Genomic DNA, 48,615 nt, shown 5'->3' on the forward strand with positions numbered 1-48,615 from the left:
GTGGTCGGCGAGGATCCCGTCCTCGACGCCAAGCGCTTCCGCGTTTCCGAAAAGGGCATCTGCCTCGTCACGCAGGCCATGATCGACAAACTGGGACTGTCGTGAATGCAGGTCCTGTCGGTCACGCCCGAAATATTTCCTCTGATCAAGACTGGCGGGCTTGCCGACGTGACCGGCGCATTACCGGTCGCGCTCGCCGGCAAGGGCGTGACGATGCGCACGCTTGTTCCCGGCTATCCCCAGATCATGGATGCCTTCAAGAAGAAAAAACCCGTTCACCACTATCCGCTGCTGCAAGGCGGCAAGGCTTCGGTCCATGCCGTCCAGATCGCCGGGCTCGACCTGTTCGTGCTCGACGCGCCGCATCTGTTCGATCGCCCCGGCGGCCCCTACGGCAATGCCACCGGCGCCGACTGGCCGGACAATTGGCGGCGTTTCGCGGCCCTGAGCCAGGTTGGCGGCGACATCGCCGGCGGCGCCGTCTCGGGCTACCAGCCGGACATCGTCCATGCCCATGACTGGCAATCGGCGATGACGCTGGCCTATATGCGCTACGGCAAGGCGGTCGGCACGCCGTCGATGGTCACCGTCCACAATCTCGCTTTCCAGGGCCAGTTCGGCGCCGGCATCTTTGGCGAACTCGGTTTGCCGGCGGCGGCCATGGCGCTCGACGGCGTCGAATATTATGGCGGCGTCGGTTTCCTCAAGGCTGGCCTGCAGGCCGCCTGGGCCATCACCACAGTCAGCCCGACCTATGCGCAGGAGATCCGCTCGCCGGAATTCGGCATGGGGCTCGATGGCCTCATCAACATGCGGTCCGTCGATCTCTATGGCATCGTCAACGGCATCGACACCGCGATATGGAACCCTGAAACCGACAAGCATCTGGTTTCCAACTACACGGCCAAGACATTGAAGGCCCGGCACCCCAACCGGACCGCCGTCGAGGATCGTTTCAACCTTGACCGCGACGACAGTCCGATCGTCTGCGTGGTCAGCCGGCTCACCTGGCAGAAGGGAATGGACATACTGGCAACGGTCGTCGACGGGATTGTTGCGAGGGGTGCCCGCCTGGCGATCCTGGGGTCCGGCGACGCCGGCCTCGAAGGCGCGCTGCTGGCCGCCGCCGCCCGCCATCGCGGTCGCATCGGCGTCGTCGTCGGTTATGACGAGGCGCTTTCCCACACCATGCAGGGCGGCTGTGACGCCATCGTCATCCCATCGCGCTTCGAGCCTTGCGGACTGACGCAGCTTTACGGCCTGCGCTATGGCTGCGTGCCGGTCGTCGCCCGCACCGGCGGTCTTGCCGACACCGTCATCGACGCCAATGAAGCGGCGATTTCGGCAGGTGTGGCGACCGGCTTCCAGTTCGCACCCGCCGATGCCGGCGCCTTGCTGCACGCCATCCGCCGGCTGGTCGCGGCGCACGCCAACCCTGCAATCTGGACGTCGGTGCAGCGGCAAGGGATGAAGGCGGATGTGTCGTGGGATAAAAGCGCAGAAAAATACCTCGAACTCTATCGCTTGCTGCTTTCGAAAAGGGCTGTCTGACACATGATACGCACCGTCGCCACCAAACCTTATCTCGACCAGAAGCCCGGCACGTCCGGGCTGCGCAAGAAAGTGCCGGTGTTCCAGCAGGAGCACTATGCCGAGAACTTCATCCAGTCGATTTTCGATGCGCTGGACGGGTTCGAGGGCAAGACGCTGGTGATCGGCGGCGACGGCCGCTTTTACAACCGCGAAGTCATCCAGAAGGCCATCGCCATGGCCGCGGCAAACGGTTTCGGCAAGGTGATGGTCGGGCAGGGCGGCATCCTGTCGACGCCGGCCGCTTCCAACATCATTCGCAAATACAATACCTTCGGCGGCATCATCCTGTCGGCCAGCCACAATCCGGGCGGCCCGCACGAGGATTTCGGCATCAAATACAATGGCGGCAATGGCGGCCCGGCACCGGAAAAGCTGACCGACGCGATCTTCGCCAAGACCAAGATGATTTCGAGCTTCAAGACCGCCGATATCGGCACGGTCGACCTCGACACGATCGGTACCGTCGAGGCGGGCGGCATGACCGTCGAGGTGATCGACCCGGTCGCCGACTATGCCGAGCTGATGGAAAACCTGTTCGATTTCGATGCGTTGCGTGGGCTGTTCAAGTCAGGCTTCCGCATGCGCTTCGACGCCATGCATGCCGTGACCGGTCCCTATGCCAAGGAGATCCTGGAAAACCGGCTCGGCGCGCCGAAAGGCACCGCCCGCAATTTCGTTCCCCTGCCGGATTTCGGCGGCCACCACCCAGACCCGAACCTGGTCCACGCAAAGCACCTCTATGACGAGATGATGGGACCGGATGCGCCGGATTTCGGCGCCGCTTCCGACGGCGACGGCGACCGCAACCTGATCATCGGGAAGGGCATTTTCGTCACCCCGTCGGATTCGGTGGCTATGCTCGCCGCCAATGCTCATCTGGCGCCGGGCTACAAGGCCGGGCTGAAAGGCATCGCCCGCTCGATGCCGACCAGCGGTGCAGCCGACCGCGTCGCCGAAAAGCTCGGCATCGGCATCTATGAAACGCCGACCGGCTGGAAATTCTTTGGCAATCTGCTCGATGCCGACATGGCGACGATCTGCGGCGAGGAAAGTGCCGGAACCGGCTCCAACCATGTCCGCGAAAAGGACGGGCTGTGGGCCGTGCTTTTGTGGCTCAATATCCTCGCTGCCCGCGGCGAAAGCGCCAAGCAGATCGTCACCGAGCACTGGGCCGCCTATGGCCGCAATTACTACTCACGCCATGACTACGAGGAGGTCGAGACCGACCGCGCCAATGCGCTGGTCGACCAATTGCGGGCCAGGCTCGCTTCCTTGCCCGGCACCAGCGTGCGCGGCATGAAGATCGCCAGCGCCGACGATTTCGCCTATCACGACCCGGTCGACGGCTCGATAGCCAGGAACCAGGGCATCAGGGTGCTGTTCGAAGGCGGATCGCGCGTCGTCTTCCGTCTCTCCGGCACCGGTACCTCGGGGGCGACGCTGCGCGTCTATATCGAGCGCTACGAGCCGGACAGGTCCAGGCACGATCTCGACACGCAGGAGGCGCTTGCCGACCTGATTGCGGCAGCCGAAGATATCGCCGGGATTCGCAGCCATACCGGCCGCGCCAAGCCGAGCGTGATTACTTGAGTTTGGTTGACAGCCGGCCGTCTGAGTTCGGCCTGCGTTGCGAGGCTCCCCCTTCTGCCATTGTGGGAGAAGGGGGCCGAGCGAAGCTCGGTCGGACGAGGGGTGTTCCAGCTTGGCGCACACCTTTGCCCAAATCGCCCATGCCTCGTTTCTTCCAGCACCCCTCATCCGTCTCGGCGCTGCGCGCCGATCCACCTTCTCCCACAAGGGGAGAAGGGATCGCCGTATGAACTCACTCGGTGCCACCGTCACCCGCGGCGGCATCCGCTTTGCCGCATGGTCGTCCGCGGCCAGCCGGCTCTGGGTCTCGATCTTCGATGAGCAGGGAGAGGGGGAGATCGACCGGCTCGAACTCCAGCCGGAAGGCGAGGGCGTTCACGCGCTTTTCGTTGCCGGCCTCGCCGCCGGCACCCGATACGGATTTCGCGCCGATGGCGATTATACGCCCGAGAACGGGCTTTGGTTCGATCCCGACAAGCTGCTGGTCGACCCCTATGCCGTCGAAATCGACAGGTCTTATGTCTATGACGTCAGGCTCGCCGCGCGCCGGGGCGAGGGCACGGACACTGCGCCGCTGCTGCCGAAGGCGATTACCGCCACCCTGCCGCGGCCGGTGCCCGTCTTACCGCCGCTGTTCCAGCCCGGTGGCCTGATCTATGAAGTGCCGGTGCGCGCCTTCACCATGCTGCATCCGGACATCCCGAAGCCCCAGCGCGGGACGGTTGCAGCCCTTGCCCATCCGGCCATCGTCGAGCACCTGAAAAAGCTCGGGGTCGGGGCGGTCGAACTGATGCCGGTGACGGCATCGATCGACGAGCGGCATTTGCCGCCGCTCGGGCTGCGCAATGCCTGGGGCTACAATCCCGTGACCTTCATGGCGCTCGATCCGCGTCTGGCGCCCGGCGGTCTCGCGGAATTGCGGCAGACGGTTGCCACGCTGCGTGGGGCCGGCATCGGCGTCATCCTCGATCTTGTCTTCAACCACACCGGCGAAAGCGACAGGCTTGGGCCGACGCTGTCGCTGCGCGGCCTCGACAGCCGCGCCTACTACCGGCATCGGCCGGACGGCAGCTTGACCAACGACACCGGCACCGGCAACACCGTCGCTTGTGGTCATCCGGTCGTCCGGGAAATGGTCCTCGACACGCTTCGTCACTTTGTCTGCCACGCCGGCGTCGACGGTTTCCGCTTCGACCTGGCGCCAATTCTGGGGCGGGTCGATGGCGCGTTCGACGCCGCTGCGCCACTGCTCATGGCTATTCGGGATGATCCGCTCCTTGGCGACCGGGTGCTCATCGCCGAGCCATGGGATATCGGCCCGGACGGCTATCAGCTTGGCAATTTTCCGCCGCCCTTCCTCGAATGGAACGACAGATATCGCGACGACATCCGCCGGTTCTGGCGCCGCGACAGCGGCATGGTCGGCGCGCTCGCCACCCGGCTTGCCGGCTCGTCCGACGTGTTTGCCAAGCCAGGCCAGCAGAGGAGCCGCAGCGTCAATTTCATCGCCGCACATGACGGCATGACGCTGGCCGACATTGTTGCCTACGAGCACAAGCACAATGAGGCCAATGGCGAGCAGAACCGCGATGGCCACGACGACAATCTGTCCTGGAACAATGGCGTCGAGGGCGAGACCGGCGACCGTGCGATCGTTACGGCACGTTTCGATGATCGATGTGCGCTGCTGGCCACGCTGTTTGCCTCACGCGGCACGATCATGCTGACCGCCGGAGACGAATTCGGCCGCACCCAGAAGGGCAACAACAACGCCTATGCGCAGGACAACGAGATCACCTGGCTCGACTGGTCCGGGCGCGATCGGGCGCTGGGACAATACGCCGTTTTGCTCGCCGCGACGCGTCGTTGCGTGCCGGCGCTTTCCGACACGCGCATCCTGACTGGAGAACCGCCCGACGGGTCAGAAATAACGGACGTCGTCTGGCTCACCGAAACCGGCACGCCGCTCGACGAGGCAGGCTGGCGGGATCCGGGGCGGTACCGCCTGGTTATGATGCTCGGCAGCGATGATTGCCGCCTTGCCGTTGTCATCAATGGCGATCGCCGGGCATGTATGTTCACGCTGCCGGAGCGCGACGGATTTCGCTGGCAGCCAGCCATCGAAACACCGGACGGCGCAGCCGGAATTTCACGGCCGGTGCCGGGGCGAACGGTGATTTTCATGATCGAACACGAAGCCGCGCAGGCTCAGATAAAGGAGGACCCGAGTGGCAAGTGACCACGCCGAGTGGTGGCGCGGCTGCGTCATCTACCAGATCTACCCGCGCTCGTTCCAGGACACGACGGGGGATGGCAGTGGCGATCTGCGTGGTATCACATCGAGGCTGGCGCATGTCGCATCGCTTGGCGTCGACGCCGTCTGGCTATCACCCTTCTTCAAGTCGCCGATGGCCGATATGGGCTACGACGTATCCGACTATACAGCCGTCGATCCGATGTTTGGCACATCAGCGGATTTCGATGCGGTGGTCGCCGAGGCGCACCGTCTCGGCCTGAAAGTCATTATCGACCAGGTCCTGTCGCATTCGTCCGACCGGCACGAATGGTTCATCGAAAGCCGTACGAGCCGCGATAACCCCAGGGCGGATTGGTATGTCTGGGGCGATCCGAGGCCCGACGGCACCGCGCCCAACAATTGGCTGTCGGTCTTCGGCGGCCCAGCCTGGGAGTGGGACGCGACCCGCAGGCAATATTACATGCACAATTTCCTCGCCTCGCAGCCGGACCTCAATTTCCACAATCCGGAGGTTCAGGACGCCCTGCTGGAAACGGTGCGGTTTTGGCTGGAGCGCGGCGTCGACGGGTTTCGCCTCGATACCGTCAACTACTATGTCCATGACCGCTGGCTGCGCAGCAACCCGCCCCTGGCGTCAAGCGTCGCAGGCACCAACACCGAAACCAATCCGTACCTCTATCAGGAGCATTTGTTTGACAAGACGCAGCCCGAAAACCTGGCTTTCCTCAAGCGGTTTCGGGCGCTGCTCGACGAATATGAGGGCCGCGCCGCTGTCGGCGAGGTCGGCGACGAAGCCCGTTCGTTGCAGACGCTCGCCGCCTACACCGGCGGCGACAAGCTCGACATGTGCTACACATTCGACCTGCTCGGTCCGCAATTCTCGGCGGCGCATGTGCGTGGCTGCGTCGAAGCGTTCGAGAGTGCTGTCTCCGACGGCTGGGTCTGCTGGGCGTTTTCCAACCACGATGTCGTTCGCCATGTGACGCGATGGACAAGGCCCGGCGGCGACCCGGAAAGGACGGCGAAGTTCTCCATCGCGCTGCTGTCATGCCTGCGTGGATCGATCTGCCTCTATCAGGGTGAGGAACTCGGGCTGGAGGAGGCGGAATTGGCGTTCGAGGATCTGCGCGATCCTTACGGCATCCGCTTCTGGCCGGGGTTCAAGGGCAGGGATGGCTGCCGCACGCCGATGGTGTGGGAGAAGGGCGCCAACAATGCCGGCTTTTCAATCGGCAGGCCGTGGCTTCCAATCCCGGAAAGCCATGGCGCCCGCGCGGTCGATATCCAGAACGGCGAGGAAAAGTCAGTTCTGGCCAGCTATCGGGCGATGCTGGCGTTGCGCAAGCGGCATGCGGCGCTGGTACAAGGTTCGATCCGTTTTCTCGATGCCGAGGGCGAAGTGCTTGCCTTCATTCGCGAAGGCGGCGGCGAGAAGCTGCTGTGCGTTTTCAACTTCGCCGAGGAGCCGGCCAACTGGCCGTTGCCGCAGGGTGCCGATGTCGCAGAGACGATCGACCTTGGCGCTGGTGCCGCCTTGCAGGAAAAGATTCTGTCGCTGCCGCCGTTGGGCTGCTTTCTCGGACGAGCGGGCTGATCTCTCCAGCTCACTGAACAAGCACAGAGCGCCCGCAAGTCGCGCCCATGACCCGGACATCGGCCTCGCCGACGCGCACGCCCAGCGCCCCAAGCACGTTGTAAACCAATTCGTCGACCGGCGCCGTCACGCCGTTCAGCAGCGCCACCACTGCCGGCTTCACGGTTCCGAGCAAGGCGGTTACATCAAGCCCGAGGCCCAGCGCACTGACCGAAAGCGACAAATTGTTGACCAGCGACGTGGTGAGAGATTGCGTCAGGTTCTTCGTCGAGGCGTTCTTTATCGTCTTGCTTGCGATGTCGGTGCTGTTGAAGATCAAGATCGTCGGATCGTTGTTGGCGATCTCAACGGCTGCAGAACCATTCACGCCGATCAGATTGAGGGTGAGAAACAGAAGCTTCACGCTGACCTGCGCGATTTCGGCATTTTGAAACGACTGTGGGTTGCTGAAATCGGCGAAGGCGGAGGGGCTGTTATCGGCATCGCTGGCGCCAAGGTGCAGCGAGGCAAGGCCCGGACGTGCGGCAATGGTAACTTTCAAACTGTCGGGGTGCCCCGTCGGGCAGCTGATGTCGGTCAGCTTGGCTTCGGCAGAGGCCACCTCGACATGCAACGGCAGTTTGACGGCCAGCAGGCTGATGCCGCCACCGAGAGTCGCATTGCTGCCGCCGACGGACGCCACCAGCTTGATCCGCGTCTGCGCCGTACGCACCACAGCACCCTTCTCGCCGATTGTCAGCCATGGCGAGAATTGTGCAGGTTCGCCGATTGCAATCGCAAGCGTGGTGGAGGCAAGCCCCGGAATGGCGGCTCCGAGATTGAGCTCGACCTGCTTCGAGCCGTTGGCCAGTGCAGCAGCGGTGGTCAGCATGCCCATGGCGCTGGCGTCGACCGAAAAGCCGGGCGACTTTTGCCCGAGGCCCAACTGGCCCATTGAACCAAGATCGACAAGATGATTGAGCGGTATCTTGACCGTGTTGGTGGTCCTTGACGCGATTGTCTGCAAAGCCAGCTTGCTGGTGCTGCCAACGGGTGAAACATTAGCCATGGCGGTCGCTATCTCGCCCACCGTCGCTTTGGAAGCCAGCACCTCCGAATAGCTGACACCCGTCAGCTGCATCTCAACGGCAAGGGCATCGATGAACGAAAGCAGGTTCACGTCGGCAGCGATGAGAGCGTTGTAGTCCATGACGCTGAGCGCGATGTTGCCGCCCAGGAACTTGCTGAGAAGAGCGTTGAGGATGCCGCCATTGACGCTGAGAAGCCTGGACCCGACCGAGAACATCGCCTGCGGCGCTATGCTGGCCACGGCTTGGGTGCCGATCACCGGCGTAGGGATAAGCGAACTCGCGAAATAGCGGGCAGGAACCTTTTTCAGCGTGACATGGACGGCGTTGTAGGGCGTTTTGCCGGCCTTGAAGCGCTTGTCGACGCCGAGCGACGACTCTGCTGAATATCGGCCGGGGGTGACCGACACGATAGTCTTTCCAAGGGCAGGGGTGATCGTCTGCCCTGCCTTCTGAACAACGATACCCGGCATTCCGTTGTCGCCGAGCGTGGTCACCACCGCGGCTTCAATGTTGTTGATGTTGGAGGCGGCGGTGATTGCCGCCAGATCGGTCATTGCTTGAGCTTCCCGGCGCTCCACATAGATCGAGCCTTCATCGATGGCGAAGGCGGCCAGCGCCAGCGCGAACGGTGCGCACAGCGCCGTCATGACGGCGAAGTTCGCCGTCAGGTCGCCAAGCATCGAGCGGGCGACCCGGCCGATCCTGCCCGCCAAAGTTTGCGACATTCAGATGCCTCCGACCCGGATTGTCGACTGGCGTGAGATCGTGGTGCCAGGCATGGGCAGCGCCGGAAACAGATTCCAGACCGGCAGGTTGCGGGCATCATATTGGATGGACACGACGAACTGGTTTCCGTCGGCCGTGCTGTCCTTGGCCTGGTAGGTCAGCTTGTCGGAATCGACGAATGGATATCCCGCGGCATTGGTGGTGACGAAACTGGTCACCAGCGCCTGGCGCTCATCTTCGTTCAGCCCGGCAATCGCCGTGCGTGCGGCGTCCGCTGCGATCTGCTGCACGGAATGACTGGCGCCAAAATAAATGCCATATGCAACCATGCCGAGCAGGAGCAAGATGAAAAAGGGCGCAAGCAGTGCGAATTCGATCGCGGACGTTCCGGACGGTTCTCGAAACTGGTGTAATTTGCGTTTGAGCTGACGCGTATTGCGCCGCTTTTTAGCTATTGTCCCAGTTTCCGCGCTGTTCATGTCCGTCGCCCATCAAGACATACCGAAGCTCGCAAAAGATGTAACCCGTGGTTGCTTAAAGGCGGATTAAGACATTGTGGCAAAGTGGAATCGACGAAAGATTTCCTGCCGGAAGCGAATGCTTGAAGCGGTTCTTCCGCCAAGTCGTGGAATTCATCAGCCGACGCAGCGCCCCGCTTCGGCGCCCGACTTCTTCAACAAAAGCGGCGCAACCTGCTCGTTGCAGAGAAAGCGCCGTCGATCCCATCGACCACAACGTAGGGTTTAGTAAGGATACCCCATTGACTTGCATCAATATCATGCGATCCGCTGCAGGCTATTGCCCTTCCCAACTTCCCACGAGTTGCAAGGGTTTTCGCGCAATGTGTAGGATCTGACGTGCGGGTTGTGTCCAAATTGCTGCCGCTAATTGTAACTTGTGTTTACCACTCACGGGTTAGGGTTTACCCAAAGGCAGTTGGCGGAATGACGGCATCACATTATTTCCTGACACGCTTCGGGAAGCTCTCGCTGTTCAGGCAGACCTGCGTCGTGGTTTTGGCGGCCATCATCGGTGCGGATACTCTCACCCTCGTTTTCTATGGTATCTTCTTTGCCGACCGCCTCCTCTTGGACTTGTTTTTGACAACGGTCATCACCGTCGCGGTTGGATTTCCGCTCGGCTATTTCTTCCTGAGACAGCAGTTGAATCTCGCCTTGATGGCCGCCAAGCTCGACCGGGCAGCACGCATCGACCACCTCACAAGCCTCGCCAACAGGAAAACCTTCTTTGAGGAGGCCGAGGCAATCGTGGGTTCCGAGGCCTTCAAGGAAGGCGCCGTGCTGTTCATGGACGCCGACCATTTCAAATCCATCAACGACACCTTTGGTCATGCCATCGGCGATGCCGTCCTCCAGGAGATGGGCAGCGTTATTCGCAGCTCGATTCGGGAAAGCGACTTGGCGGCGCGCATCGACGGCGAGGAGTTCGCTGTGTTCCTGGTCGAAGCTGGCCGCGACAAGACATTGGAAGTGGCCGAGCGGATCAGACAGAACATGCGCGGTATCAGACGGGCAGTCGGCATCGAGGACCGAGAAATCACCGTCAGCATCGGGATTTGCCTGCACGGACCAGGCCAAATCTTGGATGACATCTTGCTGCGCGCTGATCAGACTCTCTATGTGGCAAAGAACAGGGGGCGCGACTGCATCGTCGCAACCGCCGGGTTCGGACCGGTATTCGCATGATCGTGACTGGCACGATGGCTCTACCTATCCAAACCCGGATCGGGATTAGAGAGAGGATGAACGCATCGACGTTCTCTGCGCCTGCGGTTACGCTCTCGTATTCGCAGACAGGCCGCAGATTGAACGGGTGGCTTGCATGACGCATCATGTGAGGCTAACTATTGCCTCACATGGAATGGAGAGTGATATGCTAGCGCTCGGAAATGTCGCCGACGTGTTGGGGCTGCCCGTTAAAGAGGTGGCGGCGCGGTCGCCTTTCGGGCTGATCTCCCGGATCGAGGATGGACTTCCCTTTGGCGCACTTGAGCGCGTTGCGCATCTTCTGGCGCCTGGCGATGCTCAGTTCAAATACCGGCTGATCCCCAAGGCGACCTATGAGCGGCGCAAGGCGGTACATCGTCTCTCGTCGGACGAGGGCACACGATTGGCCCGCGTCGCGCGCGTCTGGGGCCTTGCTGTCGATGTCTGGCAGAACGAAGAGGAAGCGCGTGATTTCTTGTTTCGGCCGCACCCGATGATTGAGGACAAGCGACCGATCGACGTCGTTATCATGAGCGAGTTCGGTGCCGAAATGGTGGTCGATATTCTCGCAGGTCTGAAGTACGGCAGTGCTGCGTGACGGCGCAGATACTCGATCGCACACTATTGTCCTTTCGTATCGGCGATCCGGCCGGCACCTACCCGATCTTCGATGCGACCGGCTCGACAATCGCGCCTGGGCGGTGGAACACGCCCGGAAGTCCTATCATCTACACCAGCGAGCACTATTCGACGATCCTGTTGGAAAAGCTGGTGCATGGCAGCGGCCGACTGCCGCCCAACCAGCACTACATCGAAGTCACAATCCCGCGCGGACTGAGCTACGAGGTCTTTTCCCAGCCGTCACTGCCCGGCTGGGACACGATGCCGGCGATGGTGAGCCAGGGATTCGGCGAAACCTGGTGTTTAGAACGGCGCAGCGCCATCCTGCTGGTGCCGAGTGTCGTGGCGCGTCTCGATTGCAATGTGCTGATCAATCCTGCGCATCCGGAGTTTTCAAAGATCCACACAGGCCTGCACCAGCCGGTCTACTGGGACCGGCGGCTGTTTGGCGCGTAACGGGGAGGGGCTTTCTCAAGAGGCCTTGGTGAGATTCACCGGACGTCGGCGCTGGTATCTGCGAGTCATCGCTCGGCCGAGGCGTGGCCGAGCTGCTTTTGCGTAGCTGGAAGGCTCGGTCCATGGTTTTGACCGCTGTTCTGCCGGCCGCGCAGTGGCTGTTGCTGCGCCTTACTTAGGGTGACCTCACGAGTCTGTTGAAATAAAAAATCACCACGTTACTGTTTGCCCACCAGCCGCCGGAAAGGGAACCGGCGGCGCGCTCAAAGGGGCCAGCTAATCGGCTTCGGGGCGTCAACACTCAAGAGGCGCAGCTGAACGGCCGCCTCGACAGGGAGAACTTCATGCTGAAAAACATGCTGAAGGCGACGGTGTTCGCCACAACCATGGCTTTGGCCGCCGGCACGTTCTACACGCCAGCCTTCGCCGAGGTCGTCTACAACCGCGGCACCGCCGCCGAATCGGAGTCGCTCGACCCGCACAAGACCTCGACAATATACGAAGCCGCTGTATTGCGTGACCTGTTCCAGGGGCTGGTCATGCAAGACCAGAAGGCGAACGTCATTCCGGGCGCCGCCGAAAGCTGGACTGTATCGGACGACGGCACTGTCTACACCTTCAAGCTGCGCAAGGACGGTGTCTGGTCGGATGGTAGCCCGGTCACGGCAGATGACTTCGTCTACGCGTTTCATCGGCTGGAAGATCCGGCCACCGGCGCCGAATATGCTTCGATGCTCTATCCCGTGAAGAACGCCGAGGAGGTGAACACCAAGAAGGCGAAGCCGGAGGAGATGGGCGTCAAGGCAATCGACGCAAATACTCTGGAAGTGACGCTGAAGGCGCCCACGCCCTATTTCCTTGAAATGCTGACCCACCAGGCGACTTATCCGGTCAGCAAGGCGTCCATTGACAAGCTCGGCGCCGATTGGATCAAGCCGGGCAATCTGGTCTCCAACGGCCCCTTTACCCTGGCGGAGTGGGTTCCCAACGACCACATCAAACTGGTCAAGAATCCGAAATTCTGGGATGCTGCGAGCGTCAAGCTCGACGTCGTCAACTACATCCCGACCGAAGATCGTTCGTCGGCGATAAAGCGCTTCGAGGCCGGCGAACTCGACAGCTACGACGACCTCCCGACCGAGCAGCTCGCCGATCTCAAGGCCAAGTTTGGCGATCAGATTCGCGTTGGACCTTACCTCGGCACCTACTATTTTTCGATCAAGACCGACAAGGCTCCGTGGGACAACGTCGAACTGCGCAATGCCATCTCAATGGCAGTCGACCGCGATTTCCTTGCCGAAAAGGTCTGGCAGAACTCAATGCTGCCCGGCTATTCGATGGTGCCTCCGGGCATTGAGGGCTATACGCCGGCAATGGCCAAATACGCGGACATGTCGCAGATCGACCGCGAGGATGAGGCCAAGAAGGTACTCGAGAAGCTTGGCTATACGCCCGAGAAACCGCTGAAGATGGAAATCCGTTACAACACGTCGGAAAACCACAAGAACACTGCAGTCGCCATCCAGGAGCAGTTGAAGCCGCTCGGCGTCGAAATCACGCTGCTCAACACCGACACCAAGACCCACTACTCCTTCCTTGAGCAGAAGGGCGACTACGACGTGGCGCGTGCCGGCTGGATTGCGGATTACAAGGATCCGGAAACCTTCCTCGGCATCTCCCGCAAGGCAAGCGGCAACAACTATTCGGGCTACAACAGCCCGGAATTCGAGAAGGCCATGGACGAGGCGGCCGCCGCCGGCGGCAAGCCCGAAGAGCGCATGAAAGAACTCGCCGAGGCTGAGCGCATCCTCGTCGATGACGTCGGCAACATCCCGCTTCTCTACTATAGCTACAAGGATATCGTTTCTCCGAAGCTTCATGGCTTCGAGGACAACGTCATGGATGTGCATCCGTCCCGCTTCATCTCCAAGGACTGATCTCCTTGGCCGGACTGCCGCTCCTTTACAGCGCCGCGCGTCCTTTGGGGCGCGCACAGGGCGCTGTAACGCCTTGAATTTGCACGTGATCCTCTCCGGACCTTCGGCTCGGGTCATGCGTTAGGGGCGGCGGTCCCGGTTTGCTAGCAAAGCGGGGAACCGATGCTGCGTTACGTATTCCGGCGGCTTCTGACCGCCATTCCGACGCTGTTGGTCATCGTGACCATGGCGTTCTTCCTGATACGCGTCGCCCCTGGCGGCCCGTTCAATCAGGAGCGGGGCCTGAGCCCCGAGATCAAGGCCAATCTCGAAGCGCAGTTCGGTCTCAACGACCCGCTCTGGCTGCAATATGTCCACTATCTCGGCAATCTGCTGCGCGGCAATTTCGGTCCGAGCTACAACATGCCGGATTTCACTGTCGGCGAATTGTTTGCCAGGGGCCTGCCCGTTTCGATCCAGATCGGCGCCTCGGCCCTGATCCTGGCGCTGCTGCTTGGCGGCCTCCTCGGCACCATTGCCGCGCTCAACCAGAACAAGCTTGCCGACTATTCGGTGATCGCTCTGGCGACCGCCGGCAGCACCATTCCGACCTTCGTCATCGCGCCGGTTATCCAGCTTCTGTTCGGTCTGACCTGGAAACTCCTGCCGATCGGCGGCTGGGGCGATGGCGCCCTGCTCAACAAGATCGGCCCTGTGCTGACCCTCGCCTTGCCGCAGATCGCCATCGTCGCCCGCCTGATGCGCGGCTCGATGATCGAATCTTTGCGCTCGCACCACATTCGCACCGCACGTGCGCTCGGCCTGTCGGACTGGTCGGTGGTCGTCAAGCATGCGCTGCGCGGTGCCATATTGCCGATTGTCTCCTTCACCGGCCCGGCGGCGGCGGCACTGCTCACCGGCTCGATCATCGTCGAGACGATCTTTTCCATTCCCGGCATCGGCCGCTATTTCGTCGAGGCCGCGCTCAACCGTGACTACACGCTGGTCATGGGCACCGTGGTGGTCATCGCGCTGTTCACCATCGTCTTCAACCTGATCGTCGACGTCATGTATGCCTTCGTCGATCCGAGGGTGCGCTATGACTGACATCGCAGCCACCGCTCCGGCCATCGTCGGCCGTTCCCTGTGGGGCGATGCCTGGGCGCGCCTCAAGGCCAACCGCGCCGCCATGTTCAGCCTGTATTATCTTGCCTTCATCGCGATCCTCAGCGTGTTCGGACCCTCTTTGGTGCCGCATCGATACACCACCATCTACGCCGACTATGTGCGCATGCCGCCGAGCTTGTCGGCCTATCCGAAGCCCGACAAGATAGAAAGCGCGCTCAACGAGGCGATCAAGCGCATGCGTGTCGACATCAAGCAGTGGCGGCAGGAAGACAATCGCATCTTCGTCACCGTCACATCGCGCAAGCCGATCGACGACCGCAATGTCCGCTACCTCGATCGTTCCGATGCCTTCGACAACACCAAGATAGAGAGCAAATCGGCTGACGGCCTTGAAGCGGTGATGAGCGCTTCAATCAGGCAGCAGTATTTCCTGTTCGGCACCGACAATACTGGCCGCGATCTCCTGTCGCGGACGCTGATGGCCGGGCGCATCTCGCTGGCCATCGGCCTGCTCGCCGGGGTCGTTGCGGGCGTCATCGGCGTGCTCTACGGCGCTGCGGCCGGCCTTGCCGGCGGCAGGATAGACGAGGTGATGATGCGCATTGTCGATGTGCTCTATTCGCTGCCGTTCATTTTCTTCGTCATTATGCTGGTGGTGTTCTTCGGCCGGAACTTCGTGCTGATGTTCCTGGCGGTTGGCGCCGTGCTGTGGCTCGACATGGCGCGCATCGTGCGCGGACAGGCGCTCTCGATCCGGCGGCAGGAATATGTCCAGGCGGCGGAGGCGATGGGCATAGGCCAGCGCGGCATTCTGATCCGCCACGTCATTCCCAACCTGCTTGGCCCAGTGGTCATCTATATGACGCTGCTGGTGCCGCAGGTCATCATCCTGGAGAGTTTCCTGTCGTTCCTCGGGCTCGGCGTGCAGGAACCGATGACCAGCTGGGGCGTGCTGATCTCGACCGGCGCCAAGAACATCGGCACCGCCAACTGGCTGCTTTTGTTCCCAGCATTTTTCCTTGTCTCGACGCTGTTCGCGCTGAATTTCGTCGGCGACGGCCTGCGCGACGCGCTCGACCCCAGGGATCGTTGAGATGGACACCTCCGAAACGATCCTCAGCGTCAAGGACCTTCGCGTCCGCTTCCGCACGCTTGACGGTGTGGTCGAGGCGGTCAAGGGCATCAACATCCACGTCAATGCAGGCGAAACCGTTGCCGTTGTCGGCGAATCCGGTTCCGGCAAAAGCCAGACGATGATGGCGGCGATGAGCCTGCTGGCCTCGAACGGCGAGGCGACGGGCGTCGTCGACTATCGCGGCCGCAACCTTTTGGCCCTGCACAAGTCCGAGCTCAACCGAGTCCGCGGCCGCAAGATCAGCATGATCTTCCAGGAGCCGATGACCTCGCTCGATCCGCTCTATTCGATCGGCAACCAGCTGATCGAACCGATCCGCCGGCATCGTGGCCTTGGCGCGGCGCAGGCACGCGAAGAGGCGCTCAAGCTCTTGCGGCTGGTCCATATTCCCGATCCCGAGCGGCGGATGAAATCCTATCCGCACGAATTGTCGGGTGGCCAGCGACAGCGGGTCATGATCGCCATGGCGCTGGCCAACGACCCCGACATACTGATTGCAGACGAACCGACGACCGCGCTCGACGTGACCATCCAGGCGCAGATTCTCATGCTGCTCGCCGAACTGCAGCGCAAGCTCGGCATGGCGATTGTCTTCATCACCCACGATCTCGGCATTGTCCGGCGCCTTGCCGACCGCGTTTATGTCATGCGCTCCGGCGAAGTCGTCGAGGAGGGCGAGGCGGAAGCGATCTTCGTCAATCCGCAGCATGCCTATACCAAGATGCTGTTGGCCGCCGAGCCGACCGGAACCAAGGCGCCGCCACCGCCAAATGCGCCCGTCCTGCTCGAAGGCAGGAATGTCGAGGTGACCTTCAAGATCGGCGGCGGGTTTCTTGCCGGAGAGCCGCTGATCCTGCGCGCAGTCGATCACATTTCGATCCGGCTCAAACGCAACCAGACCATCGGCATCGTCGGCGAATCCGGTTCAGGAAAATCGACGCTCGGCCGAGCCCTGCTGCGGCTCCTGCCAAGCGATGGGCTCATCCGCTTTGGCGATCGCGATATTTCTGCCGCCGACCGCCAGGCCATGCGGCCGCTGCGGCGCGAATTGCAGCTGGTCTTTCAGGACCCGTTCGGTTCGCTGTCGCCGCGCATGACCGTCGGCCAGGTCATCACCGAAGGGCTTCTGGTGCATGAGCCGACTCTGTCGGGTAGGCAACGCGACCTCCGCGCCATCGAGGCCTTGCGTGAGGTCGGGCTCGACCCGAATGCGCGCAATCGCTACCCGCACGAATTTTCCGGCGGCCAGCGCCAACGCATCGCCATCGCGCGGGCGATGATCCTCAAGCCCAAGGTGGTCGTCCTCGACGAGCCGACGTCGGCGCTCGATCGGTCCGTCCAGAAGCAGATCGTCGAATTGCTGCGCAAGCTGCAGGCCGACCATGAACTGTCCTACCTGTTCATCAGCCACGATCTCGCCGTCGTGCGTGCCATGGCCGACTACATCATCGTCATGAAGCAGGGCAAGATCGTCGAGGAAGGGCCGACCGAGGCGATCTTCAGCAATCCGCAGGCATCCTACACGCAGACACTGATGGCCGCGGCCATCGACGTCACACGGTTTCGCTTGAGCGCATAGCGCGGCCGGTCAGGACTGCAGCGGATAGTGATTGAAAGGTCCCGAGGCGAATAGACCGTCGTCTGCAGCCAGGGCTGCTATGGCTTCGTCTCGATCATCGCCTCGGGCGTTTAGAGCGCTATCATCTCGACGATCGTCTCCGCCGACAGGGCTTGAAAAAACTGCTTCCGGCGGAGTTCAGCGACCTCCTTGAACTTGCTCATGTCCTGCGCTGGATTCAACATAACGCCCGAAGTTGTCCAGGATCGCCTGCCAGCCGTCACGCTGCATGTCGATGGAGTTCTGCGTCTCGGCATCGAATATGGTCGTCACCTTCGTACCGTTGCCTACAGCTTCGAAGGCGTACGCGCCTTGCGCCCGTCGCTCACGGCGAATGCGATCGCCTTGTACGGCTCGACCTCTTCGTACACCGCCTCGAAATCGAAGCCGAAGCTGCCGTCCTTGGCTTCCATGCGCGCCTTGTAGCCGCCGCCCACCTTTAGGTCGGCTTCCGCGCTTGGGCAGCACCAGTCGTCGGAAGCGAAGTTCCACTGTGTGATATCGCCGGGCGTCGTGTAGGCCTCCCAGACGCGTTCGATCGGCGCGGCGATCGTGGTGGCAATGGTGATCTTCTGGTTGGTCATTTCTGGTTTCCTTGTCGTCGCAGTCGAATGAGATCACGCAGACGGTTACTGCGTGATTTCGGGCTCGACGAGGTGAGCAAGCTTGCGCAGCGACTCTTGCCAACCGAGATAACATGCCTCGACCGGGATCAGATCGGGCACGTTCTCCTGAACCACCGTCATCTCCGTTCCGACTGAAACGGCCGTCAGCGTGACGGTCACTTTCATCTCGCCCGGAAGGTTCGGATCATCGAACACGTCGCTGTAGACGAGCGTCTCGCCGGGGACGAGTTTCAGATAGGTGCCGCCGAAGGAATGGCTTTGCCCGGTCGTGAAGTTTCGAAACGACATTCTGTGCTTGCCGCCTTCCTTCGCCTCAAGCTCATGCACAGTACAGGTAAAACCGAAGGGCGGGAGCCAACTCGCGACCGCGTCAGGTTCCAGAAATGCGCGGTAGACCTTTTCGGGCTTGGTGGCGAGGACCCGGTGCAGTTTAACGGTATTGGGCATGATCATCTCCATTCGTTGAGTTCACCAGGGCGTCGTTGCCGTGGATCTGGTTAGCCTGCTGCTGCGGCTTCCAGCGCCGCGATATCGATTTTCTCCATCGCGCGCCTGGCCTTTGCGCGGTCGGGACTGGTCGTCAGTTCCATCAGCCGCTTCGGCGTGATCTGCCAGGAGAAGCCCCACCGGTCCTTGCACCATCCGCAGGCGCTCTCGCTGCCGCCGTTTCCAACGATCGCCTTCCAGTAGCGGTCGGTCTCTTCCTGATCTTCGGTCAGCACCATCAGGCTGACGGATTCGTTCGCCTTGAAATTCGGGCCGCCGTTCAGGCCTAGAAAAGACTGGCCGAGCACTGTGAACTCGACCGTCAGTTCATTGCCTTCCTTGCCGCCGGGATAGTCCGACGCGGCCGCATTCAGCCGATCCACATGGCTGTCGGGAAAGGTGGCGGCATAGAACTCTGCCGCCTTGCGTGCTTCGCCGTGGTCGAACCACAGGCAGGTCACGAGTTTCGTCATTTTTAATCTCCTCGGTTCTTGGGTGGTATTTGTTCGTGCCGCGACTGTCAGACCTCAGTCGAACCAGCCCTTGGGCGGCTCGCCGGCCTGAACGGGACCGATGAACGCCATCATAAGGTCGGCCTGGATTACATCGACCGCAGATGTGTTCGATGATCTAAACTCGCTCACGGGTCTTTCACCTGGTTTCGTTGCTTCGTGTCCAAAGGACGAACAAGTGGTGCGCCTCCCGACAGCCAACCTGTTATTTTTTTGCCACGCGGCAAGACCACCTAACCCGAGTCGATCCATCCAACCGCCGGCTGGTAAGAGCGGGTCGGCGTAGGGCCGGGCCGTTTGCTTCAGCACCGGTTGTCCATATCACGAGGCGTTCGTGGAGAAGGCGCTTGAGGTCCTCGTTGATGCCCGCAGTTTTCGCGGAAACAAACAACAACCTAAAGCGCGCCGCATGAGGCCGGTCAAACGCGACGCGCTTTAGTCGCCCGCCGTCGTCGAAGGTGCTGGCGCACGCTGATCGGCTGCATCGCTTTCCCGAGCAGGCCGGGTCACGGCAAGCACCGACAATTCATGCCGGCGCCCATCTCGCGCAGTCCACATGATCGACTGTCCGGCCGAGAGGCCGATCAGTGCCGTGCCGATCGGCGTAAGGATTGAAACCTTGCCTTCGGAGATGTCCGCATCGCCAGGAAAAACCAGCGTCACCGTTTTCGCATCACCGGTATCGGGCTTGAACGTCACCGTCGAACCCATCTGGACGGCGCCCGCCGAGATCAAACCATCGGAAACGATGCGCGCTCGCTCGAGTTCGGCGAGCAGTTCATCGGAAGCCTGCGGATTTCGTGCGGCCACGGTGCTCGCAAGCGCCGATAAACGCGCATGGTCCGATTTCGAGATGCGGATGGTCGGCTTGCGCCGCGCCTTGATGTTATCTTGCATTTTCGAATACTCGTATTCTCAGTTGAGCGGGCTGCCTCAAGCATGGTTTAACGGGCCAATTCGAGGCAGATCTTGCTCAAAGCCGATGCCCCAGAGCCGGTGCTGGCCTGCCTACGTTCGATGTCGATTTTATGTGCTTGCCCCGCGGCCCGGGGCACATGGCAGCCGAGCCGGGGGTTACGATCCCGCGATGGGGCAAACCCGGAAAAGAAAATCGCGACGGATCTTTTTTGTTGCGTTCATATAACCGTAGTTGGTGCCGAGATCGGGGAAGTCAAGACGACCCTGTAGCAAGGCGCGGTGATGCCAAGCGGGAACAATTCGACGGCCGGTGAGTTTCCAGGATGAAGGGCGATCTGTTTCGGAGGAAACTGCGATGAAACGCGTCCTTGCCCAAAACGCTGTACGGCTGATGCTGGGCAGCGTAGCCGCCGGCCTGCTCCCGATCGTCGAGATTCCCAATCCGGTGGCGCCATTGTCGCTTGTGTCCGAGGCGAGGGCTGCCACCGACGTTTCCGTTTCGATCAGCACATTCTACGATAAACTGTCTTCCCATGGTGATTGGGTTTCGTACCGGGGAGCGACCGTTTTCGTCCCGGTTGATGTAGCTGACGACTGGCGCCCGTATACCATTGGGCATTGGGTCTATACCGAGCAGCATGGCTGGCTCTGGGTGTCCGACGAGCCGTTCGGCTGGGCGACCTACCATTACGGCCGTTGGGGCTATGCCGATGACATCGGCTGGTACTGGGTTCCCGGCACTCGTTGGGCGCCGGCATGGGTGAGCTGGCGGCGCGAAAGGGAGCACGTCATCTGGGCTCCGCTGCCGCCGCGCCGTGATCCCGATTTGATTTCAATCGAGGTGACCATCGACACCACGCCGGATTTTTACTGGGTCGTGGTCCCCACCCGCGAATTCCTTGCTGACGACATTTCTGTCGTCGTTATCCGTGATGAGCCGGAGTTTGTGCGCATTGTCGAGGCGGCCGAGCCGGCCGGCGACGTGACCATCCAGAACAACGTGGTGATCAACAAAGTCATTGATGTTGATGTGATCGAGAAGGAGACGGACGAGCAGGTGACAGTCGTCGAGGTCAGCGAGACCGAGACGCCCGAGCAGGCCGGCAAAGTGGAAAACAATACGGTCACGGTCTTTGAAGGTGAAGTGAAAGCCGATCCCGAGGCCAAACCAGCTGAGCTCAAAGACATCGAGGAGGTGAAGCAGGTTCAGGCAGGCCGGAAATCGAAGCCGACCGAAGGCGCAGCAACGACCGAACAGGCGCCGGATGACGAGGTCAAGCCGGAAGAGACCGCCAAGCCTGAGAAGCCGACCGAGGAACAACCGGCCGCCGAGCAGGAGCAGGCCGAGCCGGAAGAGACGGGCAAGCCTGAGAAGCCGACGACCGAGGAGCAACCGGCCGCCGAGCAGGAGCAGGCCGAACCGGAAAAGGCGGCCAAGCCTGAGAAGCCGAAGGCCAAGGAGCAGCCCGCCGCCGAGCAGGAGCAGGCCGAGCCCGAACAGGCGGCCAAGCCTGAGAAGCCGAAGGCTGAGGAGCAGCCCGCCGCCGAGCAGCAGCAGGCCGAGCCGGAACAGGCCGAGCCCAAACCACAGCAGCAAGAAAACAAGGCGTGCGATCCGCAGACTGGGGCGAACTGCTAAATGTGCGGGTACAGACTACGGGCACCGCGATCGTTCCATCGCGGTGCCCGCTGTGAGCCGAGCCTTCATTGGTCGCGGTGATTTCTGGGGTCGTTGTGATTTCTGGCAATCTCGCCACCCGCCGTAAGCCATTTTGCATCGAACCAGCGGTCCGCCGGTCCGTCATAGGGCAGCCGCGTGATATCCCAATGGCTGACGAAGCGCGCGTAGGCGTCCCACACTGGTGGCCCGCCGCCGATGAAGACGACGCGGCCGACGAAGCGCTGGAGTGTGGCCTCGGGATCCATGCTGGAGCGAACGACGACAAGGTCCCGATCCGCGCGCGCAAAATCCGGAACGCTCGCGATCGTCTTGGGACCGGCGAGCAAGACGTGTCCTCTGGTCAGGTCGAAAAATCGTGCAACGTCGGCGACGAACTCCGGCGACCGGTTGCCTTCCCAGGGAAGGCCGCCGTTGAGGCCGAGCTGCCCCGCTTGGCCAATGGCACAGACGACTCTAACGACAGTCTTCTTCATGCGTACTCCACCGATAGCCGGTCTGATCGCATTCGCAACGCTTGCACGTCATGCTGCGCCACGCACTTCGGTAAGATGACCCAACCCGCTGCCTTACTCCGCTGCGGCTGGCTGGTCCACCGCCTCGTTGAGGAGGTGGTTTTGAGTGTCGTCGGTCGGACTATGGAACTCCTTCTCAAAAGTCCATCCCGGCACTGAAACAAACGAAACACTTCGAGTTCGGCGCGGAAAAACCCCTGAAACAGCGATGGTTTAAATCCAACGGCACCGCTGCACCCCGCGGCGCCAATCAATGGAGTATTGCGATGTCGAGAATGCGAACAGCTTACCGCTCATTTCGGAATTACCGGATTCACCGCATGGCGGAACGGACCCTTGCGGCAATGGACGATGCCCTCCTGAAGGACATCGGGATCAGCCGGTCCGAGATTGGCTTGGTGGTCCGCGGCTTGCAGCGCGGCCAAGAAGACAAGGCGGGCTGAACCATGAAGCTTTCATTTAGGCTCCCGCTACTGGCCTGTGCGAGCGCGGCCGCCCTTCTGGCGGCGCCCGCCGCGAATGCCCATGAAACGGGCGTTCCGCACCGCCAGGCCAAGGCGGCGGTTGCAGAGGATTCGACAAGCGTCCCGCTAGTCGAAAACCTCGGCAGTCATTCCTACCCTGTCACCACCGCCAACCCGCTGGCGCAGGCCTATTTCAATCAGGGCCTGCGCTGGGCGTGGGCATTCAACCACGCCGAAGCGCAACGCGCTTTCAGGGTCGCGCAGAAGCTGGACCCGACCTGCGCCATGTGTTTCTGGGGCGAGGCCTACGTGCTCGGCCCCAACATCAACGCCGGCATGGGCCAGGAGGCGGCAGCGAATGCTGCCGAAGCCGTCGCGCAGGCGCGCAAGCTAGCGCACCTCGCCTCCAGCCGGGAAAAGGATCTTATCGCCGCGCTCTCCAAGCGCTACAGCGCCGATACTTCGGCCGATCAGGGTGCCCTGAACGAGGCCTATGCCGCGGCGATGGCGGAACTGGCAGACCGCCACCCGCAGGACGACGAGATCGCCACGCTCTACGCTGACGCGCTTATGAACCTGATGCCGTGGGACTACTGGCTTGACGGCGGGGCAACGCCAAAGCCGGACACGGTCAAGCTTGTGGCCTCGTTGGAGCGGGTGCTGGCGCGCAATCCGGATCATGCCGGTGCGATCCATCTCTATATCCATGCCGTCGAAGCATCCACGACGCCGGAAAGGGCCGAAGCTCATGCCGACCGGCTTGCCGCCCTCATGCCCGGCGCCGGACACATCGTGCACATGCCAGCGCACATCTATCACCAGGTCGGCCGGTGGATCGACAGCCTGGAGATCAACCGCGAGGCGGTGGCAGCGGACGAGGCCTATTTCGAGCGCGTCGGCATAGCGCCGGAGAGCACGCCCGGTGTCTACACGGACGGCTATTATCCGCACAACCTGCATTTCCTGATGACCTCCGCACAGATGGCGGGCGACGTCGAGGCAATCGCCGAGGCGGCCAAAAAGCTCGAATCGCTGGTCTCCAATACCACGGCCAGCAAGGTGGCCGGGCTGCAGCCGATCAAGGCGGCGACCTATTTTGCCCACGCCCAGTATAGCGATCACGAGGCCATACTCGCGCTGCCGCTGCCGGCAAACGCCTTGCCTTATGTCAAGGCAACCTGGCGATATGCGCGGGGCGTCGCCTTCGCCGCAAAGGGTGCGAGCGAGGCGGCGCGCGCCGAGACCGCCGCAATCCGCAAGCTCGCTGCCGAGACCGATTTTTCCACGGAAACGGCGGGAGGACTTCCGGCGCCGGATTTGCTGGAATTGAGCGCGCTGATCGTGGAGGCCCGCATTGCCCAGCACCAGGGCAACCTGCGGGAAGCGCGCGATAAGCTTGAGGCGGCGGTCGCGATCGAGGACGGCCTTGCCTATATGGAACCGGCCTACTGGTATTATCCGGTCCGACAGACCCTCGGCGGGGTCTACATGGCCATGGGTGAGCACGAGGTGGCCGCGGCAGCCTTCGCGCACGTCCTGGAACAGACGCCAAACAACGCCTGGGCGTTGTGGGGCCTGCGCGAGGTTTTCCGCAGGACCGGCAGGACAGCGGACGCCGAAGAGATGGATGCGCGCTTCAAGGCCGCCTGGGTGGGAGCGCCGGATTTTCTCGGCATCGAACGGCTCTGACCCGCTCTTAAGGTGCCGGCGTCGTTGTCGGCTCAGGAAACGTGTCGCAGCCTCGCAACCCCGGCTGCGACACGCAATCCTAGGTTGAAAATGACATGCTTGGCCGGTAACTGCGCTTCAGTGCCACACGTCATAGTAGAAACACACCCGAAGATCAGAGGTTGAGAGGGCTACCCCCCTGGAGCCACAAACCGCATAAGCCGCAGGGGCCGAGGCGCTGGTTCAACCAGCCAGTGGCGCGCTCAAGCGTAGAGGTAACCCATGCCGCGGATCGTCCTGATCACCTCCGGCTTGGAGGGATCGACCTCGATTTTCTTCCGCAGGCGCGAAACGCGAATGTCGATGCTGCGATCGAAGGGATCCCACCCGCGGTCATGGGCGAGTTCGAGCAGTTGATCGCGGTTGAGTACGCGTCCGCGATGTTCGCTGAATACTTTCAGAAGCCGGAACTCCATCGGGGTGATCGCTATTTCGATTCCCTCGGCGTTGTATAATTTGTGTGCGTCCGGGTCGAAGCGGCACTTGCCGAACTGGAGCTGGTGAGGGCCCGGAGTACTCGCTTTCCCCGCAGCGCGTTCGCTCGCCGATGTCCTGCGCAGCACGGCCTTGACCCGCGCCAGCAGCTCCCGCAGGTCGACGGGCTTCGCGACATAGTCGTCGGCGCCAATCTCCAATCCGACAACGCGGTCGACGATTTCCGCCGATCCGGTCAGCATGATAATGGCAACGTCTGAGTGCTCTCGTAGATATCGCGCCAGCGAGAGGCCATCCTCACCTGGCATTCGGATATCCAATATGACCACATCGACGTGCTGGCTCTCAATAAGTTCACGCAGGGCAGGCCCCGCGTTGGCGGGCGTCACGGCATAGCCATGGTGCTCCAGATATTCCGCTACCGTGTAGCGGATATCCGGTTCGTCATCGCAGACCACTACATGTGCGTGCGTCGTCAAGATCGTCTACCGAGCAACCAGCCTGATGGATAAGCTGCCTCTAAAGTGACGTGCAAATCAACGGGTCTGTCAAGCATTGTTGTTGACCAGATTAGAGACAAACGAACGGAGCTCGTTCGGTTTGATCGGTTTCTCGAGATAGGGCCGTTTCGCGGCGCGCAGGAACATCTGCGCGTCCGGACTGATTGTGTCCCCCGTCAGGAAGGCTAACCTGTCGAGTTCAGCCGGATGGAGCTTGGCAATCTGGTTGAACAATCCCCGCCCGTCCATATCAGGCATTTTCAGATCGCTCAGGATCACCGCGAAAGTGCGGTTCTTGAGGTGCAGCAGCGCTTCTTCGCCGGATCTGGCAATGGTGACGTTGAAACCATCTCGCCTGAGCACCTCAGCAACCAGCTCACCCACTTCCTCTTCGTCGTCCACCACCAGACAGGCAATGCCGGTCGAATTCGGGAGCTCGTCTTCGGCCGTTTCGGTTCCTTCGTCGAGACGGTCCGAAGCAGGCAGCGAAAGTATGAAGGTCGAGCCACCCCCTTCGGGGGATTCGACCTCGATGGTTCCTCCATGGGATTGAACGATCCGATGGCAGAAGGACAGCCCGATCCCGGTCCCTGCCCCAATCTCCTTGGTCGTGAAGAACGGCTCGAAAATGCGGGGAAGTATCTCTTTGGGAATTCCCGGACCCGTGTCGGCAACGCTGACGATTAGGTTGCCGGATGTGGGATGAAGCCGCGTTGAAACCGTGATTGTCCTTCGTCCTTCCCAGCCATGCAACGCCTGTTCTGCATTGACAAGCAAGTTGATCAGCACCTGGCCAAGCTGATCGGGATCCGCCCAGATCGGGGGAAGACCAGGTTCAAGATGAACTGAAAGCCCGATGTCCGACGATCGAATCGAATAGGTCGCCACTTCGACCGCTTCGGAAATGATGTCATCGATCGCAACGTTTGAGGTTCGCGTCGGCTGCTGTCTGGCCATAGCCAGGAAAGTCTTGACGATCCTGGCGCAGCGTTCGGCTGCCTTGCTTATCTTGTCGGCGCGTTCCACGACCTTGGCGTCGGCAGCGGTCTCCTTCAACAGCGATGACAGGCCAAGCACCACCGAGAGCGGATTGTTGAGCTCATGCGCCACCCCGGCCAGCAATCCACCGAGCGCCGACATTTTTTCGTTCTGGTGCAGCGTCTCGCGCTGCCGCTCCAATTCCTGCTGCATTTCGATACGGTCGGTGAGATCGTAGGCGTGGGAAACGATCACCTTCTCACCATGGTAATCGATCAGTCGAGACGAAATCGAGCACCAGCAGGTTCCACCGTCCTTGCGCTTGAGCTGGGTTTCGAAATCGTCGACCAATCCCGTCGCGAGCAGCCGCTCGACGTATCGCCTCCGCTCTGAAGGATCGACATAATAGTCGACGGCGCTGGTGACGTCGCCGAGCAGATCAACGGTGGCGGGGCTGCGGTAAAGCAGCTTCCCGTCATGCGCGCGGGTCATCTGGATGTTGACGGGGCAGGCTGCGAGGACTTTACGGACCAGTTCGTCCGCTTCCTTGGCGGCCTCCTCGGCCCGCTTGCGCTCTGTAATGTCGACACGGGTGACCACGAACCCGCCTTCGCGGGTCGGACAGTTCGAGACGAAAAACCAACGCCCGTCCGTATGACGGAATTCCTGTTGCCGGAATTCGCGGCGGTCCCTTGCCCTCTCGGCAAGCCAGTCGTCGATCTTGTCGCGTGGAACCGGAAACTGGTTGCGCTCTGCGGTCACGCGGAGGAAATCGAACCAGTTCACCCCGGGAACGAGCACATCCGCGCTTATCGCGTGCATCTGGCGGTACCTGCTGTTGGCCAGCACCAGGCAATCGTTCCTGTCGTAGAGGGCAAACCCTTCGGCCAGAGATTCGATCGCGTCGATCAGCCGCTCGTTGGCCTTGCGCGTTTCTTGCTGGGCGGTGATCATGTCGGTGATATCAGTCGTGTTCGACACTATCACCTGCCTTCCCTGGAAATCGATCAGGCGAGCGGAAATCGAAGCCCAGAAGGCCTTGTTCTCGGTGTCGTACTGCTGGACCCGAAAATCATCGATCCTGCCCTTTTCGATCAGGGTGCGCTCCAATATCGCGCTATAGTCTGGATCGACATACTGGTCGGTTATTCGAGGACGGTCGGCGTAGAGATCTCTGGTAGCAGGATTGCGGTAGAGCGTTTCTCCCTCGAACGTGGTCATGCGTATCGGCGAAGGGCAGGCATCGAGCACCTTTTGCAGCAGTGTCGTGGCGTCGCGCTCGAATGCCTCGGCCTTCTTGCGCTCGCTGATGTCGGCGCGCGTTACGACGAAGCCGCCAAGATCGGTGGGATGTATCGATACCGAGTGCCATCTGCCGTCGGAGAGGGGGACCTCGAAATGGGAATGGAACTCGATCCGGCTTTGGATCCGCTCGTCGAGCCACTCATCCTCGCGCCCAACCGCATTGCGGAACACGCCGCGCTTGGCGGATTCGCGAAGGAGTTCGTCCCATTCCACACCCGGTTCGACGAGATCCCGCACCGGGTGGTTCAGCTCGCGGTAAAGGCTGTTGCACATGACCAGGCGGTGGTCTTCGTCGTACAGTGCGAATCCTTCGGAGAGTGATTCAACGGCGTCCGCGAGCATCTCCCGCGCCGCGGCGACTTCGCCGTCACGCTTCTTCTGCTTGGTCACATCGGCGATGCCGGCGAGAACCACTCGCCGGCCCTGGAACTCGACGATCCTGAGATTGCCCGTGGCCCAGAACTCCTGGCCGTCGGGTCTTTTAAGAAGCACTTCGCAATTTTCGACGACGCCTTTTAGCATGAGCTCGCGATTGATTTCCCGGTGTTTCTCGGGGTCGACAAAGTAATCGCCGAGCCGCACCGTCTCGCGTTGCGCCTTTTTGCTCCATCCAAGCAGCCGTTCGGCAGCATTGCTCTGGTAGATGAGTTCCCCCGAACTTGCATCGTTCATCCATACCGGCAACGGGTGATGCTTGATCAGGAAACCGAACAGATCCTCGCGCTGCTTGCGTTCCGTGATGTCCAATACGCCGATGATGAGCGAGGGGCGCCCGCCATAGACGCCGCGACGGCAGTTGGTCGAACACCAGACGGCCGATCCGCTTGTGTTTCTGAGCTGGATTTCGTGATCCCGGACGATCTCGCTGTTGCTGGCGAGAGAACTGATTTCATCGAATTCGCCAGAATTCAAGAAATGATCCGTCAGGAATTGCGGCTCGTTCGGCGTCCATTTTCGGCCAAGCAGGTTCGACGCATCGAGGCTTTCGTAGAGGATCTGCCCGCTTCCCGCGTCCACCACCCAAACCGGCAGCGGGTGACTGTCCGTGATGCAGCGGAATATCTCGGCGTTCTCCTGGTGCGCGATCTGCGCTCGCTTCATCTCGGTAATGTCGACGCTTACCAGGGCCATGCCGCCATCCGGCCAAGGATGTGCGGTGAGCAACTTCCATCGGCCATCCAATGTCTCGGCTTCAACTGGAGCGTCGTCGATTTGCGTCCATCGCGCTGCGGCGCTTTCAACAAATGCGTTGCCCGGCTCGATGGGGCGGCCGTCGAAACTCTTTAGACGTGATAGGGCTTCGGCGACTGCGGCAATGGCGTCCGTCGGCTGCATCTCGCCGCGGTCGAGCCGCCGGCTTCCAAATATCTGCGGATTGCTGTTGACGAGAACATGGTTGGCGTCAAAAAGCGCATAGCCTGTGTGTGTGGATGGCACCGGATTATCAGGCCGCATGGTCGTTCCCTTTGTTCGCGTGATCCCGCGAGGGCGGATAATAGCCCTTCTTTGTTTCAGCACGCGTTCGGGCGACGCGTGATTTGTTTCAACTATTCCGGCGCGTGGGAGACATCGCCGGCGCTGACGTGTCGCCTGTCATCCCCGTGGGGCGCGCGCTGAAACAAACGAAACACTCCCACCACACCACAGAAAAACGCCTGAAACGAAGGCGGTGTAGGACAAGAAGAGCCGCAGATGCGGCAGATTCAACCGGCGAAGCGCAAATGTCCAGCGCCCAGGATGAACAATCTAGTCTTGGCGAGTGTCGACGCGTCTTGCTCTGAAACCTGAGGGTTCAATATGGATAAGCCAGTTACTTCGCACGATTTCCCCGACCGGCTCCTCGCGAGCGTCATTGACCAAAACCATCCGGCCTATGAAGAGTCTCGCGGGCTCTACAACGCCATGATCGACAAGCGGCCGCGCTGGATCATCCCCTGCGCCGAGGTCGCCGATGTCGTCGCGGCAGTCAATCATGCCCGGGACAAGCACTTGCTTCTTGCCATTCGCGGCGGCGGCCACAGCGGTCCGGGCTTCGGCAGTTGCGACGGCGGAATGGTCATCGACATGTCGCCGATGAATCGGGTCGATATTGATATCGGGACCAGCACGGTCCGCGTCGAGGCCGGCTGCACCCAAGGCGATGTCGACCGCGCCGCCAGCGCTCATGGGCTGGCGGTGCCGGCTGGCCTCGTCTCGTCCACAGGCATCGCCGGACTGACGCTGGGCGGCGGCACTGGCCATCTAACGCGCAAACACGGCCTCACCATCGACAATCTGCTTGCGGCCGAGGTCGTGCTGGCCGACGGCAGCGTCGTGACGGCAAGTGAGAACGAACACCCGGAGCTGTTCTGGGCGCTGCGCGGCGGCGGCGGCAACTTCGGCGTCGTGACGCGCTTCACATTTCAGGCGCATCCGGCGAAGGATGTCTATGCCGGGCCGATCTTCTTCGACATCGAGCATACCGCAGAGATCATGCGCTGGTACCGCGGCTTCCTGCCCGGAGCGCCGCGAGAGCTCGGGATGTTCTTCGGCATCAAGACGGTGCCCTCCTGCGACCCTTTCCCGCGCGAGATCTGGGGAAGGCGCGTCTGCGCGCTGATCAGCTGCTACAACGGCGCGGAGGAGGACGGCATCCGGGCGATGCAGCCCGTGCGCGACGCGCTTCCCGGGCCACTGATGGACGGTATGATGCAGATGCCCTTCGTCGATCTGCAGGCGCTGTTTGATCCGCTGCTGCCGAAGGGCTTGCAGTGGTACTGGAAGGGCGATTATGTCGACGAGCTGTCCGATGCGGCCATCGCAGCCCATGCCGAGCACGGCTCGAAGACGCCGAGCGAACTGTCGCTGATGCATCTCTACCCCATCGACGGAGCGGCCCAGGAAGTGGCTCCGGACGCTACCGCCTGGGGAGCGCGGCGAGCGCGTTGGTCCATGGTTATCGCCGGCATCGACCCCGACCCGACGAAGGCGCTGGAGCTGAGGCGCTGGGCAAGCGAGTATTGGGCTGCGGTGCACAAGCACAACCCGCACGGTGGCGCCTATATCAACTTCATGATGGATGATGAAGGCGAGGCGCGTGAACGCGCCGCCTACGGCGCCAACTATGAGCGGCTCGTCACGGTCAAGCGCAAATACGATCCGGCGAACCTCTTCCGCGTCAACCACAACATCCGGCCGTAAGCCGAGGCTGAGCCTGTCCGTCCTTGGGTCGAGCGAGGCGGACAGGCCTGGCATGCGCAAGCCGGTGTCGCGCCATCGAGGACGACCATCCACAAAATGCGTCCCGCCCCGTCGGGCGTGCCTCTGAAACAAACGAAACACTCCACCGCGATGCAGAAAAACGCCTGAAACGAAAGCGGTGTATGACAATAAGATCCGAAGACGCGGAAGAATAAACGGACGAAACGAAAATATCCAGAGCCTAATACCGAACATCTAGTCTTGGCGAGGGTCGACATTTTTTGCTCCGAAACCTGAGGTTCAAAATGCATAGGCCAGTTGCTTCATACGATTTCCCCGACCGGCTCCGCGCGAGCCTTGTTGGCCAAAACCACCCGGGCCATGAAGCGGCTCGCCGGCTCTTGCAACGCCATGATCGACAAGGGGCAGACGTCAACCCAGCTACGCGACGCCTGATCGGGAACAGCCGCCATTCGTACGGCCGCGCTGACACTGCCGATTGGTGATGATCTCGGCTGCCATTGGGCAGCCCACCGAACTGCACACGAACGCAACAAGAGACCGTGCGCTGAACAACCTGCCGCCGCACATCCAGGACGATAGCGGTTGGTCGGTTTGCCCAAAGGGCATGAAAAGACGGCCTCATCGATGCGGTGCGGGGCACGGCGCGTCGAGGCCAAACGCTAAGCCTCAAAATGGAGAATTGAAATGCTCAAGATCGTTCTTGCCACAGCCACCTTCCTGTTTGCCTCCGGCATGGCTTTTGCCGGCAGCGACCACTATGGCTCCGACTACAGCCATGGCTCCTTCTATCCGAAGACCGGTCACCATTCGATGGCGTCCGACAACGGCTACGCGCTTGACCTGGGCGGCACAGCCAGTGTCGGCACGGCCGACAGCGCACCGACCTCGGCAGGAAATTCGACCTTCCCCGAACCCGGTTACGGACACGGTATCTGGGGGAGCCGATAACAGCGTTCGGCCACACGGTCGAGATTCGACTTCCAGGCGGCGGGCTCGCCCGCCGCTTGGAATCACCTCCCAGCGGATTTAATCTGAAGCCGCGCCCAGTCGCGAGTAAGCGCCGCCGCGTGCCACCAGTTCATCATGCGGACCTTGTTCGACGATGCCTGTATCGGCGACCACCACAATGCGATCGGCATTGCGGATCGTCGCCAGCCGGTGCGCGATCACCAGCGTCGTTCGGCCCTGCGCAAGCTCTGCCAGCGACTGCTGGATCTCGCGCTCGGTCTGCGTGTCGAGTGCCGACGTCGCCTCGTCCAGGATGAGGATGGTCGGGTTCTTCAGGAACATGCGCGCGATTGCCAGGCGCTGCTTCTGACCGCCCGAAAGTTTTACGCCGCGCTCGCCGATGATCGTATCGAGGCCTTCCGGCAGCGAGGCGATGAGTTCGTCGAGGCGCGCGCGGCGCGCTGCCTCGACGATCTCGCTCTCGACCGCGTCCAGCCGGCCATAGGCGATGTTCTCGCGGATCGTGCCGCCGAACAGGAACACGTCCTGCTGGACGATACCGATCTGGCCGCGCAACGAAGCCAGCGTCATATCGCGGATATCCAGACCGTCGATGGTGATGGACCCGCTGTCGACCTCGTAAAAACGCGGCAGCAGCGAGCACAGGGTCGTCTTGCCGGCGCCGGATGGCCCGACGAAGGCGATGGTCTGTCCTGCTTCGATGTCGAGATTGATGTTCTTCAAAACCGGCCGTTCGCCGCTATAGCCGAAGCTGACGTCCCGGTAGCTGATGTCACCCCGGAGCGTCGGTGCGTCAATTGCGCCCGGCCGATCCGCGATGTCCGGTTCAGTGTCGAGGAGGGCTGCATAGCGGCGAAATCCGGCGATGCCTTTCGGATAGGTTTCAATCACCGAATTGATCTTGTCGATCGGCCGGAAGAACACATTGACCAGGAGCAGGAAGCCAACGAAGCCGCCACTGGAAAGTTCGCCACGCAGCACGAGGTAGCTTCCGGCGATCATCACCACCAGTTGGATCAACCGCATGCTCATGTAGCTCAGCGACGTGCTTGCGGCCATGATGCGATAGGCATCGAGCTTGGTTTTGCGGTAGCTGGCGTTGTCGCGCGCGAACAGGTTGCGCTCGTGGTCTTCGTTGGCGAAAGCCTGCACCACCCGCATGCCGCCGACATTCTCCTCGATGCGAACGTTGAAATCGCCGACCCGCCCGTAAAGCGCCTGCCAGTTGCGTGTCATGCGCGCGCCATAGCGGCTTGTCACCCAGGCGACCAGCGGCACAATTGCCGCCGTAATCAGCGCAAGCTGCGGATTGACCAGGAACATCAGCGCGAAGGCGCCGATGAACGTCATGATCGCGATGAACAGGTCTTCCGGGCCATGATGGGCAACCTCGCCGATTTCCTCCAGGTCCTTGGTGACCCGGGCGATGAGGTGACCGGTCTTGTGATTGTCATAGAAGCGGAACGAGAGCTTCTGCAGGTGATCGAAGCTCTTCCGGCGCATCTCGGTCTCGATGTTGATACCGAGCATATGGCCCCAATAGACCACGACCGCCATCAGTCCGGTGTTCACCACGTAGATGGCAAGCAGGCCGGCCGACGCAGCAAGGATCAGCAGCCACTGCTGAGTCGGCAACAGCTCGTCGACAAACAGCTTGACGGCCATCGGAAACCCGAGTTCCAGCAGGCCAGACAGAACCGCGCAGCAGAAATCCAGGATGAACAGACTTCTCCAGGGGCGGTAGTAGGCGAAAAATCTGCGCAGCATTGGGACGCTTTTTCTGTTCGAAGGTCTGGCCTGCCAGGAGCATGGCTATGCGAGGGCTGTCGCTACAGGCATTTCTTGCGGCGACTGCTCAGCGCCGCCGACTTGTCCGAACGGATAGCTTACGATAAGTGGAGTGTAAACATCATATTATGAGGTCTCCATGCTGACTGCGATCACGCGCTGCGAAACGCCGAATGCGGGCAAATATCTCCAGCAGCTTTGCAAGCATTTCGCGCACAAGGTCGAGGTCGCCTATGGCGATGGGCATGGGCAGTGCCGCTTCTCCTGCGGCACGGCTACAATGCATGCCGGTCTCGAACGGCTGGACATAGTGGTGGAAGCGGCCGACGCCACCGCGTTGACCGAGACCAAGCAGGTCATCGAATCGCATCTCGTCCGGCTCGCCTTCCGCGAAAATCTCCAGCCGCTGGCCTGGCGCGATTGAAGCGTCGTCTTCGCTACGGAGTATGCTCATGAGATGGCTGAAGTCGGTCCTGGCCTTGCCGGCATTGGCGCTTTTCCTCGTTCAGGCGTTCGCAACCGAGATCGAGACCGCGAACGGCCCGGTAACGGTCGGAAAGACCCCGCAAACGCTCGCGGTGTTCGACATTGCGGCAGTCGATACGTTGAACAGCCTGGGCGTGAAGATCGCCGGCTTGCCCGATAAGCTCTATGTGCCCGAACTCGCCGGGTTGAAGGACGGCGCGGAAATCGTCGGCACCCTCTTCGAGCCCGATCTGGAGGCGCTGAGCGCGCTGGCGCCGGACCTCATCATTGTCGGCGGGCGCTCCTCGCCGCAACTGGCGGCGACCAGCCGGATTGCGCAGAGCATCGATATGACGATGAATGGCGATGATCTGTTCGCGCAGGCGAAGCAGCGCCTGATGGCCTACGGCGCTCTCGTCGGCAAGCCGGCCGAGGCGGCGGCGCTTGCTTCGGAACTCGATGACGCGCTTTCGTCGACGCGTGCCGCCGTCAAGGGCAAGGGCACGGCGCTGATCCTGATGACCAGCGGCCCGAAGGTGACCGCCTACGGCAAGGAGTCCCGCTTCGGTTGGCTGCATTCGGCGCTCCAACTCACGCCGGCGGTCGAGGATGTCGAGGCCGCCACCCACGGCGAAGCGATCTCCTTCGAGTTCCTCCGCGACGCCAATCCGGACTGGCTCATCGTGCTCGATCGCGCCGCGGCGATCGGCTCGGGGGAGCAGAACGCCAGGGCGACGCTGGACAATGAACTGGTGGCCGAAACCACAGCCTGGAAGAAAGGGCAGGTGGTCTACATGCCGGCAGCCGATTTCTACATCGCTGCAGGCGGCGTCCAGTCGACGAAGCGCGTGCTTGAGACCGTTCGAGACGCTTTCTCGCGGACCCAATGACCGCCGGATCGCTTGGCTCTCAAGGCTTCGCCTGTCAGGCAATCGGCGCCGCAACCCTGCTGGCGCTGTTTGTGGCCAGTCTGTTCGTCGGCGTCGGAGAGCTTGCCATAGGCAGTCTGGCCTCCGATCCGGAAGCCTTGCGGCTGATCATGATCAGCCGCTTGCCGAGGACGTTGGCGGCACTTCTGGCCGGCAGCGCCCTGGCCATCGCAGGGCTTGTGATGCAGACGCTTGCCCGCAACCGTTTCGTCGAGCCTTCGACGGCTGGAACCGCGCAATCGGCGGCACTCGGCATACTGGTGGTGACGCTGGTTTGGCCCGATGCATCGCTTGGATGGAAGGCAGCCGGCGCGGCGGTGACCGCTCTCGCCGGGACATCCGTTTTCCTCATGCTCGCGCATAGGTTGCCGCCGACACAACCTTTTCTCGTTCCGCTGTTCGGATTGGTCTATGGCGGCGTCATTGGCGCCGCCGCGATCTTTGCCGCTTGGCACCTGGACCTTCTGCAGTATCTCGAAGTGTGGATGACGGGCGAGTTTTCCGGCATCCTGCGCGGGCGCTATGAACTGTTGTGGGTTGCGGGCGCACTGGTCGTATTGGCCTGGTGGACGGCCGACCGCCTGACGATGCTTTCGCTGGGCAGGGACGTCAGCATAGGGCTCGGCCTGAATTATGCCGCTATGCTTCGGCTCGGCCTGGTCATCGTCTCGGCCATCACCGCGCTGACCGTGGTCGTCGTCGGTACGATCCCGTTCGTCGGCCTTGTCGCGCCCAACATCGTATCGCGCTTCGCCGGCGAAAACCTGCGCCACACCTTGCCATGGGTCGCCGGCGGTGGCGCGGCGCTGGTGCTTGCCTGCGATATCATGGGCAGGCTCATCCGTTTCCCTTACGAGGTTGCGGTCGGCACGATCCTCGGCGTCGTCGGGGCCGTGCTGTTCCTAGTCCTGCTGCTTGGCCGAAACAGCAATGACTGAAGTTTTGATGCAACGCGGCCTGGTGCGGCACGAGGGCCGCCTCGCGATGATGGCGGCGGTCGCAGTGCTGGTCGGCGTGGCCTTCATGACGATCGGCCTGCGCGGCGATCTCGCCTTCGTGGTCGAACTGCGCGCAGCGCGGCTGGCTGCGATGGTTCTGGTCGGCGTGGCGGTGGCGGTTTCGACGGTCGTGTTCCAGACCGTTTGCGCCAACCGCATCATCACGCCGTCGATCATGGGCCTGGATGCGCTTTACGTCTTCTGCCAGACGGCGCTGGTTTTTGCGCTGAGCGGTTTCGGCTTTGCCGGCATCGATCCCAGCCTGCACTTCTTCGGCAATTTCACGGCAATGACCAGCCTCGCGCTGGCGCTGTTCCTGCCGATGCTTCGCCGGCGGTTCGACCTGACGCTGATGCTGCTGACTGGCGTCGTGCTGGGCGTGCTGTTCCGATCGCTGACGACGTTGCTGGCGCGGCTGCTGGATCCGAACGATTTCGCCGTACTGCAGGGTACGGTCTTCGCCAGCTTCAATGCGGTGGAACCCGATCTCCTGCTGGTGGCCGGCCTGATCACCGTGGCGGGTGTCGCCATCGCCTGGCGGGCGCGACATGTTCTCGATGTGCTCGCGCTGGGCACCGACACAGCCATTGGGCTCGGCGTGGCGTGGCGCGTCACGGCTGCCGGGCTGCTGGTTGTTGTCGCCGCGCTCGTGTCGGCGTCGACGGCGCTGGTTGGACCGATGGCGTTTCTGGGGCTGCTGGTGGTTTCGCTCGCTGAGCGCATCGTCGGCACCGACCGGCACGCCATCCTTCTGCCGGCAGCCGCGCTCACGGCGATAATCGTGCTCGTCGGCGGCCAGACAATCCTCCAGCATGCTCTGGGCGGGGAAGGCAGCCTCGGCATCGTCGTGGAGTTTGTCGGCGGCATCGTGTTCCTCGCCATTCTGTTTGCCGGGGGCCGGCAATGATCGAGATTGCAGGCGTCTCCCTGGCTCTTGGCGGCAGCCGCATTCTGGATAATGTCAGCCTGACCGTGCCGAAGGGCGGCGTCACGGCGCTTGTCGGACCGAATGGCGCTGGCAAGTCCAGCCTGTTGTCGTTGATCGCCCGCCTGCGGCCCCTGCAAAGCGGCCGCATCACCGTCGACGGGCTGCCGGTCGATACGACGCCGAGCCGGCAGTTGGCCAGGATCATGGCCATCCTGCGACAGGATCCCGGCGTCGCAAGCCGCCTGCGTGTCGCCGAACTGGTGGGGTTCGGTCGTTTCCCGCACAACCGCGGGCGGCTGACCGCGAAAGACCGCGAAATCATCGCGGCGTCGCTCGAACAGTTCGATCTCAGCGACCTGGCGCTGCGCTTTATCGACACCTTGTCAGGCGGGCAACGGCAGCGCGCCCTCGTCGCCATGACCTTCTGCCAGGGGACGGATTATATCCTTCTCGATGAGCCGCTGAACAACCTCGACATGTTTCATGCAAGAAACCTGATGCGGACGCTGAGACGAATCGCCGACGAGCACGGCAAGACGGTGCTCATCGTGCTTCACGACATTAATCATGCAGCCTCGTACGCCGACCGCATCGTCGCGATGAAGGACGGCGCCGTTATCGCATCGGGCGAAACCGGCGACATCATCCGGCCGGATATACTGGAGAGCATTTTTGGCTTCTCGATGCGGGTCGAAAACATCGCCGGTCGGCCGACCGTCCTGCACCACGCCTGAGTAAGCTCCGCGGCTGCAGCGCTCGAAGAGCGCAGCAGTTACAACGGCTTGCATAACTGGATTTTCATTATCAGGTTTATTGCCGCAGCGCAACCGATGGGTTAAGGCAGTCCCAACAGGCGCGGTTCGCGCCAGCCCGGGGCTATCGTATTCGAGGGGATTTAGCCGATGTCATCAGATCTGTTGCGAGCGCTGACCGTCAGCACCGCGATGTCCATTTTCTTGTGTCCCGAAGCGATGGCGCAGTCTGCCCCCGCCCCGGAGGCGGAAGCCGGAACGAGCACCACCGAAGAAAATGAAGACAGCCAAGCTCCCGCTGGGGGCACGCAACTTGACACCATTCTCGTCGTGGATGTGGGGGCGGGCGCCAACGCGACGGCCGGCGCCAACCTGATCACCATCGACCAGCAGGAGATCGATCGCAAGAAACCGCAGGATTTGAGGGAGGTGTTCTCCGGCGAGCCGCAGATCGCCGTCGGCGGCGCGATCCCCAGCACGCAGAAGATCTACGTCAACGGCGTCGATGAGAACAATCTGGCCGTGACTGTCGACGGGTCACGACAGAACAACAAGGTGTTCCACCACAACGGCACCTATCTGCTCGACCCGGCACTTCTAAAGGCCGCGTCGGTGCAGGCAGGCGTCGCGCCGGCCGACGCCGGTCCGGGCGCACTCGCGGGCTCGCTTGGTTTCGAAACCAAGGACGCCGTCGACCTGCTCGAACCCGGCCGCAATTTTGGCGGTTTCGTCACCGGCATATGGGACACCAACAGCGAGACGTTCACCACCGGCGTGAGCGGCTTCGGCCGGCAGGACGGGTTCGAGTATCTCGGCTACATCAATTACGGCCGTGGCGGCAACTTCACCGCCGGCAACGGCCAAGAGATGCCGGGGACCGGCACCGATCTGATCAGCGGGTTGGCCAAGATCGCCTACGAGAGCGTCGAGGGCCATCGTTTCGAGCTCAGCCACGAGCAGGTCCGCGACGACGAACTGCGCCCCTATCGCGCCAATGTCTATATCAACCGCGGCGCGGAGCCTGAAGTCCGGAACTACGATCTGCGCCGCCAGAACACGGTTTTTACCTATACGGACACGTCGCCGGAAGGCTGGTGGGACCCCAAGATCGTACTCGCTTACAGCCGCACCCAAATTGGGACGCTGGAAACGGCCCGCTCCGACCCCAATATCGTGTCGCCGACCGACGGCGCGACCAGCAGCTTCAACGGCAAAGTGGAGAACCGCTTCGCGCTCGACATCGGCAGCGTCACTGCCGGTTTCGACTTCTACAACGACAGGGCGGACCTGGATTATCTCAACTCGACCGAGCCGTTCTTCACGGACGAGCGCGCCACCAATATCGGCGCCTATGCACAGGCGCGCCTGGAGCCCTTAGACCAGGCCAGGATTTCGCTCGGCGGGCGCGCCGATCACCAATGGTTCACCGGCGTCGACGATTCGGATTGGAACAATGCGGGTCTGAGCGGCAACATTTCGGGCGAGTATGACCTTGTGCCGGAGTTCCTGACGGTAAAGGCGGGGACCTCGCATGTCTGGGGCGGTGTACCGCTGGCAGAAAACTACCTGCAGAACCCGGCCTGGACCTATGGCGACGGCCCGGAGCCGGTGACGTCTAACAACTATACGGCCGGCCTGGAGGCGCGCTACAACGGCTTCACCTTCGAGGCGAACGTGTTTCGCACCGACATCAACGACGCGCGCCTGCCGGTGTTCGGACGTGGCGCGCCGGTCCCGGAGGTGACATCGATTCGAACGCTCGATCTCGTTTCCAAGGGCTGGGAAATCGGCGGCCGCTATGATTGGGACGCCGGCTTTGTCAGCCTGAAATACGCCGACATCAACGCCGACGTCGCCGGCGAGCCGGCTGATACGGAGATCGGCCGCTATTTGACGACGCCTCTCGGCCAGATCGTGATGATCGGCGCCGGCTACACATTCGACGATTGGGGCGTCAAAGTCGGTGGCGACATCGAAATCGCCTTGAAGACCGACAGGACGCTGGCACGGCATCCAACCGACCCGACAAGCGAGAAGAAGGAACTGCCCGGCTATGAGGTGGTGAACGCCTATGTCGAGTGGACACCGCCTTCGAAGCCGAACTTCACGCTGCGCGCCGACGCGCTCAACATTTTTGACGAGGCCTATACCGACCGCGCGGCCTACGGGCAGGATTTCGACGGGGTGGCGCCGCACTTTGATCCCGGCCGCTCGTTCCGGCTGAGCGCCACCGCGCGCTTCTGATCCCTGGCAAAACGCCGGCCTCGGCAATCGCCCAGCCGGCTGCAAAAACGATGTCTGCGTTGGCGCCTTCGGAACGGATCGTGCGCCAAAGTGCTACAGCGCCCTTTCGGCATCCATAAGGACGCGCGGCGCTGTCGATGCTCAAGCGACGCCGGCGCGAACCGGTGCTTCGCGGTCCGCCCGTAGCAGGCGCATGTTGCGGGCGTCGTTGGCGAGTATGTTGAAGCAGTCGCCGCCGAACCATTCCAGCGAGGCATCCACCTCCTCGCGCTCGAACAATTCGTCGAGGAATTGCAGATAGTCGACCGCGCCGTCGAAAAGCGCGGTCATGCCCGTCCGCTTTCCGGCCGCGGCATAGACGTTTGCCGGCTCGAAGACGGCGAGGTCGGCACGCGAGCGGACATTTTTCAGATGATAGTGCCGGATATGCGGCAACAGGGCGCGATGCGCGGCGACCGGATCGGCGCCGCCTTCCCAGACGTGCAAGGTGTCGAAATTGATGCCCAGCGCCGGATGGTCGACCTCCTCGAGCAGGCGCTGCGTCGACGACAGCGTATCGGCAAGCGTTCCCGGATGTGTCTCCACCAGTAGCTGGCAGCCCTGGTCCTGCGCCATCATGCAGGCGTCCTTGAGCCGCGCCGACAGTCGCCAGCGCGCTTCGGGCGAGGTGTCCCGGCTTGCCGACTTGCCGGCGAACGTGCGCACCTTGCGGGCGCCCCAGCGGCCGGCCAGGCGGCAGAGGTTCGACGTGGCGTGACGCAGCGACGCCAGATCCTCATCGAGAGGCAGATAGTCGCTGAGCATCGGCACCGAAAGGCCGAACGCCGCCATCCAGTCAGCGTTGCGCTCGGTTATATGCTGCATGTTGCGCGCGTGTGCGCCCCAGAGCTCGATGCCTTGGAAATCGTTCGCCGCCGCCCATCGCGCGATGTCCTCCAGCGACAGCAGGTGATGGCGGAAGGTGATCGTGCAGAGCGACAGCCTCATGCGACGGCGTCTTCGACATCGTGGCGCGGCGCGTGCAGGAGGCCGCGCGTGTCGCACCACGCCCGATAGATTTGGGCAAGGCGGCGCTTCAGCGAGCGCTCCATCGCGTCGAGCATGTCGAGTTTTTCGAACACCCGCGACGCCAGGGCTTCGTCGCCTGTCTGGCTGATTTTCATGATGGCGTAGTGAAGCGCTTTGAATTCCTGGATCAGAGATTCGATGTCGTCGCAGATCGTGTCGAACCCGGCGTTGGAAAGCTGCAGCGATCGCCAGAAAAAGGCGAAGCCATGCTCCAGCGCGTATTTGCGGATCGATATGACCGGCAGCTCGCGCAGCGCCATCGACAACTCGGCCAGTTTCAGGCCGTCGCGGCCTTCCAAGTGCGCCCGAACGACTTCGCGCGTGGCGCGCGTCAGCAGATTGTCGTCTTCATGGAAACAGGCAAGGAAATAGTCGCGCAGATCGACGGCGGACGGTTTCCTGATGTCGGCAGCGTCGAAGATGAAGCCGCCGGCAACCGTCGGCTGCATGATCGCATTGATGACTTTCTGCTTCTCGATCCCGCCTTCCCAGCGGAAATCGGGGTCTAGGACCATCCACACCGCCGGATCCTCGGTGTGTTCCAACATCAGATAGTGCGGGAACGGGTTCTGGTTGAACTTATTCTCGCGCTCCGGCAGGTGGAAGAGATCGAGCATGACCATCAGGTACTCGCTCTGCTTCTTGCGATCCAGAAGCTCCAGCATCGTCGCCAGGTTCTCTACCTTGGCTGCGTCCGGCCGATACCATTGGCGGACCTTGGCGCCGTACAGGCGCTCGAACCAATCGCGGAAGAAGTCGTGGTTGATTTCAGGCGCGTGATACGCCAGCCGCCAGCTTTTATCGACGGCGAAACCAGCATCCCAGACGCCGAAGAAGAAAGGTCGATGATCAAGCTGCCTTTGCTTCACCGCGTGGCAGACATTGCTGACGAAGCAATGCACCTTGATGTCGACGAAGTCCTCGCCATGCACGCCGATCCGCTCAACCGCCTCTCTTTCGGCGCGAGCGAGAACAAGTTCCTTTGCCGGCCTAACAAGTGTTCCATTCGGTTCCGAGACGTTGACGAACAGCCGCGCCAGATCGTCCACCGTGTCCATATCCTGACGGCTGATCACCTCCTCGGGAAGCGCGACACCGTGGTCGAGTTCAAGCGCCAGCATGATCTCGAGAATGAGCACGGAATCGAGATACAGATCCTCGTTCAGCCTGGCTTGCGGCGCGAAACTATCCATGTGCTGGTTGTCGAGCTTGTCGCGCAGGATCGTTCCGATCGCGTCGAGTATTTGATCGTAGGTCATCAGGCTGCCTCCGTCCGTACCGGCGCGAATTCGCCCGTGCCGTAGCGCACAGCCACGTCGCGCCGGCTGATCTTGCCGTTCGCCTGGCGCGGGATCCGCTCCACGTGGACGATCTCGGTTGGCATCTGGTGTGCTGCAAGCCGCTCGGCGCACCATTGCCGAAGCTGCGACCGGTCGACCGCATGTTCGGCGCTGAACAGAAGCGCGACGCGCTCGCCCGCGAACGCATCCTGCTTGCGGAACACGACGGCGTCGCCAATGCCGCCGAATGTCATGACCACGTCCTCGACTTCCTTCGGATAGACGTTGAGGCCCGAGACGTTGATCAGGTCGTCGAGACGCGACAGGAAGACCAGCATGCCGTCGTCGCGGCGGTAGCCGAGGTCGCGCGTCTCGACGACCACGCCTTTGCGCTCGACGGCAATTTCCTTCGGGTCATTGGAAGTGCCGGCGTCTCGCAACGCGAAGCGCGGCAGCACATAGCCGACTTCATTAGCCGCCTGCACATCCGGGTTGATCGCTATGCAGCCGGCTTCCGAGCAGCCGTACTGCTGGAACATGTGCCTGGACTTGGCCCTGATCTGCCCGAACCAGGGGTCGGGCAAGAGGGTGCCGGATGTCATCGTTGCGTGGATCTGCTCGCCGGCCGGCAATAGCCTGGCGAGCGTGTGAAGGATGGCCGGCGACGAGATCAGATAGGGGCGCTCCGTTTCGCGCAGCTTGCGCAGCAGGAATTTGGGGTTCCCGGTGTCCAGTATTGCGGGCGACTGGCCGCGCTTCAGCGCCACCATTACGCCGCAGATCAAGCCATATGAATGGGTGGTTGGGCCGGCGATCAACGGGGTCATGTCCTGTGGCTCGACAAACGCCGAGGTGTAGCTGTCGACCTCGTCGTCTATGTCGCTCCAGGCGCGCGCGATGCATTTCGGCTCGCCGGTCGTGCCAGAACTCATCTGCAGCAGCTGTCCAGCTTCGCTGGCGCGCTCCTCGCAGATCGGCTCGCCATCCAGCCGGTTGTAGAAAAGCCAGTTGCACTTCGCCGTCTCCGCCTGCCGGCGCGCCGCGGCATATGGCGTCGAGGGATGCAGCGGCAGCACGCTGGCGCCGGCCGCGCGCGCGGCAAAGAAGAACGCCAGCCAATCCTGCGCCTCGGAGAAACAGACCGCAAAACGGTCGCCTGCGCGCTTGTCGAGTTGCACCGCGGCCGCAATGCGATCCGCCGCGTCGCGGAAATAGGTTCGATCAAAGACCGTGTCGTTGATGGTGATCATTTTTCTGTCTCCTTACGCGACTGCAAGGCTGTTTGGGATTTCGTGAGCGCATTCGGTGCCCGGTGGCGCGAGCTTGCGTCGCAGCAGCGATTCCGTGCGGATGCGTGGCTGGAAAAGGCCAAGCGCGGCCTGGCGGTGTGTCAGTCCGAACTGCCGGCAATGGTCCTGCAACTGCCTGCCGACGCCTGACCAGAAGCTGTCTTCGTCGAGACCGTAAAAATGCCGCAGCAGATGCGAGATCTCGGCGAGGTTGTAGACGAACAGCGCGTCCAGGCAGAGCTCGCCGAGCAAATCGGCGCTCTCCATCCAGTAGTACTGGTTGGGCGCGGCGTCACGATAGGCGGGGTTCAAGGCGAGGAAGTCGGGAACAATGGAGGGATCGCGCAGGAAGCCCGGCGCATATTCGACGCTGTCGTGGAAGTCGCGCATCGCCAGCCTCACTGGCCAGCCATCGCGATGGATCAGGATCAGGTTCTGGCCATGCGCTTCCGTCGCGATGCCATGGCCGACGAGCAGGTGAAACACCGGCATCACCACCGTAGCCACAAGCTTGTCGAGCCAGGCGTCCAGCCCGTACTCATCGATCCAGTCCGCGACGAACGGCCGGCCGTCACTCTCCAAGGCCATCAGCGCGTTGAGCGGCACCGCGGTTTCGCCGGGCTGAAGGCTGCTGGTAACGTCCTCCCGCCAGATCGCGGCGATCTGTCCTGCCAGCGGTCCTTCCCGATCTGCGATCGTGCCGGCATATTCGGCGAGGATCGTGAGCGGATAGCGCGCCTCGAACAGCGTATCGCTGGCGACAATGTCCTTGAGCCAGCGGCTGATCGACGGCGCGCTGCACACCGAATGCGGCTCGATGATGCGCCTGGCCGACGAGTTGACGAGATTCATCGGCAGTTTGAGATTGGCGCGTCGCGGGTGATCGCGATTGAACAGCGTCCGCACGGATTGGCTGGCGCTATAGCGATCGCCGGCATGGCCGAGGAAACCGGCGGAGCCCTCCGCCAGCCAGCGCCACAGCTCCGAGCCCTGTAACGCTTTCCATTGCCAGGGATGCAGCGGCATCAGGCCGAACCGCCTTGCATTGTCGCCGAGCCGGGCACGGCGCTCGTCCAGCAGCGCGTAGGTTTCGGTGCCGAGTTCGTGCATCCAGAAAGCCTGCTCGTCCGTGGGAAACGCCGAGTGCAGACGTTCGGGCGCGACCGCCAGCCAGGCCAGTTGGAAGGCGTTGCCTGCTTCCGGGCCGTACGCCGCGTGGTCGGCGTAGTCGAAGCCGGTGCGCGCCTTGAAACACGGATGATAGGGATGACCCTCATCGATCGCGCTGTCGAGTTGCGCAAATGGCAGATCGCGGCGCGGTCTGGGCCGGAGATTGAGCTGGTTCCAGGCGCTGAAATCGAGCGTCAGATCCAGTTCGGACGTGAGTTGCGCGCGCCGTTCGGGGCAGGTGTCTATGCACGCAAGCAGATCGCCGAGCGTCGCCGGGCGCCATTGGTCGGCGCAGCCCCGCTCGATCGTCTCGGCGACAACCCTGACCCGGCCGAAGGCGCCGATCGATCCCTCGCAGCGTATCGAGGCGCCGCCGCAGCGCCATTCGAAGCGGGCTTTCCCGCCGTCTCGCGACACCGCGCAATCGACCAGGCCCTCATAGACCAGGGCTTCCGCGAGCTGGCGCATCACACGCAGCTCGGGGATGCCGTGGAGATCAAGAGGCAATGGCATGTGCCTGCTCCGCGGCGACAAATAGCCCGACACGGCTGAGTGGATTGGGAAAATGCGTGTAGACGGCGCTGCCGCCCTCGGCCAGCTCATCGACATCCTGCAGCCGGATCGCCAGGTTGGCCTTTGCGGTGATGTGCGGCTTGTCCAGCAGGCTGGTCGCGAATTCCCCGCCTGCGCCAGTAAGCTCTTGCGCCAGCTTCTTGAGCCGCGCACGCAGCATGGCGAGCAGTTCGGCCTCGCTTGCCAGGCCGTCATGCCCGGCGCGAGCGACGACCGAGAAGATCTGATTGACGATGAGGTAGTAGGAGAGCCGCTCGCGAATCTCACGGTCGTCGAAGAAAAGACTGCGGATCTGGACAATGTCGGGCATCAGGCCATACCACCGGGCTCTGAAACTGTTCGAGAGGTAGAACCCCTGGCTGTCGCGATAGAGGTATCGGCTGGGCAGCCCCTGCTGCGACAGGTCAAGCAAGCTGTTTTGCTGATGCGCTTCCAGCGCGACGCCGAACCGATCGTAGAGTTTGACCAGCGGATCGAGCGCACAGTCGAGATAGCATTCGAACCAGCGACGGCACGCCTGCCGCACCGAGATATCATGATCCTGCGCGACGCGCCGGACGACGGTTTCGAACAATGAGCTGTGCCCGGGACGTGGTTCGGCCGTCAGTGCCGAAACGGTGATCACCGGGTCGCCGGCGCGGCCCCGGAACGGGTTTTCGCGGAAGATGACTTCGAAACCGCTCTCGGCCTGTCCGGAAAAATCCAGCGTCAGGTATGCGCTGTCGTGGAGAAAGCCGAGGCGCGGCTCGAACATGTCGATCCCGGCGCGTTCGAACAGGCGCGCCACCGCAACGCCTGCCTCCAATTCGTGCCGCCTGTTGACGCGCTTGGAGTTGGTGATGCGGACGGGCAGCGAGAATTTCGGCATCCAGGCGGCATCATCGCTGTAAACCGTGCGCACCGAAGAAGTCGCCGTGAACACCGGCCCTGCCGGGCCGAGATAGCGGATCTGCCCTGAATCCATGAGCGCGCGCACCGCCGGGTCGAGCATCAACGCTTGCGCCTGAAGCGGATGCATGGGCAGGAGCATCTCGCCGTTACCTGCGGCGACCTTGCCGGCGTCATTCCCCAGCAGTGAGCTGACGATCGCGGTCACCGCGATGCCGGCGGAATCCTCGCGGGCGAGGTCGGCAGCGGCGGCGAAATAGGCCAGCTGGAAACCGCCGCGCAATTCGGGGGCATAGACATCCTGCTGCCAGTTCGACATGCCCTGCAGGCTCTTGGGCGTCGGATGCAGCGGATGTCCAAAATACAGGGATTGTTCCGCGGCTATAAAGCCGATCGGTGGCGGCGCCCGATCGGCGGCGTCGAGGTAACGCTTCGTCGCCTGACAGCTCTGAAGAATCCGTTCGAGGAGCTCCACATCGGCTTGTCGGTGCGTGGCCGATCCGGCTTCTCTGGCTCCCAGCACAAGCAGATGCACGGCCAGGATCGGTTCTATCTCGTGCCAGTTCGGACCTGCATCCTGACGAATCCAGATCTGTCCAAACAGGTGCATTCCGCAAAGCGATCGGGATTTCATTTCGATGCGCAGCACGGCATGCCGCGACGGCAGGGAAATCTCCACGCAATCGAAGTTCCGTTCTCCGATGCGGTGGAACACCGGAATCCCGGAATTCAGCTCACGCAAATAGCTGTTTGCGAAGGCTCGAAAAATTGCCTGTTCTGCTGCAATCTGATTCTTGTCGATCATTCGTTGCGGACGCCATGTCGCACAGACGCCGGGCAGGCGCTCTGTGCTGAGTTTCAAAGGTTTTGATGGCGCCGCGCGTGAAGGGCCAGCCTTGCTGCGGCCGCGGCTAAACTAAACTACGATTGTCATGTTATCCTAGTCAGCTGCGCGGATCAACCTCCGAAGGCGGTCATCTGGGCAATGCCGGCAATGGATGCTCTACGCCCGTTCGAGCAGGCACTGCCGCAAGGAACTGGTCGCACATATCCTTTGCGCCGCAGCGAAGGGCGGCTTTGGAGAAGCGGCGGGAAGATCGGCAATGGGCGCGAAGCTGCCGGTTTTGATGAGGCTGTGAAATATATTTCTACATGTGAATTTTATTGACACTCGTGCCAACTGCTGCGAATGATCAACTGCTGGGCCTCGGGAGGAGGTTCGGCCTCATCAACCACAAGCGGCGGCACGCAAGTGTCCGACCGCCCATTGACCAGGCTTCGGCCGAGGGAGGACTCTTGCGCAAATTTTTGAGCATGCTCGCCATTTCGGCAGCCGCCACCACAGTGTTGGGGGCAAGCCACGCCGCTGCCCAGGCCGCTAACCCGTTCAAATGCGAACCGGGTGAAAAATACGTCATGAACGTCATGGTTTCCGGCGTCGAATATTGGTTCCCGGTCTACGAGATGTTCAAGCAGGCTGGAAAACAGTTCGGCTGCGAGACCGAATATACCGGGACCCCCGAATACGACGTGAACAAGCAAATAGCGACGTTCGACCAGGCGCTGGCTCAGAAGCCGGCTGGCATCCTGGTCCATCCGATGAACTCCGATCCCTTCATCGAGCCAATCAATCGGGCCATTGAGCAGGGAACGGCAGTGGTCACATTCGCCGCAGACTCGCCCAACTCCAAACGCGTATCCTACATCACCTCCGACAACGTCGCCGAAGGCACCTATGCCGCCGATGCAGTCGCCAAGGCGATGGACGGCAAGGGCGAATACGCGGTCCTCGAAAACCCCGGACAGGACAATCACGACAAGCGCATTGCCGCCTTCATCGCCCGCATGGAAGCCAAATGGCCGGATATGAAGCTCGTCGGCCGCGCTGCGTCGAACCAGGATGCGACGAAGGCCTACCAGGCCGTGCTCAGCCTTGCTCAGGCGCATCCCGATCTGGGCGCGGTGTTCATGCCGGAAGCCAACTCGGCAATCGGCGCAGCTCAGGCCGCCAAGGAAGGCGGCGGCAAGATCCGGGTCATGCTGGCCGACGTCAACGCCAAGATCCTCGACATGATCAAGGCCGGCGAAATCTTTGGCTCAGTCAACCCGAACCAGGGCATGCAGGGCTATATGGGATTCATGCTGCTGTGGCTGGCCAAGCATCCTGAACTGATCGATCCGATGAACGACGCCCGGCGGTCGGGCTTCAACGGCATGAGCGTGCCCTTCGTCGACAACGGCTTTTCCATCGTCACCGCGGAAAATGCCGATGATTTCTATTGGGACGCCTACCTCAAGCGGCGCGGCACCAAGGGCATCGAGGAATAAGGCCCGCCGCTCTCGGAGCTCCTTCGGAATGCTCGACCGGGCGGGGGGGGGGGGGGGCCCCCCCCCCCCCCCCCCCCCAAAAAAAAAAAAAAAAAAAAAAGGGGGGGGGGGGGGGGGGGTGTGTGGGGGGGGATAAAAAAAACAAAAAAAAAAATAAAAAAGAGGG

41 protein-coding genes (1 of these 41 only partly in view) are annotated in these 48,615 nt (G+C 61.9%); 25 read left to right on the plus strand and 16 right to left on the minus strand.

Annotated features, from left to right (window positions below; genetic code table 11):
- The 5 genes from glgC to bglA all read left to right on the plus strand — a co-directional run.
- Positions 1–105: the 3' portion of a glucose-1-phosphate adenylyltransferase gene (gene glgC / locus AC0L2Z_RS02300; RefSeq protein WP_077381220.1), read on the plus strand. Its footprint begins 1,164 nt before the window's first position; only the last 105 of its 1,269 coding nucleotides appear in the window; its start codon lies beyond the left edge, outside the window; its stop codon occupies positions 103–105.
- On the plus strand, positions 106–1,551 hold the full coding sequence (glgA, locus tag AC0L2Z_RS02305) for a glycogen synthase GlgA (RefSeq protein ID WP_473626493.1): 1,446 nt from the start codon (positions 106–108) through the stop codon (positions 1,549–1,551). It abuts the gene before it with no gap.
- A 3-nt stretch (positions 1,552–1,554) separates the two neighbouring features.
- Positions 1,555–3,183 (plus strand): alpha-D-glucose phosphate-specific phosphoglucomutase, encoded by a 1,629-nt coding sequence (locus AC0L2Z_RS02310; protein ID WP_473626494.1) that lies wholly within the window; start codon positions 1,555–1,557, stop codon positions 3,181–3,183.
- Positions 3,184–3,409: 226 nt separating this feature from the next.
- Positions 3,410–5,422, plus strand: coding sequence for a glycogen debranching protein GlgX (gene glgX, locus AC0L2Z_RS02315; protein ID WP_473626496.1), 2,013 nt, complete (start codon positions 3,410–3,412; stop codon positions 5,420–5,422).
- The gene (gene bglA / locus AC0L2Z_RS02320) at positions 5,412–7,034 is read left to right on the plus strand and encodes a beta-galactosidase BglA (RefSeq protein ID WP_473626497.1); all 1,623 of its coding nucleotides are present in this window, start codon (positions 5,412–5,414) and stop codon (positions 7,032–7,034) included. The genes glgX and bglA overlap by 11 nt, the downstream gene beginning before the upstream one ends.
- Positions 7,035–7,044: 10 nt before the next feature.
- Here bglA and AC0L2Z_RS02325 read toward each other — a convergent pair whose 3' ends face one another.
- Both AC0L2Z_RS02325 and AC0L2Z_RS02330 read right to left on the minus strand, forming a co-directional pair.
- Positions 7,045–8,829, minus strand: a complete 1,785-nt coding sequence (locus AC0L2Z_RS02325; protein ID WP_473626498.1) for a pilus assembly protein TadG-related protein — start codon at positions 8,827–8,829, stop codon at positions 7,045–7,047.
- The gene (locus tag AC0L2Z_RS02330) at positions 8,830–9,309 is read right to left on the minus strand and encodes a TadE family protein (RefSeq protein WP_473626499.1); all 480 of its coding nucleotides are present in this window, start codon (positions 9,307–9,309) and stop codon (positions 8,830–8,832) included. It abuts the gene before it with no gap.
- Between the two features lie 387 nt (positions 9,310–9,696).
- Here AC0L2Z_RS02330 and AC0L2Z_RS02335 point away from each other — a divergent pair, with 387 nt between their 5' ends.
- From AC0L2Z_RS02335 to AC0L2Z_RS02365, 7 genes are all read left to right on the plus strand, one after another.
- Positions 9,697–10,536, plus strand: a complete 840-nt coding sequence (locus tag AC0L2Z_RS02335; protein ID WP_473626500.1) for a GGDEF domain-containing protein — start codon at positions 9,697–9,699, stop codon at positions 10,534–10,536.
- A gap of 187 nt (positions 10,537–10,723) precedes the next feature.
- A complete protein-coding gene (locus tag AC0L2Z_RS02340) occupies positions 10,724–11,155 on the plus strand; it encodes an antitoxin Xre-like helix-turn-helix domain-containing protein (RefSeq protein ID WP_473626502.1) in 432 nt (143 codons plus the stop codon).
- Positions 11,152–11,634 (plus strand): RES family NAD+ phosphorylase, encoded by a 483-nt coding sequence (locus AC0L2Z_RS02345; RefSeq protein ID WP_473626503.1) that lies wholly within the window; start codon positions 11,152–11,154, stop codon positions 11,632–11,634. Before AC0L2Z_RS02340 ends, AC0L2Z_RS02345 begins: the two co-directional genes overlap by 4 nt.
- A gap of 344 nt (positions 11,635–11,978) precedes the next feature.
- On the plus strand, positions 11,979–13,571 hold the full coding sequence (locus AC0L2Z_RS02350) for a peptide ABC transporter substrate-binding protein (protein ID WP_023799734.1): 1,593 nt from the start codon (positions 11,979–11,981) through the stop codon (positions 13,569–13,571).
- A 162-nt stretch (positions 13,572–13,733) separates the two neighbouring features.
- Positions 13,734–14,657: an ABC transporter permease subunit gene (locus tag AC0L2Z_RS02355; protein ID WP_023799733.1), complete on the plus strand. Its 924-nt coding sequence runs from the start codon at positions 13,734–13,736 to the stop codon at positions 14,655–14,657.
- On the plus strand, positions 14,650–15,771 hold the full coding sequence (locus AC0L2Z_RS02360) for an ABC transporter permease (protein ID WP_473626504.1): 1,122 nt from the start codon (positions 14,650–14,652) through the stop codon (positions 15,769–15,771). Before AC0L2Z_RS02355 ends, AC0L2Z_RS02360 begins: the two co-directional genes overlap by 8 nt.
- Position 15,772: 1 nt before the next feature.
- Positions 15,773–17,392: an ABC transporter ATP-binding protein gene (locus AC0L2Z_RS02365; RefSeq protein ID WP_473626505.1), complete on the plus strand. Its 1,620-nt coding sequence runs from the start codon at positions 15,773–15,775 to the stop codon at positions 17,390–17,392.
- A gap of 177 nt (positions 17,393–17,569) precedes the next feature.
- Here the strand turns inward: AC0L2Z_RS02365 and AC0L2Z_RS02370 are convergent, their stop codons facing one another.
- From AC0L2Z_RS02370 to rnk, 5 genes are all read right to left on the minus strand, one after another.
- Entirely contained in the window at positions 17,570–17,704 is a 135-nt protein-coding gene (locus AC0L2Z_RS02370) for a hypothetical protein (protein ID WP_473626507.1), read from the minus strand.
- A 14-nt stretch (positions 17,705–17,718) separates the two neighbouring features.
- Positions 17,719–18,015 carry an SRPBCC domain-containing protein gene (locus AC0L2Z_RS02375; protein ID WP_473626508.1) on the minus strand — a complete coding sequence of 99 codons (297 nt, stop codon included), beginning with the start codon at positions 18,013–18,015 and terminating at the stop codon, positions 17,719–17,721.
- Positions 18,016–18,060: 45 nt separating this feature from the next.
- The gene (locus AC0L2Z_RS02380; protein ID WP_287191723.1) at positions 18,061–18,504 is read right to left on the minus strand and encodes an SRPBCC family protein; all 444 of its coding nucleotides are present in this window, start codon (positions 18,502–18,504) and stop codon (positions 18,061–18,063) included.
- Between the two features lie 50 nt (positions 18,505–18,554).
- A complete protein-coding gene (locus AC0L2Z_RS02385) occupies positions 18,555–19,016 on the minus strand; it encodes a VOC family protein (RefSeq protein WP_473626509.1) in 462 nt (153 codons plus the stop codon).
- A 474-nt stretch (positions 19,017–19,490) separates the two neighbouring features.
- Positions 19,491–19,952 (minus strand): nucleoside diphosphate kinase regulator, encoded by a 462-nt coding sequence (rnk, locus tag AC0L2Z_RS02390; protein WP_287341618.1) that lies wholly within the window; start codon positions 19,950–19,952, stop codon positions 19,491–19,493.
- A 376-nt stretch (positions 19,953–20,328) separates the two neighbouring features.
- Here rnk and AC0L2Z_RS02395 point away from each other — a divergent pair, with 376 nt between their 5' ends.
- The gene (locus tag AC0L2Z_RS02395; protein ID WP_473626510.1) at positions 20,329–21,612 is read left to right on the plus strand and encodes a DUF6600 domain-containing protein; all 1,284 of its coding nucleotides are present in this window, start codon (positions 20,329–20,331) and stop codon (positions 21,610–21,612) included.
- A gap of 65 nt (positions 21,613–21,677) precedes the next feature.
- Here AC0L2Z_RS02395 and AC0L2Z_RS02400 read toward each other — a convergent pair whose 3' ends face one another.
- Positions 21,678–22,127 carry a dihydrofolate reductase gene (locus tag AC0L2Z_RS02400; RefSeq protein WP_023799722.1) on the minus strand — a complete coding sequence of 150 codons (450 nt, stop codon included), beginning with the start codon at positions 22,125–22,127 and terminating at the stop codon, positions 21,678–21,680.
- Positions 22,128–22,441: 314 nt separating this feature from the next.
- Here AC0L2Z_RS02400 and AC0L2Z_RS02405 point away from each other — a divergent pair, with 314 nt between their 5' ends.
- Together AC0L2Z_RS02405 and AC0L2Z_RS02410 are read left to right on the plus strand one after the other, a co-directional pair.
- Complete coding sequence (locus AC0L2Z_RS02405; protein WP_128172270.1) at positions 22,442–22,609, plus strand: DUF1127 domain-containing protein; 168 nt, start codon at positions 22,442–22,444, stop codon at positions 22,607–22,609.
- 3 nt (positions 22,610–22,612) lie between these two features.
- On the plus strand, positions 22,613–24,319 hold the full coding sequence (locus AC0L2Z_RS02410; protein ID WP_473626512.1) for a tetratricopeptide repeat protein: 1,707 nt from the start codon (positions 22,613–22,615) through the stop codon (positions 24,317–24,319).
- A gap of 242 nt (positions 24,320–24,561) precedes the next feature.
- Here AC0L2Z_RS02410 and AC0L2Z_RS02415 read toward each other — a convergent pair whose 3' ends face one another.
- Positions 24,562–25,272, minus strand: coding sequence for a response regulator (locus AC0L2Z_RS02415; RefSeq protein WP_031255152.1), 711 nt, complete (start codon positions 25,270–25,272; stop codon positions 24,562–24,564).
- Between the two features lie 69 nt (positions 25,273–25,341).
- Entirely contained in the window at positions 25,342–29,031 is a 3,690-nt protein-coding gene (locus tag AC0L2Z_RS02420; protein ID WP_473626513.1) for a PAS-domain containing protein, read from the minus strand.
- A 342-nt stretch (positions 29,032–29,373) separates the two neighbouring features.
- Here AC0L2Z_RS02420 and AC0L2Z_RS02425 point away from each other — a divergent pair, with 342 nt between their 5' ends.
- Positions 29,374–30,756, plus strand: coding sequence for an FAD-binding oxidoreductase (locus tag AC0L2Z_RS02425; protein ID WP_473626515.1), 1,383 nt, complete (start codon positions 29,374–29,376; stop codon positions 30,754–30,756).
- 708 nt (positions 30,757–31,464) lie between these two features.
- A complete protein-coding gene (locus tag AC0L2Z_RS02430; RefSeq protein WP_473626516.1) occupies positions 31,465–31,728 on the plus strand; it encodes a hypothetical protein in 264 nt (87 codons plus the stop codon).
- 78 nt (positions 31,729–31,806) lie between these two features.
- Here the strand turns inward: AC0L2Z_RS02430 and AC0L2Z_RS02435 are convergent, their stop codons facing one another.
- Positions 31,807–33,516, minus strand: a complete 1,710-nt coding sequence (locus AC0L2Z_RS02435; protein WP_473626518.1) for an ABC transporter ATP-binding protein — start codon at positions 33,514–33,516, stop codon at positions 31,807–31,809.
- 160 nt (positions 33,517–33,676) lie between these two features.
- Here AC0L2Z_RS02435 and AC0L2Z_RS02440 point away from each other — a divergent pair, with 160 nt between their 5' ends.
- The 6 genes from AC0L2Z_RS02440 (at position 33,677) to AC0L2Z_RS02465 (ending at position 39,853) form a co-directional block, all read left to right on the plus strand.
- Positions 33,677–33,961 (plus strand): DUF2218 domain-containing protein, encoded by a 285-nt coding sequence (locus AC0L2Z_RS02440; RefSeq protein WP_473626519.1) that lies wholly within the window; start codon positions 33,677–33,679, stop codon positions 33,959–33,961.
- A 28-nt stretch (positions 33,962–33,989) separates the two neighbouring features.
- Positions 33,990–34,892: a siderophore ABC transporter substrate-binding protein gene (locus tag AC0L2Z_RS02445; protein ID WP_473626521.1), complete on the plus strand. Its 903-nt coding sequence runs from the start codon at positions 33,990–33,992 to the stop codon at positions 34,890–34,892.
- On the plus strand, positions 34,889–35,869 hold the full coding sequence (locus tag AC0L2Z_RS02450) for an ABC transporter permease (protein WP_473626522.1): 981 nt from the start codon (positions 34,889–34,891) through the stop codon (positions 35,867–35,869). Before AC0L2Z_RS02445 ends, AC0L2Z_RS02450 begins: the two co-directional genes overlap by 4 nt.
- On the plus strand, positions 35,862–36,836 hold the full coding sequence (locus AC0L2Z_RS02455; RefSeq protein WP_473626524.1) for an iron chelate uptake ABC transporter family permease subunit: 975 nt from the start codon (positions 35,862–35,864) through the stop codon (positions 36,834–36,836). Before AC0L2Z_RS02450 ends, AC0L2Z_RS02455 begins: the two co-directional genes overlap by 8 nt.
- Positions 36,833–37,591: an iron ABC transporter ATP-binding protein gene (locus AC0L2Z_RS02460; RefSeq protein WP_473626525.1), complete on the plus strand. Its 759-nt coding sequence runs from the start codon at positions 36,833–36,835 to the stop codon at positions 37,589–37,591. Before AC0L2Z_RS02455 ends, AC0L2Z_RS02460 begins: the two co-directional genes overlap by 4 nt.
- 168 nt (positions 37,592–37,759) lie before the next feature.
- Positions 37,760–39,853 (plus strand): TonB-dependent receptor domain-containing protein, encoded by a 2,094-nt coding sequence (locus AC0L2Z_RS02465; RefSeq protein WP_473626527.1) that lies wholly within the window; start codon positions 37,760–37,762, stop codon positions 39,851–39,853.
- Positions 39,854–39,994: 141 nt separating this feature from the next.
- Here the strand turns inward: AC0L2Z_RS02465 and AC0L2Z_RS02470 are convergent, their stop codons facing one another.
- From AC0L2Z_RS02470 to AC0L2Z_RS02490, 5 genes are read right to left on the minus strand one after another with little or no spacing between them, the layout of a single operon-like run.
- Positions 39,995–40,840, minus strand: a complete 846-nt coding sequence (locus tag AC0L2Z_RS02470; protein WP_287172681.1) for a sugar phosphate isomerase/epimerase family protein — start codon at positions 40,838–40,840, stop codon at positions 39,995–39,997.
- Positions 40,837–42,180 (minus strand): DUF6005 family protein, encoded by a 1,344-nt coding sequence (locus AC0L2Z_RS02475; protein ID WP_473626528.1) that lies wholly within the window; start codon positions 42,178–42,180, stop codon positions 40,837–40,839. The genes AC0L2Z_RS02470 and AC0L2Z_RS02475 overlap by 4 nt, the downstream gene beginning before the upstream one ends.
- Positions 42,180–43,451 (minus strand): AMP-binding protein, encoded by a 1,272-nt coding sequence (locus tag AC0L2Z_RS02480; RefSeq protein WP_473626530.1) that lies wholly within the window; start codon positions 43,449–43,451, stop codon positions 42,180–42,182. The genes AC0L2Z_RS02475 and AC0L2Z_RS02480 overlap by 1 nt, the downstream gene beginning before the upstream one ends.
- A 12-nt stretch (positions 43,452–43,463) precedes the next feature.
- Positions 43,464–45,173 (minus strand): IucA/IucC family protein, encoded by a 1,710-nt coding sequence (locus tag AC0L2Z_RS02485; RefSeq protein WP_473626531.1) that lies wholly within the window; start codon positions 45,171–45,173, stop codon positions 43,464–43,466.
- Positions 45,157–46,578 carry an IucA/IucC family protein gene (locus AC0L2Z_RS02490; protein ID WP_473626629.1) on the minus strand — a complete coding sequence of 474 codons (1,422 nt, stop codon included), beginning with the start codon at positions 46,576–46,578 and terminating at the stop codon, positions 45,157–45,159. Before AC0L2Z_RS02490 ends, AC0L2Z_RS02485 begins: the two co-directional genes overlap by 17 nt.
- On the opposite strand from AC0L2Z_RS02490, the gene AC0L2Z_RS02495 reads away from it, so the two are divergent.
- Entirely contained in the window at positions 46,474–46,992 is a 519-nt protein-coding gene (locus tag AC0L2Z_RS02495) for a hypothetical protein (protein WP_473626641.1), read from the plus strand. The two genes, AC0L2Z_RS02490 and AC0L2Z_RS02495, sit on opposite strands and share 105 nt — an antisense overlap.
- A gap of 425 nt (positions 46,993–47,417) precedes the next feature.
- Entirely contained in the window at positions 47,418–48,449 is a 1,032-nt protein-coding gene (locus tag AC0L2Z_RS02500) for a substrate-binding domain-containing protein (RefSeq protein WP_027156384.1), read from the plus strand.
- Positions 48,450–48,615 lie beyond the last annotated feature (166 nt).

The sequence above is a fragment of the Mesorhizobium sp. WSM4850 genome, assembly GCF_055811735.1.

What these genes read in the sequence shown, in the direction of transcription:
- glgA (WP_473626493.1), top strand. Translation starts at nt 106, where the DNA reads ATGCAGGTCCTGTCGGTCACGCCCGAAATATTTCCTCTGATCAAGACT.
- AC0L2Z_RS02310 (WP_473626494.1), top strand. Translation starts at nt 1,555, where the DNA reads ATGATACGCACCGTCGCCACCAAACCTTATCTCGACCAGAAGCCCGGC.
- glgX (WP_473626496.1), top strand. Translation starts at nt 3,410, where the DNA reads ATGAACTCACTCGGTGCCACCGTCACCCGCGGCGGCATCCGCTTTGCC.
- AC0L2Z_RS02325 (WP_473626498.1), bottom strand. Translation starts at nt 8,829, where the DNA reads ATGTCGCAAACTTTGGCGGGCAGGATCGGCCGGGTCGCCCGCTCGATG.
- AC0L2Z_RS02330 (WP_473626499.1), bottom strand. Translation starts at nt 9,309, where the DNA reads ATGAACAGCGCGGAAACTGGGACAATAGCTAAAAAGCGGCGCAATACG.
- AC0L2Z_RS02340 (WP_473626502.1), top strand. Translation starts at nt 10,724, where the DNA reads ATGCTAGCGCTCGGAAATGTCGCCGACGTGTTGGGGCTGCCCGTTAAA.
- AC0L2Z_RS02350 (WP_023799734.1), top strand. Translation starts at nt 11,979, where the DNA reads ATGCTGAAAAACATGCTGAAGGCGACGGTGTTCGCCACAACCATGGCT.
- AC0L2Z_RS02355 (WP_023799733.1), top strand. Translation starts at nt 13,734, where the DNA reads ATGCTGCGTTACGTATTCCGGCGGCTTCTGACCGCCATTCCGACGCTG.
- AC0L2Z_RS02360 (WP_473626504.1), top strand. Translation starts at nt 14,650, where the DNA reads ATGACTGACATCGCAGCCACCGCTCCGGCCATCGTCGGCCGTTCCCTG.
- AC0L2Z_RS02365 (WP_473626505.1), top strand. Translation starts at nt 15,773, where the DNA reads ATGGACACCTCCGAAACGATCCTCAGCGTCAAGGACCTTCGCGTCCGC.
- AC0L2Z_RS02375 (WP_473626508.1), bottom strand. Translation starts at nt 18,015, where the DNA reads ATGACCAACCAGAAGATCACCATTGCCACCACGATCGCCGCGCCGATC.
- AC0L2Z_RS02380 (WP_287191723.1), bottom strand. Translation starts at nt 18,504, where the DNA reads ATGCCCAATACCGTTAAACTGCACCGGGTCCTCGCCACCAAGCCCGAA.
- AC0L2Z_RS02385 (WP_473626509.1), bottom strand. Translation starts at nt 19,016, where the DNA reads ATGACGAAACTCGTGACCTGCCTGTGGTTCGACCACGGCGAAGCACGC.
- rnk (WP_287341618.1), bottom strand. Translation starts at nt 19,952, where the DNA reads ATGCAAGATAACATCAAGGCGCGGCGCAAGCCGACCATCCGCATCTCG.
- AC0L2Z_RS02395 (WP_473626510.1), top strand. Translation starts at nt 20,329, where the DNA reads ATGAAACGCGTCCTTGCCCAAAACGCTGTACGGCTGATGCTGGGCAGC.
- AC0L2Z_RS02400 (WP_023799722.1), bottom strand. Translation starts at nt 22,127, where the DNA reads ATGAAGAAGACTGTCGTTAGAGTCGTCTGTGCCATTGGCCAAGCGGGG.
- AC0L2Z_RS02405 (WP_128172270.1), top strand. Translation starts at nt 22,442, where the DNA reads ATGCGAACAGCTTACCGCTCATTTCGGAATTACCGGATTCACCGCATG.
- AC0L2Z_RS02410 (WP_473626512.1), top strand. Translation starts at nt 22,613, where the DNA reads ATGAAGCTTTCATTTAGGCTCCCGCTACTGGCCTGTGCGAGCGCGGCC.
- AC0L2Z_RS02420 (WP_473626513.1), bottom strand. Translation starts at nt 29,031, where the DNA reads ATGCGGCCTGATAATCCGGTGCCATCCACACACACAGGCTATGCGCTT.
- AC0L2Z_RS02425 (WP_473626515.1), top strand. Translation starts at nt 29,374, where the DNA reads ATGGATAAGCCAGTTACTTCGCACGATTTCCCCGACCGGCTCCTCGCG.
- AC0L2Z_RS02430 (WP_473626516.1), top strand. Translation starts at nt 31,465, where the DNA reads ATGCTCAAGATCGTTCTTGCCACAGCCACCTTCCTGTTTGCCTCCGGC.
- AC0L2Z_RS02435 (WP_473626518.1), bottom strand. Translation starts at nt 33,516, where the DNA reads ATGCTGCGCAGATTTTTCGCCTACTACCGCCCCTGGAGAAGTCTGTTC.
- AC0L2Z_RS02440 (WP_473626519.1), top strand. Translation starts at nt 33,677, where the DNA reads ATGCTGACTGCGATCACGCGCTGCGAAACGCCGAATGCGGGCAAATAT.
- AC0L2Z_RS02445 (WP_473626521.1), top strand. Translation starts at nt 33,990, where the DNA reads ATGAGATGGCTGAAGTCGGTCCTGGCCTTGCCGGCATTGGCGCTTTTC.
- AC0L2Z_RS02450 (WP_473626522.1), top strand. Translation starts at nt 34,889, where the DNA reads ATGACCGCCGGATCGCTTGGCTCTCAAGGCTTCGCCTGTCAGGCAATC.
- AC0L2Z_RS02455 (WP_473626524.1), top strand. Translation starts at nt 35,862, where the DNA reads ATGACTGAAGTTTTGATGCAACGCGGCCTGGTGCGGCACGAGGGCCGC.
- AC0L2Z_RS02460 (WP_473626525.1), top strand. Translation starts at nt 36,833, where the DNA reads ATGATCGAGATTGCAGGCGTCTCCCTGGCTCTTGGCGGCAGCCGCATT.
- AC0L2Z_RS02465 (WP_473626527.1), top strand. Translation starts at nt 37,760, where the DNA reads ATGTCATCAGATCTGTTGCGAGCGCTGACCGTCAGCACCGCGATGTCC.
- AC0L2Z_RS02470 (WP_287172681.1), bottom strand. Translation starts at nt 40,840, where the DNA reads ATGAGGCTGTCGCTCTGCACGATCACCTTCCGCCATCACCTGCTGTCG.
- AC0L2Z_RS02475 (WP_473626528.1), bottom strand. Translation starts at nt 42,180, where the DNA reads ATGACCTACGATCAAATACTCGACGCGATCGGAACGATCCTGCGCGAC.
- AC0L2Z_RS02480 (WP_473626530.1), bottom strand. Translation starts at nt 43,451, where the DNA reads ATGATCACCATCAACGACACGGTCTTTGATCGAACCTATTTCCGCGAC.
- AC0L2Z_RS02485 (WP_473626531.1), bottom strand. Translation starts at nt 45,173, where the DNA reads ATGCCATTGCCTCTTGATCTCCACGGCATCCCCGAGCTGCGTGTGATG.
- AC0L2Z_RS02495 (WP_473626641.1), top strand. Translation starts at nt 46,474, where the DNA reads ATGTCCAAAATACAGGGATTGTTCCGCGGCTATAAAGCCGATCGGTGG.